Below are 57,671 nucleotides of genomic sequence, written 5' to 3'. Positions count from 1 at the left end.
ACCGCCTCGCCGGGTCGGCGTCGGTGTGGAACGTCGTCCCGCAGCAGATCTTCTTCGCCAACCTGGACGGCGAGGAGGGCGGGCCGACCGACGACGATCCGCGCGACGGCGGGTACGCCGACGGCTGGGACGGCTACCGGGCGTCCCGCCACCGGCTGCTCGACTTCGTCGCCGAGCGGGGAGTGGAGAACTTCGTCGTGCTCACCGGCGACATTCACTCGCACTACCTGGCTGACCTGCGACGCGACTTCGAGGACGAGTCGTCGCCGGTGCTCGGCACGGAGCTGGTGTGCTCGTCGATCTCCTCCGGCGGCGACGGCAGCGACCGATCCAGCTTCTGGCCGCTGCTGCAGCCGGAGAACCCGCATCTTCGGTACAACAGCAATCGGCGCGGCTACGTCTCGTGCCGGCTGGACGCCGAGACCTGCCGGGCCGACTACCGCGTGCTCGACTACGTCTCCGAGCCCGGGGCCGGCCTCCGTACCGATGCGTCGTACGTCATCGAGTCCGGCGAACCAGGTGCTCAGCCAGCCTGAAACAGCTCCATGATCATGAACGTTTACCGTGCTATTTGAACGGCAAATGTTCATGATCATGGCAGGGTGGCGCGCAGCCAGTCGACGGCGTGCCGGTCTACCTCGGCGGCGTGCGGTGTCTGCGGGGCCGGCTCCATACCGGGCTCGTCGGCAATGGCATGCGCCATGCCGTGAACGACGACGATCCGCACCCGGTCATCGGCCGCGTCGGGGACCGCCGGTCCGCGCCCGCCGTCGCCGGTGAGCGCCTGCTCCGCGTACCGCGCCGCCAGCGCGTCGCGCAGAGCGTGTGCCGGTTCCATGAAGCCAGCAGGGTCGTCTTTCTCCCCGACGACGACGAGCACCGCGGGCTGACCTGCCATCACGATCTCATCCGCGCGAGCGACGAAGTCCAGCCGGGCGGCGATCTCGCCCGATGCGGGCGACCACGGGTAGTCGAAGCCGAACTGCCGCGCCATGGCGTCGACCGCGGGCCTGAGCTGCACCAGAGGGCTCACCAGAACCATCGAGTCAACGGGATGCGCGCCTTCGGCCGCCACGGTCAAGGCGACCGCGGCACCGATCGAGCCTCCCACCAGGTTGAGCGGTCCGTCGCCGAGACTCAGCCGTGCCCGGAGTTCATCGATCACAGCCGGGAATTCCTCCGCCGCCTGGGTGACCACGGGCCCTTGGAGGTTGAGGACGGCGTCCTCGTATCCCAGCCGCATGATCACCTCGAAACCGCCTGCCGGGAGCCGCGCACCGCACATCGGCAGCCCAAGGTAGATGCGCCAGGCGTCCAGCCCGTCGAGCGGCAACGCGGCAGCGAAGGCACGTTCCGTGCGTGGCGCGTCCATCATGTGCCACGCCACGACGACGGGCGCCGAGCCCGGCGGCGTACCGGCGGCGGGCGGAACGGCGACGAACGGAACTCCGGCCGCTTCTCCGGTGATGGCAGTGGGCACGTCCATGGGCTCTCCCTCTCGTTAACTGTACGCTGTCCAATATAGCTGGACACTGTACAATTGACAAGATGGAGACCGCACGGACAGGACCGACGCACGCGGCACAGCGGGACACCGACGTCGAGACGCCACCGCGCCCGCCGCACAACGCCCGAGCAGCCGGAGAACAGGCGGCACGGACCCCGGGGCAGCGTGCCGGCCTGACCCGCGAGGCCGTATTGGCCACCGCACACGAACTCCTGACCGAGCGAGGGCTCGACGGCCTGAGCATGCGCGAACTGGCACGCCGGCTCGGCGTCGCACCGAATGCGATCTACAGCCATGTGGCCGGCAAGACCGCGCTGGTCGACGACCTGCTCGACGAGGTTCTGGCGGCGGTCGAGACTCCGGACGCCGAGACGAACGACCCGACCTCGGGGCTCACGCGGATCATGACCTCCACCTACCGTGTACTGCTGGACCATCCGGATCTGGTGCCGCTCTACCTCGCGCGGCAGGGCGCCCGGGGTCCGAACGCCCAAGCACTCGGGGAGGTCATGTTCGCGCAGCTGGCTCAGGCCGGCATCACCGGAAGCGCGGCACACGAGGCCCGCCGGGTGCTGATCGTCTACACGATCGGCTTCGCCGCGCTCGCCACCCCGACGGCCTCCGATGCGAGCGATGACCGGCCGCTGTCCTCCGCCGAACTCTTCGGCAACTTCACCGCCGGCCTGGCCTGGCTGCTCAACGGGATCATGTCGGATGCGTGAATCGCGGTGCCGGTAGGCTCGGATCATGCCGACACACGTGGCCCTGCTACGGGGAATCAACGTCGGCGGCCACGCCAGCATCGCCATGTCCGACCTGCGGGACGTCGTCGCGTCGCTCGGCCATACTGACGTGGCGACCTACATCCAGAGCGGGAACGTCCTGTTCACGACGGACCGGTCGGACACGTCCGCGCTCGCCTCCGAACTGGAGGCCGCCGTCGCGCAGAGGCTGGGAGTATCGGCGCGGGTGCATGTCCTCAGCCGCGACGAGCTGGCTCGCGTCGTCGCCGACAACCCCTACCCCGACGAAACCAACCCGAAGGCCCTGCACGCCGTCGTCCTCGCCGGCGAGCCGACCGCCGCAGATCTCGACAGGGTGGCCGCGGCGAATGAACAGGCGGCCGCACGAGGAGGTTCAGAGGCGGCCACCGTAGTCGGCCACGTCCTCTACCTCCATCTCCCGGACGGCATCGGACGCAGCAAGCTGGCCGCCCAGCTCACCCGGACCGGTGCCGCGGGCACCCACGGCACGGCCCGCAACTGGGCGACGATGACCAAGCTGCTCGCCATGTGCGACGGCTAGCGTGTGCCCCGCTACCGCACCTCGAGTGACATGCCCACCCCGCTGGTCCGGGGCCAGGGCCGACGTGATCATCGCCTCACGCGTCCCGGTATCGGTCCCGCCGCTCCGGAAGTGGCTGGAAGCCGGCTGAGATGTACGTGGGTACGGCGCCCGGTTGCGAGTTGGGGGTGCACACGATCACACTCGAGGAGCCCAGCTCCTGGAGGGCAGCTGCGGCGGCGACGGTGATCGCCTTGCCGTAGCCGCGGCCGCGATGCTCCGTGTGCACGCCCATCGGTTCGAGCAAGCCGGGCTTCCCAGGACCGGCCGACCACACCGTCGCCGCCGCTACGGCCTGGCCGTGGTCGTTGTAGGCGAGCAGAGACCGAGCGTCCGCGTACGGCAAGCCGGCCGCCATCGTGTGCCAGCGCTCGGCCGTGAACCTCCCGTTGAACGCGGAACGGTGTATGGCGGCGAACTCGTGCCCCCGCTCGGGCCCGATCGCCTCAATCCGCACGCCCGAGTCCGGCACCGGCTCGGAGAGGTCACGACTCAGCGGCGTCCACGGCTCGTCGACCTTCCAGCCGTGCTCGAACAGCAGGTCATGGACGAGTGCACCGGTCGGTGCCTCGACGGCCACCTTGCCCTCGGGAAGTACGCCGCGTTCCGGCTCGGTCACGTCCGCAACCACCTGCCGCGCCAGTTCCTCGTCCCGCCGGGCTTCCGGGGCGGTGGTCAGCCGTAACAGTGTGGGACCGTCCAGCAGACCGACGGCGAGAATCCGTCCGCCGAGGCTCCACGTCCGCACCGCCGCGGCCGTCCTCTCCGCACCTGACTGCCAGATCCAGCCCACGTCGCCCGGATGCAATTGCATCGGCGCATCGTCATCCTGCCAGTCCCGCAGCGCGCCCAGAACCTCGCTGAGCCCGTCGACACCCGGCTTGCCCAACACGATCGTCATGGCCTGATTACACAATGTGCCGGGCACCACGCAAAACCATTTTCGATCACGGCCGTGCCCGGCGACAGCATCCTGCGACAACGGTGACGGCGGCTCACCGCGGCTCGTTCTCGGCCTTCCATTTGATCGAGCAGCCCATGGCCGGCCGGTGCGGTTCAGGCACCGTCCGGCCGTCGAGCACCAGGTCGAGAGCTCCCTTGAGCAGCTCTCCGGTGACCGGTTTGTTGTTGCCGGGGGTGCTTTCGTCGAACGCACCGTGGTACGCGAGCCGGCGATCCGCGTCGAACACGAACAGGTCCGGGGTGCATGCCGCCTTGTACGCCAAGCCGACGCTCTGGTCCGCGTCGACCAGGTAGGGGAACGTCCAGCCGGCGCGCGTGGCCTGCTCGACCAGGTGCGCCGGGCCGTCGTCCGGATATGCGTCCGCGTCGTTGGTGCAGATCGCGACGGTCGCCAGACCCTTGTCCGCATACTCGGACGTCAGCTCGCCGAACGCGGACTCGATGTGCTTGACGTACGGGCAATGGTTGCAGACGAACGCCACCAGAAGCGCCAGCGACTCTTCGAAGGACGAGAGCGAGTACTCCCCTGCGCCGGCGGCCGGGAGCGTGAAGTCCGGTGCGGGGGTCCCGAGGCTGATCTCACGGGATTCGACGGCCACTGTTTCCTCCTGCTACGCGCGATCACGTCTGACCGGTCCATTCTGCCGTGGCCGGTTCCGGCACGATCTCGCGCAGGGTCTGCTCCAGTTCCGTGTGGCAGCGATGCACACGATCACCGCTGGACTGGAGGATGCCGCGCTCTTCGGCATCGTGCAGCCCAGCGAGGACTTCGGCGAAGTGCCGGGAGACCCCACCGGAGGCGATCGCATCAACCCAGCCCGCACGCGGGATGTTCACCACCGGGATCTCGCGGCCGAGGATCGCCGACAGCACCTCGGCCACCCGCCGCTCGGTGTACTCCGGCCCGACGACGTCGACCACCTCACTGGAGGAGGGCGGCGACAGTAGCGTGTCGGCCACCAGGACGCCGATGTCGTGGGTCGCGTTCATCGGCCTGGGCACGTCGGCGGATTCGCCGAAGTTGGGATAGATTCCATCGTTCAACACCGCTTCCAGGACGGTCTCCACCTTCTCCTGGAAGTGGAAGGAACGCAGGGCGGAGATGATCGCACCCGTGGTGCGCAGACGGTTCTCCAGATAGTGCAGCGGCAGGATCGGGCCGGTACCTTCAGGCAACTCGGCACCGACTGAGGACAGCATGACGACGTGCGGCACCTGGCCGGCGATGACGGCTTCGGTGATCGCATCCGCCAGCGCACGCTGCTCAGTGTGGAAGTCCGCTTCCGGTTCGGCCGCGGGGAGCAACACGAACGCCCCGCGGCATCCCCGCAGTGCGTCGGCGACCGCAGCGGCGTCGCTGAGATCCGCGACGGCGACATCGGCACCGCGCCGCGCCCAGTCCGCGCCCTTCGCCGCGTTTCGCACCAGGACCCGGACCGGTTCGCCCCGATCCAGCAGGGTCCGAGCGGCATGTCCGCCGACGTGGCCCGTCACTCCGGCTATCGCATACATGGTGGTCTCCTTCGTGAATGTGATGGTGGTGGTTGGGCCCCGGGGATCGGGAGACGGTCCCGACGACATCCATTCGACCGCGTGACGGCGAGACGATCCATGGCCAGTAGGCTCTATCGCATTTCTCTGCGTCTCACTATGCTGATATGCCATGGACGCGCTCAGCGGCTTGATCGACGGCACCCGCGCCCAGAGCGCCCTGCTCAACCGGGCGATCCTGGAGCCGCCGTGGTCGTTACGGATCGCCGACGGCGCACCGCTGGCCCTGGCTACCGCCCAGCGTGGATACGCGTGGATCGTGCCGGACGACGCCCCGCCGGCTCTGCTCAACGAGGGCGACATCGCCGTCATCCGCGGCTCGGACCACTACACCGTGGCTCATCAGCCGGAGTTGACTCCGCAGCTGATCGTGCACTCCTCGGGTCGCTACACCACCCTGGCCGGCGTCGACGTCACCGATGAGCTCCGCACGTCGACGCGCACCTGCGGGGAGGGCTCTGCGGACGCGACGGTGATCATGAGCGGCACCTACGAGGTCAGCGGCGAGGTCAGCGCCCGGCTCCTGAGCGCCCTGCCACGCGTGCTCATCGTCCCTGGCCAGGAGACCTGCCGAGCGGCGATGAATCTACTCGCCGCCGAGCTCAGCACGGATGCGCCAGGCCAGCAGGTGGTCCTGGACCGGATGCTCGACGTCGCCCTTGCCGCGACGTTACGTGCGTGGTTCGACCGCCCGGACGCCCAGACCCCCGGCTGGTACCGCGCGCAGAGCGACCCGGTGGTCGGTGAGGCGCTCCGGCTGATTCACGACGACCCGTCCCAACCGTGGACAGTGGCCTCACTCGCGGACAAGGTCGGCGCCTCGCGCGCAACCTTCGCCCGACGGTTCACCGGCCTGGTCGGTGAGCCACCGATGGCCTATCTGACCGGCTGGCGCATCGCCGTCGCCGGCGATCTGTTGCGGACGTCCGACGCCACGATCGAGGCGATCGCCCGCCAGGTGGGATACGCCAATGCGTTCGCGCTCAGCGTCGCGTTCAAACGCGTCCGGGGCGTCAGCCCGAGCCGGCATCGCTCGTCCCATCTCACCGCCTGACCCGGGTCGGGCGCGTCCGGCGCCTACGCGTCCCGGCGCCCGCACGTCCCGACCTCTCGAGTCTCCAGCCTGCGGTCAACCAACCCACCTTCGCCACCTGCGCGTACGCCCAGTGCGCCGGCACCTGCGCCCGCCCGTGCAGGGGGTTCGCCACCGCTACCGGGAACTTGATCACTCCGGCTAGTTGCTCATTCTGTGCAACACCTAACTCTCAGACGGTTGATATGAGCATGTTGGTGGTGCATGATGACGCACATCCTTTCCCGTGACGCTCCTCTGGAGGATCAACGTGGATCTCCAACTCCTGGCGGCGCTCGTACTCGGGATCGCCACGATCGTCGCGGTCGTGCTGTGGACCCGGCTCGATGCCTTCGTCGCCCTGCTCATCGCCGCACTCGTCATCGGATTCGTCGCCGGCTCCCCGGCAGCGGACACCATCGACTCGATCACCGCCGGCTTCGGCAGCACGATGGGTTCGATCGGCATCGTCATCGGCCTCGGCGTCGCTGTCGGCAAGATCCTGGAGGTGTCCGGCGCCGCGGACGCGCTCGCCCGAGCCTTCGTCCGTGCTTTCGGCAGGGGCCGCGAGCCGTGGGCGATGGCCAGCACCGGTGGGCTCGTGTCCATCCCGGTCTTCTGCGACTCCGGCTACGTCATCATGAACCCGCTGGCCCGCTCGATCGCACGACGACGTCAGGCCGGCTACGTCACTCTCGCACTCGCGCTCGGCTGCGGGATGACGCTCACCCACCATCTCGTCCCGCCGACCCCCGGCCCGCTCGCCGTGGCCGGAATCATCGGAGCCGATCTCGGCGGGCTCATCCTGGCCGGACTCACCTTCGCCGTGCTGCTGATGCCGATCGTCGTCGCGTACGCCAAGTGGATCGGCCCGCAGCTGGAAAGCAACCTCGTGCCCGAGGTGCGCGAGGCCGTCTACGCGGCGGCACCCGTCGGGGCCCAGTCGTCAGGTACCGGCGGCACGGCAGCCAGCAGTACGACAGCCAGCGATACGACGGCAGACGGCACGGCCGGCGCGACGACGGTCGGCGGTACGACAGCGGGCGCGACGGCCGGCGCGACGACGGCCGGCGAACCGGCCCCCGACCGGGAACCGGACGAGGTAGCGGACTCGCTCGGGACACCTCCAGCCGGGGCGGAACCGCATCGGATGTCCGCCGGGCTCGCCGCGCTGCCCCTGCTGGTTCCGCTGTTGCTGATCGTCGCCAGCACGGTGAGCACCGCGATCGACAAGAATCGCCAAGGCGTCCTGGCCGACGACGATGCGTACGAACCGTCTCGCATCGCGGAGGTGATGGCGTTCGTCGGCAACCCGGCGGTGGCACTGATCGTCGGGATCCTGCTGGCGGTCTATGTGCTGCTGCCACGTTGGGTGACCCGCAGCCAGGTGGGCGGCTGGCTAGCCCAGGCAGCCTCCGCGGCGGGCTTGATCCTGCTCATCACCGGGGCCGGCGGCGCACTGGGGCAGGTACTGCGCGACTCCGGCGTCGGCGACGAGCTGGCCGAAGCCATCGCGTCCTGGAACCTGCCCGGCGTTCTGGTGCCGTTCCTGATCGCCAGCCTGGTGCGGATCGCCCAGGGGTCCGGGACGGTCGCCATGATCACCGCCGCGTCCGTCTCCGCCCCGCTGGTTGCCGGCCTCGGCATCTCTCCCGTGGCGGCGGCGCTGGCGTGCTGTGCCGGGTCGATGGTGTGCAGCTACTTCAACGACTCGTACTTCTGGGTGGTCACCAGGTTCACCGGGTTGGACGGCATCGCCGCGATCCGCGGCTGGTCGGGCATCACCACTGCGGTGTGGCTGGGTTCGCTGCCCCTGGTGCTCATCGCCGGTGCCATCCTGTGAATGTGAACGGTCCGCACCATCAGGTGCTCGTCGTCGCGGACGATCTGACCGGCGCCAACGCCACGGCGGCCGGTTTCGCCCGCATGGGCCTGCGCGCGGTCACCGTCGGCGCGGGCCAGGACGCCGAGGTGATCGCCGAGTTCGCCGGCCGGTTCGACGTCGTCGTCGTGAGTACCGACAGCCGGCACGCGCACCCGTCGCACGCGGCAGAGCAGGTGGCCCGCTCGGTGCGGGCAGGTTGGCCGGTTCGCCTGGTCAGCAACCGCGTCGACACCACCCTGCGGGGCAACGTCTCGGCGACGACGGCCGCCGCGCTGCGGGCCGTGGCGGATGAGGCGGGCATGCGGGCGGTCGGCCTGTGCGCGCCGGCGTTCCCCGCGGCGCGCCGGCAGACGGTCGACGGCACCCAACTGCTGGACGGTGTCCGGCTGGAGCACACCGAGCTGGCGCGGGATCCGCGGTCACCGATGGACGAGTCGGACATCGCGACGATCCTGCGACGGCAGGCACAGCTGTCCATCGGCCACATCCCGTTGTCCGACGTGACCAGCGACCCGGCCGACCTGAGGTCCGCGTTCCACAAGCAGGCCGCGGCCGGCGTGGACGTACTGATCGTCGACGCGCTCACCGACGACCACCTCGATCGGATGGCGCGCGCCGCGGTCGACACCGGCGGTGAGGACATGGTCTGGGTCAGCATCGACTCCGGCCCGGGCGCGCTCGCGCTCACCGCCGCGCTGAGCATCACCGGCCACGTGGAGGGCGCCCCGGTGCTCGCCGTGTCCGGCTCAGCCACGGATCTGACTCGAGCCCAGCTCGCCAGGCTACGTGCGGAACGCCGGGTCACCACGGTACGGACCGTGTGCGAATCCGGCAGTCCCGTCCCGGACATCGCCGCCACCGCCGCGGCACTGGACGCCGCGCTGATGCGAACCGGGGCCGACGACGTGGTGCTCCTGGCCACGGTGCTGGACGACGCGGACGTGGCCGCGCTCGATCTGGAACAGGCGGAGCGGCTGCCTCGGGCGCTGGCTCGCGCTGTCCGCCGGGCGCTTGAGGAGCACCCGGTGGACGCCCTCTTCGCCACCGGCGGCGACGTGACCGCCGCGCTCTTCGCCGAGCTGGCGGCCAGCGGGCTCGAGGTGGAGACCGAGGTCGAACCGCTCGCCGTCGCGGGGACCTTCGCCTCCGGGCCGTGGGCCGGTCTTCCGGTGGCGACCAAGGGCGGCCTCGTCGGCGGTGATGCGACCATGGTGACCTGCGTCGATCACCTTCGGCGCACCGCGGATGCGACCCGGCGGCACGTACGCGCGGCCCAGTCCCGGTCCGTCGCCGGTCGGCTCTCCATCCGTCCGTAACACGAGAAAGGTCAACCCTCAGATGCCTCGTTCCCGCCCCGCACTCGCCCTCACCGTCGGCGACCCGTGCGGCATCGGCCCGGAGATCACCGCTCGCACGCTCGCCGACGTGGCCGGGGAGGGCGCACATCACGGGATCGCTGTCGGCGATGCCGAAGCGGTGCGTCGTGCCGTGCGCGCCGCCGGACTCGACGTCGATGTCCGGGTCGTGTCCGAGTTCTCGGTGGATCCCGCGGGTCCGGGCACCATCGACGTCTATGACATCGGAGTACTCGGCGGCGATCTACCCGACTGGGGCACCGTCGACGGGCGCGCGGGCCGGGCCGCCGTCGTCGCGATCGAGGTGGCGACCAGGGCGGCCCTGGACGGCGACGTGGACGGCATCGTCACCGGCCCGATCCACAAGGGCGCGATATGGGCGGCCGGATCACAGCATCTGGGCCACACCGAGATGCTCGGCGAACTCACCGGCGTGACCCGGCAGAACACGATGTTCGTCGTACGCAACACCGGGCTCGACGGACACCACCTGCGGATCTTCTTCACCACCCGGCACGTCTCACTGCGCACCGCGCTCGACCAGATCACCCGGGACCGGGTGGCCGGCGCCATCGACGAGGCACTGACCGCCCTGCGCGTCTTCGGGGTCGACCAGCCACGGCTCGCCGTCGCGGCGATCAACCCGCACGGCGGGGAGGACGGGGCGTTCGGCGACGAGGAGATCGTGCACATCGGGCCCGCCTGCGACGAGGCCCGGGCCGGCGGCACGTCCGTGCTGGGCCCGATCCCGGCGGACTCGGTGTTCCATCAGGGGCTCACCGGCCGGTTCGACGCCGTGCTGTCCCACTACCACGACCAGGGACACATCGCCGCGAAGACGTACGACTTCAACGGCACGATCTCGGTCACCGTCGGCCTACCGATCCTGCGCACATCGGTGGACCACGGGACCGCGTTCGACATCGCGGGGACCGGTACGGCCGACCACCAGACGATGCTGTCGGCCTACCGGGCGGCGGTGGACTACAGCCCGTACGTGCCCGCCATCCGCGCGGCCTACGGCTCGACCGCTGCCCATGATCATGAACATAAACCGTCCACATAGCACGGTTAGTGTTCATGATCATGGGAGGTATGTGAGGGAGGGGGATGTAGTGCAACCACGGGGGACCCGGCGCGGAACGAGGGAACGGCATAAGGCGCTGCTGGACCTGCTCCGGCAGGGCACCACACACGTGGATGATCTCGCCGTCGCGCTGGCCGTCTCGCCCTCCACGGTCCGGCGCGATCTCGGACGTCTGACCGCGGACCGGGTCGTCGCCCGTACGTACGGCGGCGCGGTCGTTCCGGAGGCGTTTCACGAGCGCCCGGTCGAGGAAAGCGCGCGGATGCGTCTGCAGGCCAAGGCGGCCATAGCGGCTGCGGCTCGTCCTCTGGTGGCCGCCGGCGCCACCGTGTTTCTGGACGCCGGCACCACGTGTTCGGCGTTGGCCCGGCTGATCGCCGACGACGATTGGGACGGTGACGGGCCGGTCGTGGTGACCCGAGGCCTGGAGACCGCGACCACGCTCGCCTCGTCCGACCAGGTCGACGTGGTGATCCTCGGCGGGCGGGTGCGCCGGCTGAGTCACGGCCTGGTGGGACCGCTGGCCGATCTCGCCCTCGAGCGGTTGTCGTTCTCCGTGGCCTTCCTCGGCGCCGACGCCGTCGATCCGGCGCGCGGCGTCGGCGAGCCCACGCTCGAGGAGACGGCGGTCAAGGAGCGGGTGGCCGCCCGGGCGGGACGCGTCGTCGTACTCGCCGACTCCAGCAAACTCGAGGTATCCGATGTGCCGGCGTGGACTCGTCTCCCGTCCGGCTGGACCCTGATCACCGACGCCGCCGCACCTGAGGAGCTGGAGCAGCGCTGCGCGGACGCCGGCGTCGCGCTCATCCGCGCCCGGGGCACCGACGGTGCGGCGAGCGGTATGGGCACCCGCGCCGGCGCGGAGAGCGCCTAGGGCGGTGCGGAGGGGTCGCACCCTGGGCCGTGCGGCGCCGGGGAACCTTCCAGCACAGCACCGCCGACGTCAGCCGAGTCCTGTCGCGTCCTGCACGCGCCCAGAGGCGTGCGCGACTCTCCTGCGCGTTGGTGATCGTTTGCTGATTGTTAATGCTTGAAACGAGCCTTCTTAGCTTGACAGTGAGCAATCCAGCGCCGAAGATGACGGAAAGACGCTCGGCGCAGCCCTGCGGCGGCCCTACGGTCGCTGTTGGCTTTCCGCGTCGCTATCCGGAGGTCTTCATTGCCCAGTTCGCCACACGTCCAGGACGAGATCGACAGCCAGCCGGCGTGCTGGGAACGCGCCGTCAAGCTGGCCGCGTCAGGACCGGGCGCACTGCCGGTGCCCGGCGAGCGGGTCGCGGTGGTCGGGTGCGGCACGTCGTGGTTCATGGCGCAGGCCTACGCATCCCTGCGTGAACAGCGCGGACATGGCGAGACCGACGCCTTCGCCGCGTCCGAGTTTCCCCGTGCGCGCAACTACGACCGGCTGCTGGCGATCACCCGCTCCGGTACTACCAGCGAGGTCCTGACGCTGCTGGAGAGCATGCGGGCACACACCCGCACCGTAGCGCTCACCGCCGACCCGGCGACCCCGATCGCCGACGTCGCCGATGAACTGATCGTGCTCGACTTCGCCGACGAACAATCAGTAGTGCAAACGCGATTCGCGACCTCGGCCCTGGCGATGCTGCGTGCACACGTCGGAGATGCGCTCACCGACGCCCAGGCGCAGACACAGAACGTGCTGACCCGTCCGATCGACGACACGCTACCGACGGACACCACCGTCTACGATGTGCTCACCCGCCGCCGGCAGTTCGTCTTCCTCGGGACCGGCTGGACGGTCGGGCTGGCCCACGAGGCGGCGCTGAAGATGCGCGAGGCATCGCTGTCCTGGTCCGAGTCCTATCCGGCGATGGACTACCGGCACGGTCCGATCAGCCTTGCCGACCACAACAGTGTGGTCTGGTTTCTGGGCGGCGACGCACCCGACGGGCTGATCGACGAGGTGCGCTCCGCCGGTGCACACGTGGTCGCCGACACGCTGGACCCGATGACGGATCTGGTGCGCATCCAGCGGCTCGCGGTGGCGCTCGGGTTGGCGAAAGGGCTCGATCCGGACCGTCCACGCAATCTCGACCGCTCGGTCATCCTGGAAGCCGGCGGGTGAACGACGCCGTACAGACCGTCGTCGCACTCGACGTCGGTGGTTCCATGCTCAAGGGAGCGGTCCTGGACCGCGCGGGACATGCCTGCGCCACCCTGGACCGCGAGACGGGCGCCGAACACGGCCCGCAGGCCGCGGTGGAGACCGTCCTCGCCGCCGTCGCCGAGCTCTGCCGGCATCCGGCCGCGGCGGATGCGGTCGCGTGCGGGCTCGCCGTCCCCGGCATCGTCGACCCTGCGGCCGGCCGTGCCGTCTGGTCGGAGAACCTCCGCTGGCGCGACGTTCCGCTGCGGAAGCTGGCCGAGGAACGGACCGGCCTGCCGGTGGCGCTCGGGCACGACGTGCGCGCCACCGGGCTCGCCGAGTCCAGGCTCGGCGCCGCCCGAGGGCACGACCAGGCCATGGTGGTGCCGATCGGGACCGGCATCGCCGCCGCGATCGTCGTCGACGGGCATGTGCTCGACGGGGCCGGCATGGCGGGCGAGCTGGGCCACATCGACGTCGGCCACCAGGACAGGTGTGCGTGCGGAGGGTCCGGCTGTCTGGAAGCCATCGCCTCGGCCGCCGCGATCGCACGGCGGTACGGCGCGCGCACCGGCGCCCCGCCGGCCGGCGCCGCCGACGTGGTCCAGCGGATGCGATCCGGCGACGTCGCCGCTCGAGAGATCTGGGACGAGGCCGTCGATGCGCTCGCGCACGGTCTGGCCACGGCCTGTTCCCTCCTGGCACCCGCGATCATCGTTCTGGGCGGCGGGCTGGCCCGGGCGGGCGCCGACCTCACCGATCCGCTGGCCGCCCGGCTCGAGCAGCGCCTGACCTTTCAGCGCCGACCGCGCGTCGTCCTGGCCGAACTAGGAGACCGGGCCGGCTGCCTGGGCGCCGGGCTGCTGGCCTGGAGCCGCTACGACTCGGGCGCGGCCTCCGGATGACCGTGCTCACCGTGACGCCGAACCCGGCGCTGGACATCACCTACCTGGTGGACCGGCTCCGTCCGGGACACGTCCACCGGGTGCGAGCGGTGCGCAGCCGACCAGGCGGCAAAGGCGTCAATGTCGCGCGGGTGGTACGCGCACGAGGGGTGCCGGCGGTCGTGACCGGCATCCTCGGAGGAGCCACCGGTGAGACGCTCCGAGCCGGCCTAACCGATCTGGGCATCGAGGACGCGATGCTCACCGAGGCCCTGGAGACCCGCCGGACGGTCAACATCGTGGACGACGCGGGCACGGCGACGCTGCTCAACGAGGGCGGGCCGGATACGGGCGACGAGCCATGGGCGCGACTGTCGGCCCGCGTCGCGGAGCTGGCGCTCGGCGCCGACGTCGCGGTGGTATCCGGCAGCCTGCCCCCGGGGCCACCACCCGAAGCGGTGGCCGGCCTGATGGCCGCCGCCGGGCATGGCGGCACGCCGGTCATCGTCGACACGTCCGGTCCGGCCCTGCGACACGCCGCCGAGGCCGGTCCGGCGGTGCTCAAGCCCAACGTCGAGGAACTGCGCGAGGTCACCGGCATCGACGATCCGCACCGTGCCGCCGTGGCGCTTCGCCGCCTGGGCACCGGAGCGACGGCGGTGGTCGCCTCGCTCGGCGCGGACGGCCTGCTGGGTGTGACCGCCGACGGAAGCTGGACGGCGCGGCTCGCCGAACCGGTCATCGGCAATCCGACCGGCGCCGGGGACTCGGTGGTCGCGGCCCTGGCGCTCGCCGTCCGCGCCGGCGACGGCTGTCCGGACGCACTCCGCGACGCATGCGCACTGTCCGCGGCCACGGTGCTGTCGCCGGTGGCCGGCGAGTACGACGCCGATGCCTACACCCGGCTGCGGACGAGGGTCATAGTGAGTGAGGTGCAGGCATGACACTGGCTACCCTGACGGAGGTGCTGGATCCGGCGGCCCGCGCCGGCTCGGGCGTCGGAGCGTTCAACGTCATCCAGCTGGAACACGCCGAGGCGTTCGTCGCCGCCGCCGAGCACACCGGCCTGCCGGTGATCCTGCAGATCAGCGAGAACTGCGTCCGGTACCACGGCGCCCTCGCGCCGCTGGGCCTGGCCACGCTGGAGCTCGCTCGCCGCGCCACCGTCCCGGTGGTCGTCCATCTGGACCACGCCGAACGCGTCGATCTGGTGCGCGAGGCGGTCCAGCTCGGCTTCACCAGCGTGATGTACGACGGTTCCACGCTCGACCACGACACCAACCTGGCCCGCACCGCCGAGGTGGTGGAACACTGCCGCGGCCACGGCGTGCCGGTCGAGGCCGAGCTGGGCGAGGTCGGGGGCAAAGACGGCGTGCACGCACCGGGGGCACGCACCGACCCGGCGGAGGCGCGCCGGTTCGTCGCCGCCACCGGCGTCGACGCGCTGGCCGTCGCGGTCGGCAGCTCGCACGCCATGACGAGCCGGCACGCGACCCTGGACCAGGGGTTGATCTCGGCTCTGCGCGACGCCGTGCCGGTCCCGCTGGTGCTGCACGGGTCGAGCGGTGTGCCGGACGGCGGGCTGGCCGCCGCCGTCCGGGCGGGCATCACCAAGGTCAACATCGCGACGCATCTGAACGTGGTCTTCACCGCCGCGGTCCGGGTCCGGCTCGGGCAGGACGGCACCGTCGATCCGCGCAAGTACCTGGCCCCCGGCCGCGACGCCGCAAGCGCCGAGGCCGCACGTCTACTGACGCTCCTACACAGCCTAAATGATCATGTGAAGTAGGCTTTCTCCAGCACTACCATGTCTGCAGACCTGTCACGGCACGAGAAAACCCACTTCACATGATCATTTAGTGGTGAGAACTTGCGTTTCTCAATTCGATCGGTTTCTTCTGTTGGACTTCGCACGCCCGTCGGCAGGATGCTGTGCCCGAGGGTGTACATACCGACGGAACACCCCGCACATCGATGACCGTGTCGATGCCGACGAGCACGTATCACGAGGAAGACGCGAGACATGCTGCAGACAGCACCATTGGGTCGTACCGACATGCACATCACCCGGACCGGCTTCGGCGCCTGGGCGATCGGAGGCGGGGGCTGGGCGCACGCCTGGGGCGAACAGGACGACGCCGAGTCGATCGCCGCGATCAGGCACGCCGTCGAATCCGGTGTGAACTGGATCGACACCGCAGCGATCTACGGACTCGGGCACTCCGAGGAGGTTGTCGGCCAGGCGCTACGCGACATCGGCGAGGCGGACCGCCCGTACGTCTTCACCAAGGGTGGCCTGGTCTGGGACGAGTCCGACCGGTCAGCTCCGGCACGACGCGTCGGTGACCCGGCGAGCCTGCGCCGCGGCGTCGAGAACTCGCTGCGCCGCCTGGGCGTGGAGCGGATCGACCTGTACCAGATGCACTGGCCCGCGGACGACGGTACGCCGCTCGAGGCCTACTGGCAGGCGTTCGCCGAGCTGAAGGCCGAGGGCAAGGTCCGCGCGATCGGGCTGTCCAATCACCATGTCGATGAGCTGGAGCGCGCTGAGGCGATCGACCACGTCGACTCCTTGCAGCCGCCGTTCAGCATGATCCGTCGGCAGGCGGCCGGCGACGTGATCCCGTGGTGCGACAAGAACTCCACCGGGGTCATCGTCTACAGCCCGATGGCATCCGGGTTGCTGACCGGATCCTTCACGCAGGAGCGCGCCGCCGCACTCGGCGACGACGACTGGCGCAGCCGCAGCCGGGACTTCACCGGCGAAGGCCTCCGCCGCAACCTGGCCCTGGTCGAGGACCTGCGCCCGATCGCCGAGCGGCTCGAGGTCACGGTCGCCGCCCTCGCCGTCGCCTGGACGCTCGCCTTCGGCGGTGTCACCGGCGCGATCGTGGGAGCTCGCCGCCCAGACCAGATCGACGGCTGGCTGTCGGCCACCAACCTGCAGCTCGGCGAGCAGGATCTGGCCGACATCGCTGCGGCGCTGCGCGCACACGGCATCGGCGAGGGTCCGGCGCGGCCCTGACCGTTCGGCTCCGAACCGCCCGGCGCACTCACTCGCTCACTCGTACAGGACGTACTCCGGCAGCGGTTCCAGGGCGAGTACCTGTTCCGGTGTCATCAGCGGACCGTGCCGGGTGTCCTCGTCGAAGAAGAGCTTGAACCCGGCGTGGACGTGTTCCGCGTCCGGAGGCATCAACCGGCCCCAGGTCTCCTCCTTGCTCTCCCGGGAGCCGATGCCGTCGACGCTCTTCACCACGGCGACGCCCGGGTGCTCACCGAGGTCGGACTCCTGTTGCACGACGGACTCGTGCACCTGGTGGAAGACGACCGCCTTCTCCGGCAGGTCGTTCTCCGTGACCAGGCCGGAGACATACTCGACGACGGAGTCGAGCTCGGCCCCGGTGGTGCTGCCGTAGGTCCGGCCCGGCACCTCGCCCTCACCGACCGCCCATTCCGGGTCGAGGGCGAGGCCCACGTCGGGTTCGAGCAACCACGGCTCGAGCCGTTGTACGTCGTCGAGGAAGTCGGCACGCCCCGGCTGGACGTTGAGCAGTAACAGGGCACCATGCTCGCGAGCCGCGTCGAGGTACTGCTCGATTACCTCGTCCGGCTCGAACGTGCGATAGAGCCCGCTGTCCGTCGCGGAGCCGTGCGCCACCACGGTGATCAGCTCGAACACCGGCAGGACCGTGCGCCCGTCGTCCTCGTAGTCAGCCACGAGGTCGTCCAGTTCGGCGGCGGCACCTTCCAGGTCGGTGGCCTCCAACCGGCCGAACGACGGCGCCCGGCCGCCGGAGAACCCGACCAGCCGGTGCTCAGGGAAGATCGACTCGGCGCCGTTCGGCAGCGTCGGCGTGGGCTCCGGCTCAGGTGTGGGAGTCGGCGTGGGGGTGCTGGTCTGTTCGGTGCTGTCGGCCGATCCGGTTCCCGACGCAGGTGGCGCGGACTCCGCCGCCGAGGAACCGGCGTCAGCGGTGGAATCGGAGCCGGGTTCGTCGGCGGAGCCGGCGCACGCGAGGTTGAGCAGTCCGACAGAGGCGAGAAGGCAGGAGTATGTGCGCAGTTGCATCGGATACGAGTGTGCCCCGTTTTGCGGATTTCTCACCAACCGATTCGCGAACGGCATCGCTAGGCCATCGACGCCGCGGTGCACGACGGGTCGCGCGACCCGGCGGTCCTGCGCCGATGGCCGCCAAGGCAACGGACCCGACAGCGGAGGGCATGGGATTCGAACCCATGAGGACGGAGAGGGCCCCGCCCTAGAACTTTTCAAGAGTTCCCCGTTCGGCCACTCCGGCAGCCCTCCTGGCACAGCCAAGTGTGCCACGAACCCACGCGCGATTCACACTGTGGAAGCCATCCGCGCTACCGTCGTCTCGTGACGACCACCGCAGCGCTCGGACCGCGCACCCTGGCCGTGGACTGCGGCGGAACGGGCCTCAAAGCCACCGTGCTGGACCCAGACGGCGTACCGGTGCACGAGCGCGTCCGTCTCCGCACGCCGTACCCATGCCCGCCGGACGTACTCGTGTCCGCTGTCGCCGAACTCGCCGAGAGCACCGGCGAGGCCTATGACCGCGTCTCCGTCGGTTTTCCCGGCATGATGCGGCTCGGCGTGGTCTACGCGACGCCGCACTATGTCACCGAAGCGGGGCCGTTCACTCCGGTCCGCGACGATCTGGTGGAGGCATGGTCCGGGTTCGACGTTCAGGCCGCCCTGGAGGCCGCGCTCGGCAAGCCGACCCGTGTGCTCAACGACGCCGAGATCGCCGGCCTGGCCGTGATCGAGAGCAAGGGGTTCGAGGTGGTGCTGACGCTCGGCACCGGGCTCGGCTGCGCGCTCTTCGACGACGGCCGCCTGCTGCCCAAGGTGGAGCTGTCCCAGGCGCCGTTCCGCAAGGGCCAGACCTACGATCAGCAGCTCGGCCATCACACCCGCAAACGCCTGGGGAACAAGCGGTGGTCCCGCCGGGTGGCGAAGGCGATCGACGGCCTGCGTCCCGTGCTGTATTGGGACCACCTGTATGTGGGCGGCGGAGGTGCCAAGCATCTGCAGGCCGAACTCGGGCCCGATGTCACGATCGTCGGCAACGAGAACGGCTTGCTGGGCGGGATCCGGCTGTGGGCCGACAACGTCTCCCGCGGCCGCCGGATCGACCAGATCTGATTCCCTTTCCCCATGACCACCACCCGTCAGCCCCACGACGGCGGCTGATCGCCGATGATCAGGGGAGTTGGCGCGTCCACGTCTCGTGCGTGGCGATGAACGCCGTCGACGTCGGCTGTTCGTCGTCCTCGTTCACCGTGGCGCGGCCGAACACGCGCGCGTCGTCCACCTCCAGGGTGGCGTCGGTGCAGAAGGTGAGCAGGTTCGTCATCGTCCAGCAGGCGTCGCCGAGCTCCCAGTCCGAGACCTGCCCCGGACGGGACGCGAACGGTTGGCCGATGGACACCGCCACCCGTGAGCCGTCCTCAGCGGTGACTCGGGCTCGGACGTAGTCAGCGGTGATACGCCATTCGCGGACCTCGCACTCGACCGGCTCGCCGATGTCCGGCAGGCCGGACAACTCGGGGAAATGCCGGCTGAAGGTCTCCGCCAACCAGCTGCCCAGGGCGAACTCTGGGGTCAGCAGCCGTACCTGCTCTTCGCCATCGGTCCAGGCCAGCACCGCCACGCCGGGGCCGCGGATGCTCCATTCGGCCTCCCAGAGCGAGACGAAACCCGCCCTGTCCTGACCGCGGAGCAGCGTCACATTCGGATTGGCACCAATGAACTCGACCGGCACCGGTCCAGCCTAGACCGTCGGGCACACAGCGCGTGCCGCAATACGCAGCAGACGCGGTGAGGAAAACGTGACCGAGATGCAATATCAATCGCATCGTTTTAACACGCCGGTCATCTTCCCTTCGTCTCGACATCTCTTTGTAACTGCCTCGAGCGCGTTCATGAAACCTCCTGCCTCCACGCTCGTGGATGTCCGGTTGCCGCAGTGTCGCGGCGAGAAGATGGCGGGGCCGGTCACGATCACGGATGAACGAGACCGCGTCCGGCCATGACGAAGCGGGTCAGCCTGCTCGCGTGGAGGGACGGCACATGGATACGGGAGATACCGCCTGGATTCTCACATCCACGGCGCTGGTCATGTTGATGACCCCGGGACTCGCATTGTTCTACGGCGGAATGGTGCGTGCGAAGAGCGTCATCAACATGATGATGATGTGCTTCGGCGCGCTGGGTGTCGTCAGCATCCTGTGGATTCTGTACGGATACTCGCTCGCCTACGGAGAGAGCATCGGTGGCATACTGGGCAACCCCGGTGACTTCTTCGGCATGTCCGGAATGCTCGCAGCCGAGAGCGACAACATTCCGACGCTCGCCGACGTCGGTTTCCAAGGCATGTTCGCGGTCATCACGGTGGCGCTGATCGCCGGTTCGATCGCCGACCGAGCCAACTTCTGGACCTGGCTGCTGTTCGCGGCGATCTGGATGACCGTCGTCTACTCGCCGGTCGCGCACTGGGTGTGGGGCGTCGACGGCTGGATCGGCGACGGCCTGGAGGCGATCGACTTCGCCGGTGGTACGGCCGTGCACATCAACGCCGGAGCGGCCGGGCTGGCCCTGGCGCTGGTGCTGGGCCGCCGTCGAGACTTCGGCAAGGGTTCGCACCGGCCGCACAACCTGCCGCTGGTGATGATCGGTGCCGGTCTGCTGTGGTTCGGCTGGTTCGGCTTCAACGGCGGCTCGGCGTATGCCGCCGACGGCGCGGCCGGCGTGGCGATCCTGAACACCATCGGTGCGACCGCCGCGGCGCTGCTGGCCTGGATCATCGTCGAGAAGCTGCGCGACGGCCACGCCACCTCGCTCGGCGCCGCGTCCGGCGTCGTCGCCGGTCTGGTCGCGATCACCCCGGCGTGTGGCGCGGTCAACCCGGTCGGCTCGATCCTCATCGGCGCCATCGCCGGCGTGATCTGCTCGCTGACCGTGAGCCTGAAGTTCCGGCTGCGCTACGACGACTCGCTCGACGTCGTCGGTGTGCACCTGGTCGGCGGGCTGGTCGGCACGGTCGCCATCGGCTTCTTCGCCACCGCGGATGCCCCCGACGGTGTCGACGGGCTGTTCTTCGGCGGCGGTCTCGGACTGCTCGGCAGGCAGACGGTGGCGGCGCTGGCCGTCGTCGCGTTCTCGTTCGTCGTCACCTACATCATCGCGATGATCCTGGAGAAGACGGTCGGCTTCCGGGTGCATGAGGACCATGAGGTGGTCGGCATCGACAAGGTGCACCACGGCGAGTCGAGCTACGAGATCGGCCCGGAGGAGATTCCGGACGACGTGATGGCCCGGGTGGAAGACGGAGCCGCCGTCGCCACGGCGCGCCAGGCGGCCACCACCGGGAAGAAGCCCTCTAGCCGGAGGATAGGCTCTGCCGAAGGGGAGGCCAACCCAGCCACATCCTGATGACGTCGCAACACGGGTAGGCACAGGCAGCCGCGCCCCGGGATGTCCGTTGGAGGCCCCGGGGCGCGGCTCGTTTCGTTCGTGGGTGCACCAGAATGGGGACATGCGCGTCGCTCTGGTACAGATGGCAGCCGGCACCGACCCGGATGCGAACCTCACGACCATCGAGCGGCTCACGGCCGGCCTCGATGCCGAGCTGATCGTGCTGCCGGAGGCGGTGATGCACGACTTCGGCACACCCACCACGCTACTCGGCCCGGCAGCCCAAGACCTCGACGGACCGTTCGTGACGGCGCTGTCCGCGCTGGCGAAGCGGCAGCGTGCGGCCGTCGTCGGCGGGATGTTCGAACGGTCGGGCGACGACGATCGCCCCTTCAACACGCTTGTGGTCGTCGGTCCGGACGGGGAACTGCGGACGACCTACCGGAAGGCTCACCTGTACGACTCGTTCGGCTACCGTGAGTCCGATCGGCTGTCGGCGGGCGAACCGCGGCCCGTCGTCGTCGATCTGGGCGGCCTTCACGCCGGCCTGCTGACCTGCTACGACCTGAGATTCCCGGAGCATTCCCGGGCCCTGGTGGACGCGGGCGCACAGACCCTGGTGGTTCCAGCGGCGTGGGTCCGCGGACCGCTCAAGGAGGACCACTGGGAGACGCTGGTACGCGCGCGGGCCATCGAGAACACCGTCTACGTGGCCGCCGCGGCGCAATGCGGTCGCGCCTACTCCGGGCGGAGCATGCTGGTCGACCCGATGGGTATCGCCGTTGCCGCCGCCGGGGAGGCAGCCGGCGTCGTCACCGGCGAGATCCGGCCTGATCGGCTCGCCGAGGCCCGCGAGCGTAACCCCGCCCTGCAGCATCGTCGCGCATGGCCGGCATACGCGGGACCGGACGGCGCGGCCGGCAGTGAGCCGTGACGACCACCGGAGCGGTGATCCTGGCCGGGGGTGCAGGCCGGCGGCTGGGCGGTGTGGACAAGCCGAGTCTCGTCGTCGCTGGTCGGCCCCTGCTCGACACCGCCGTCGCCGCCTGCTCCGGCTGTGCGGAGATCGTCGTCGTCGGTACGCCGCGCCCGGTCCAGGCCGAGGTCCGCTGGACCATCGAGGAGCCACCCGGGTCTGGACCGCTGGCGGCGCTCGCCGCCGGGCTCAGCGCCCTGCGGCTTCCCGTCTCCGAGGTCACGGTACTGGCGGCGGACCTGCCGTCGGTGACCACCGACGTGGTGGCGCGCTTGGCTGCGGCCCTGAGTGGCTCCGAGGCGGACGCCGTGTTACTGACGGACGCCGACGGCCGGCTGCAGCCGCTGACCGCCGTCTACCGGCGAGGCCCGCTGGCGGATGCGCTCCGCGCCGTCGGTGACCCGAACGGCAAACCTCTTCGCCGGCTGCTGTCCCACCTGCGGATCGCGACACTCGCCGACGGCATTGCCGGGCAAGACATCGACACGCCCGCCGACCTGGCACGCTGGTGCCTGGACAGCCGTGACCGAAAGGAAGACGAATGACCTTGGACGCCTGGATCGCCGCTCTGTGCGAGGAACTGGACGTACCCGTCGACGACGTCGACACCAGCGCCATCCTCGATCTGGCCAAGGACGCGGCGCACAATGTCGAGCGGCCGGCGGCCCCGATCACCGCGTTCATCGCCGGCTACGCCGCCGCCATCAGGGGAGGCGGCTCCGCGGAGGTAGACGCGGCCGTCGAAGCCGCTGCGGAACTCGCCGCCGAGTGGCCGCAACGGGATGCCGGCCCGGTCGCGGATGCACCGACACTCGACAGTGCGGACAACCGGTCGGCTCCGGCGGCCACGACGTCCGCCGAGCCCGAGGAGGATTGATGCGGGCGGTGGTCATCACCGAGCCGGGCGATCCGGAAGTGCTCGAATGGCGCGACGTGCCTGATCCGGAGTGCGCACCGGACGAAGTGCTGCTCGACGTAGCGGCCTCCGCGGTAAACCGCGCCGACCTGCTGCAGCGCCAAGGGCACTATCCGCCACCGGCCGGCGCACCTGAATGGCCGGGCTTAGAGTGCAGCGGCACCGTCCGGGAGGTCGGCTCCGCCGTCAGCGGATGGTCACCCGGAGACCGGGTCTGTGCTTTGTTGTCCGGTGGCGGGTATGCCGAGCGCGTCGCCGTTCCGTCTGGTCAGCTTCTTCCGGTGCCGGCGGGCGTGGACCTGGTGAGCGCCGCCGGCCTGCCGGAGGTGATGTGCACGGTGTGGTCGAACGTGGTCATGGCGGCCGGTCTCGTATCCGGGGATGTCCTGTTGGTGCACGGCGGCGCGAGCGGCATCGGCACGGCGGCCATCCAGGTAGGCGTCGCGCTCGGCGCGACGGTGGCGGTGACGGCCGGCACGCGGGAGAAGCTCGACCGATGTGCCGAGCTCGGCGCGTCCATACTGGTGAACTACCGCGAAGAGGAGTTCCCGGCGGCGGTCCGCGATGCGACCGGCGGACACGGCGCCGACGTCGTCCTCGACATCATCGGTGCCAAGTACCTCGAGGCCAACATCGATGCACTGGCCACTGGCGGTCGGATCGTGGTCATCGGGCTTCAGGGCGGCCGCAAGGCGGAGCTGAACCTGCAGGCGCTGATGGGCAAACGCGCATCGGTGATCGGCACGACGCTGCGTGGCCGGCCTCCGGTGGAGAAGGCGGCGATCGTTGCGGACGTTCGGGAGCGGCTGTGGCCGCTGATCGAGAACGGCGCTGTCGCGCCGGTGATAGATAGCCTGATTCCGATGAGCATGGCCGCGGACGCGCATCGGCTCGTGGAGGAAGGCCGCCACGTCGGCAAGGTCATCTTGACCGTGTAGCTCACGTGTAGAGATCTGCGGCACACTCTTTCGTGGCCACGCATATCTCGTGCGTCTGGGCGACGCTTTCAGGCGGCTGCGACCGCCGTGGGCGCGTGCGACGCGCTGCGTTGACCCACCTTTCGAGCGCGGCTAACGTGTGACATCTTGTGCCGACAAGGAGAAGACCATAATGACTCAGCCTCCAGAGCAGCATGCCGATGATCCATCGGGCCAGGAGCCCGGCGGGAATCAACCGTATCCGGAGCAGCCCGCATACGAGCAGCCCGGCTACCAGCAGCCCGGCTACCAGCAGCCTGGCTACCAGCAGCAGCCGGGTTACGACCCGAACGCCTATCAGCAGCAGCCGGGTTACGACCCCAACGCCTATCAGCAGCAGCCAGGTCACGACCCATACGGCTATCAACAGCCCGGCCAACCCGGCTACGGGCAGCCCGGCTACGACCCCAACGCGTACCAGCAGCAGGGCTACGACCCCAACGCGTACCAGCAGCCCGGCTACGACCCCAACGCCTATCAGCAGCCCGGCTACGACCCCAACGCGTACCAGCAGCCCGGCTACGGTCAGACGGGTTACGACCCGAACGCCTACCAGCAGCAGGCATACCAACAGCCCGGCTACGGTCAGGCTGCGTATGACCAGCAATACGCGGCGCAGCAGTATGCACCGGCGTACGCGCCGTACGGCTTCGGACCGATCGGGCAGGTCCGCGCGACGGGTACGTGGATCCTGCTCTTCATCGTGACGCTAGGCATCGCCGGCCTTGTGTGGTTCTTCAAGGTCTTCGAAGAGATGAAACAGCACACCGGAACCGGACTGGGCGGCGGGCTCGGCTTGCTCATCAGCCTGCTCGGCGTAGGCGCTTTCGTCAGTGCCTATGAGGTGGGGCAGATGTACCAGCGTGCCGGCCAGGCGCCGCCGGTCAGCGGCTGGACCGGCTGCTGGCTGTTCGTGCCGTTCGTCGGCGGGATCATCTGGTTCGTCAAGGTCAACGGCGCGCTCAACGATTACTGGCGTTCCCTCGGCGCCGTCTAGGTCGGCGCGGACCACCGGCGGGGCTCTCGCAGTTCACGGACGCGCCGTTTGCGAGGGCCCCGCGGTGCGTCAAGATGGAGGCATGACGGAGTCGAATGAAAACGCTGAACAAGACGCCCCACAGGGCGAGGATAAATCGAGAGTCCTCGTCGTCGGCCCGGAAGGCATGGCCGTAGGATCGGCGCAATCCGACGAGCAGGACGACCAGACTTCCCTCACTGACCTGGTCGAACAGCCGGCGAAAGTGATGCGCATCGGCAGCATGATCAAGCAGCTGCTCGAGGAGGTGAAGTCTGCCCCGTTGGACGAAGCCAGCCGGCGACGCCTCAGCGAGATACACCGCACATCGCTCGATGAACTCGAAGACGGTCTGGCCAGCGAACTGGTCGAAGAGTTGGAGCGGCTTGCCCTACCGTTCAACCAGGAAGAAGTGCCGTCGGAGTCGGAACTGCGGGTGGCCCAGGCGCAGCTCGTCGGCTGGCTGGAAGGTCTCTTCCACGGGATTCAGACGACGCTGTTCGCGCAGCAGATGGCCGCGCGCGCACAGCTGGAGCAGATGCGCCGAGCGCTGCCGCCCGGCGTCCAAGTCCATCCCGGCCAGCCTGGTGGCCCGGGACAGCCTGGCGGCGAAGGCGAGCAGCGCTCCGGCATGTACCTGTGAAACGGATGACGGGCTGAACAGGCGTCAGCCGGCGTTCACCGCGGCGATGTGCTTCTCGATCAGCGCTCCCAGGCGGGGCAGTGCGTCCTCGACGTGCTTCTTCGCCTGGGGGCGAAGCTTGTTGTAGACCTTCTTGACGCTCTCCCGTCGGGAACCCGCCGAACGCTCATCGGTGACGCCGAGCAGCGCGTCCGCAACGTCCGACGAGTTGCCCACCAGATGGTCGGCGAACGACCCGGAGCCCGAGGCCTTGAAGTCGGCGTAGAACGGCTCCAGCCGCTCCACGAACTTCTCGAACATGCTGTCCACCGCGTCGGACACGAACGACGAGTTGACCTTCTTGATCAGGGCGTAGCCGCTCTTCACAGCCAGGCCGCTGACGCCACTCTTCTCCGCGACCTCCGCATCGACCAGGGCCTCGACGTCCTTGATCACTTCGGGACGACGCTCCGGCGCGAGCAGGACATCCTTGAGCGAATCTGCCATCGTGTTTACGTCCTTCACACTAGAAATAAGAAACGACCACCTCACCCCCGTGTGGAGCCACTGTAAGGCACGAACGGCATACAGCGCCCCGCCGGGTGCGCGTGGATAGATCCGGCCATGCAGGGCATATCACCTGATCTGGTGACAAGCCCGCCTGAATACGAACGATTCTACGCCTTCGCCGGTTCCGCAGAACGTCCCACGCACTGGCTCAGCCGGCGCGCACCGGCTCGAGCACGTCCCGCCCGCCGACGTACGGACGCAGTGCCTGCGGAACCGCCACCGAGCCATCGGGCAGCTGATGGTTCTCCAGGATGGCCACCAGCCACCGGGTCGTGCCCAGCGTTCCGTTCAGCGTGCCCACGGACCGAGTACCCTTCTCCGCCCGTTCTCTGATGTTCAGCCGCCGCGCCTGAAAGGTCGTGCAGTTGGACGTCGACGTCAGCTCCAACCAGCGCGACTGCGAGGGCAGCCATGCCTCACAATCGAATTTGCGAGCCGCGCTCGAGCCGAGGTCTCCCGCGGCGACGTCGATCACCCGGTAGGGCAACTCCATCGCGCCGAGCATGCTCTCCTCCCAGCCGAGCAGCCGCTCATGCTCCGCAGCCGCATCCTCTTCGCGGCAGTAGCTGAACATTTCCACCTTGTGGAACTGGTGCACGCGGATGATTCCGCGGGTGTCCTTGCCGTGCGACCCGGCCTCGCGGCGATAGCAGGCCGACCAGCCGGCATACCGCAACGGACCGTCGGAGAGATCGACGATCTCGTCGGCGTGGAACCCGGCCAGTGCGACCTCGCTGGTCCCGACCAGGTAGAGGTCGTCCCGCTCCAGCCGGTAGATCTCGTCGGCGTGTGCACCCAGGAATCCGGTGCCGGCCATGATCTCCGGCCGCACCAGCGTCGGGGTGATGACCGGAGTGAAGCCGGCCTCGACGGCCTTGCTCATGGCCAGATTGAGGATGCCCAGCTCCAGTTGTGCTCCCACGCCGGTGAGGAAATAGAAGCGCGAACCGGACACCTTCGCGCCGCGCTCCGTGTCGATGGCGCCCAAGCTCTCGCCGAGCTCCAGGTGGTCACGGACCTTCTCCAGGTCCGGCCGCTCACCGACCTCCCGCAGCACGACGTAGTCGTCCTCGCCGCCTTCCGGCACGCCGTCGATGATGATGTTCGACGGGACCATGGCAAGCTCGTCCAGCCGCCGTTGAGCGCCGTCCGCGGCTGCCTCGGCCGCCTTCACCGCAGCGGCGAGGTCTTTGGCCCGGTCGAGCAGGGCCTGCTTCTCGTCGCCGGAAGCGCGCGGAATCTCCTTGCCGAGGCTCTTCTGCTCGGCTCGCAACCGCTCGAACTCGGCAAGCGATGCACGGCGAGACTCGTCGGCGGCGAGCAGCTCGTCGACCACCTCCTCGGTCTCACCGCGAGCCCGCTGCGAGGCTCGGACACGGTCGGGATCGTCGCGGATCACTCGGAGATCTAGCACGTTTCAGAGCGTAGCGGTGACCGCACCGTCGACGGCAACCGCATATCAACCTCCCCATGATCATGAACACTTACCGTGCTATTTGAACGCTTAGTGTTCATGATCATGGGGTGGGGCGGGATACAGTTTGAGGGTGCCTGTCACCGCCGACCGTTATGGATACCTGGGTCCCGAGGCGAGCTTCACCGAGGCCGCCAGCCGACGCATCCCCACGCTGATGGGTGCACGGCTCGACCCGTTCGACAGCGTGCACGCCGCCATCGACGCCGTCCGGTCCGGTGAGATCGCCGGTTGCGTCGTCCCGCTGGAGAACTCCGTCGAAGGCTCGGTCAACACCACACTCGACGAGCTGATCCGAGGCGAACCGGTGGTCGTCGCCACCGAGTTCCTGCTGCCGGTGACATTCACCCTGATGGCCCGGCCGGGCACCGACCTACCATCGGTGCGACGGATCATCACGCACCCGGTGGCGGAGGCGCAGTGCCGGACCTGGCTCGGCAAGAACCTGCCCGACGCATCCGTCGCGCTCGGCTCCTCGACATCGGCGGCGGCCAGCGCCGTCGCCGACGAGACGGTCGGCGCCGACGGCCACCCCTACGACGCCGCCATCTCCGCGCCCATCGCGGCTGAACGTTACGGTCTGGTACCGCTGGCGGAAGGGATCGGCGAGGACGAGGACGCGGTCACCCGGTTCGTCGTCATCACCCGCCCCGGCCGTCCGCCGCGCGCCACCGGCTCCGACAAGACCAGCTTGGTCGCCTACATCCGTGACGACCACCCCGGCGCCCTGTTGGAGATCCTGGAGCAGTTCTCCACCAGGGGCGTCAACCTGACCCGGATCGAGTCCCGGCCCACCGGCAACGGCATGGGCAGGTACTGCTTCGTCGTCGACGCCGAGGGGCACGTGGCCGATGCGCGCGTCGGTGAGGCCCTCATGGGTCTGCGGCGGGTCTGCGCCGACGTGCGGTACCTCGGGTCGTATCCGCGGGCGGACGGGGTGCGGCCGCCCGTCGGACGCGGCATGACGAACGAAGACTTCCGCGACGCCTCCTCCTGGTTGGAGAGCCTCCGCACCGGGCGCAGCTGATCGCCGCCCGTCACACTTGATCTTCGTTGGTCACACCTGATCACCGCTCGTCGCCGCTGATCGTCAGCCGTCGGGCCGGTCATGGCCGACCCGACGGCTGACGATCTGGGGAATCAGGAGAGCAGCGGAGGCGTCTCCCAGTCCTTGCCGAGCACGTGGTGGGCGAGGAACGCGAGCACCGTCTGGTACCAGACCTTCGCGTTCTGCGGCGTCAAGATCCAGTGGTTCTCGTCCGGGAAGTAGAGGAACTTGTGCGGCATGCCGCCGTCGTCGTCCTTCGCCCGGCATGCGAGCTCGAACCAGAGCCGCAGCGCCTCGCCGATCGGCACCCGGTAGTCCTTGTCTCCGTGGATCACCAGCATCGGCGTCTCGATCGCGTCGACGCTGAGGTGCGGCGAGTTGGCCGCCGCCATCTCCGGCGTCATCTCCCGCATCCAGTACCACGACGCATCCGTGGTGGGACCGAACTGGTCCAGCGCCCACAGGCTGGCATGGGTGACGATCGCGTCGAACCGGTCGGTGTGCCCGGCCACCCAGTTCGCCATGTAGCCACCGAACGAGCCGCCCATGGCCGCCGTCCGATTCTCGTCGATGTCGTGCCGGGCCACGGTCGCGTCCGTGATCGCCATCAGATCGGTGAACGGCTCCTGCCCCCAAGCACCCCATCCACGACGGATGAAGTCGAGCCCGTAACCGGTGGACAGCGCCGGGTCGGGCAGCAACACGGCGTAGCCCTGAGCGACCATCAGCCACGGATTCCACCGCCACGACCAGGAATTCCATGAGCTGAGCGGCCCGCCGTGAATCCACAGCAGGAACGGCGCCGGATTCGTCGCCGAGGCGTCTTCCGGCAGCGCCAGCCAGCCCCGCACCCGCACGCCGTCGGCGGTCTGTGTCTCGATCTCATCCAGCCGGCCGGGAAGGTTGAGCGACGGCGCGGGGCCGCGCAGCGGGGCCGACTCCTGATCGGCGATGTCGGCGGCGAGCCGGACGGGCGTCATCGGTTCGAGGTATGAGGTACGCATCGCGTACAGGTGCCGCCCGTCCGGAGACACGCAGACGTCGCTGTACGCGAAGTCGTCGGCGGTCAACCGGGTGACCTCGCCACTCGGCACGCTGACGCGGAAGATCGGCGCGCGTCCGTTCTCGTCGGCGACAACGATCACCGCGGACGAGTCCGGAGTCCACTGCGGCGTCGATGCCGGCCACCGATCCCACCCGGCGGCGAGTTCCCGTACGGTTCCGTCCTCTAGAGAGATGACGACGAGCGTGCGATCGCCCGGGTCATCCGACGCCGTGTCCCGCTCCCGGATCGCTGCGACGCTGCGCCCGTCCGGGCTGATGCGTGGCGCGCCGTACTCGGCGGTCGGCGACTCGGCCAGCATCCGCCGATCGCCGGTGCCGGTGTCCAACGCCATCAGAGCCTGCCGGTAGCCGCCCCGCGCCGGGGTGTTCCACGTGGTCACCACCGTGCCGCCGTCCGGGCTGATGTCATAGTCGGCGCGCTGCAGGGCACGCCCGGCGTCGGGCGTCAGATCACGCAGTTCGACAACCGGACCGCCCAGCGGATCGTCGTCATCGGTCAGCGCACCCGCGAACAGCCGCGGCGAGTCCGGGCCGATGTCGCTGTCCCAGTAGCGCACCGGATAACTTTCGTGGAGGATCGCGGAGACCTTCTTCTCCTTGCGCTCCTTGCGCGTGGACTCCTCCGACGCCTCGTCGCTCGACGACGGGAAGGTCGACGACGACGCCAGCACCGTGCCCCGCTCGCGTGCCACCACGACGCCGCCCACGCCGCCGGGACGCTTGGCCACGACGCGTGCCTCGCCGCCGCCGGGTGGCAGCAGCCACAGCATCGGAAGCTCGTCGTCGTCCGTGCTGTCCGGGTCTGGACGCGCCGAGCAGAACAGGAGCGAGCCGTCCGGGAGGAAGGCGGCGCCGCTCTCTCCCTTGGCGCTACGGGTGAGCCGACGCGCGGGGCCCGCCCCGGCCGGGTCGATCTCCCAGAGCGCCGTGACGTATTTCGTCTTGTCCTGGTTCAGGGTGGCGACGGATGTCACCAGACGTCTACCGTCGCGGGACAGTGTCAATCCGCCGACCCGCGGCAGCGCTAAGTACGTATCCAGGTCGTGAAAAGGCGTCGGGGGTTGCCGGGTTTCCGCGTCGTTCTCCGTCATCCTCCCAACGTTACGGGAGCCGCCGGACACTTGAGGAGCGTCCTGCGCAGTCAGATCCCGCCGGCCGGTTCACCGGTGAGCTGCCGCGCGCGGAGGCGCCGTGCTGGAACGAATGATCAGCTCGGTCGGCATCGTGGTCACCTCGACGCCGGGGTACGTCGCTGTGCCGAACGTGCGCATCCGCTCCAGAAGTGAGTCCGCAGCGATCCGCCCCTGTTCTCGCACGGGCTGCGCCACCGTCGTCAAGCCGAATACCCATGCCAGATCATGATCGTCGACGCCTACCACGGAAAGGTCCTCGGGCATGCGCACACCGTCCGCCCGGGCGGCGTGCACGACGCCCATCGCTACCTCGTCTGAGACAGCGAAGATAGCCGTAGGCAGTGGGCCACGCCGCTTGAACTCGGCATACGCCTGTACGCCGGCCTCGGCGATGAATTTGGCTGGAGCCACGAGCTTCGGGTCCGGCTCGATGCCGGCCTCCCGCAGCACCTCCTCATAGCCCTGCTGCCGGTCCGGCGCCACGGGGAAGCCCAGGCTATGACCTGGATCCCCGCCCGCGAAACCGATCCGCCGATGGCCGAGGTTCACCAGATGACGCACGGCCGTACGGCCCACCTCGACATCGTCGATCCGCACCGTCGAGATCCCGGGCATGACGGGCCCGACCGCGATCACTGGCCGCTGCATCGTCACCAACGCGTTTACCTCGTCAGGCGTAAGCGGAAGACTCAGCACGACCAGTCCGTCGACGCGCTTGCGCAACAATTGGGTGTCGACGGCGTGCCGCCGCTCGGTCTCGATGTGGGTCAGGCCGTACCGGAGTACGTCATAGCCCGCGCCGGAGATCACCTCCTGAACGCCTTCCGCGATCGCAGTGAAGTACCAGCCACTGGCTACCGGCGGCGATACCACGCCGACCGCACCGGTCCGGCCGGTGGGGAGACCGGCGGCACTCGGTGACGCCACGTAGCCCATCTCAGCCGCGATGTCTCGAATCATCCGCCTGCGGGTGTCCGACACTCCGGGCAGCCCACGCAGGGCGCGCGACACGGTGGTCGCGGACACCCCCGCACGCGCCGCCACGTCGATGATCCCCGTCACCGCACGCCTCCTAGGTTCCGCCCAACCTCTCAGCCCTTCACGCTGCCGGCCAACAGCCCTCGGACAAAGAAGCGCTGCAGGCCCAGGAAGACGATCACCGGGATGACCATCGAGACGAACGCGCCCGCAGACAGCAGGTGCCACTCGGTGCCCCGGGTTCCGACAAGTTCAGCGATCCGCGCGGTGAGCGGTGCCACGTCCGACGTGCTGCCGGCGAACGTCAACGCCACCAGCAAGTCGTTCCACACCCAGAGGAACTGGAAGACACAGAAGGCGGCGATCGCCGGCATGATCAAGGGCAGCATGATCGTGCCGAAGATCTTCACATGCCCGGCCCCGTCCACGCGGGCAGCCTCCACAAGTTCGGCGGGAACGTCGCGCATGAAATTGTGCAGGAGGTATATCGCCAACGGCAACGCAAACGTCGAGTGTGCGATCCACAACGGCCAGAACGTCCCGTTCAGACCGACATCGACGAAGATCTGCAGCAGCGGCACCAGCGCGATCTGAATCGGAACGATCTGCAGCGCGAACATCGCGACGAACAGGCTGTCCCGGAACGGAAACCTCATCCAGGCGAATGCGTACGCGGCGAGCAACGCCAGCGTCACGGGAATGACGACAGACGGCACGGTGATCGCGATGGAGTTCACCACGTACGTCGACAGCTCCGTCTGGCTGCCGAACAGCACCTCACGATAGCTCTCGAAGGTGAGCTCGGGATCGGTGAACCAGTTCCACCACCCGTTGCCCTTGATGTCGTCCTCGGGACGGAACGACGAGAGCAGCAGGCCGAATGTCGGGAGCGTCCACAGCACCGCGATGATGATCGCCGCCGTCGAGGCACCGGGGGAGCTCAGCCGCTTCCGCGCTCGAGCGGCGGACGAGACGACGGCGGTGGATTCCGGACCTCCGTGGGCTTGCGGCGTGGTCGTCACGGCGTTCATCGGATGTCCGCCTTTCGCAGCTGTCGAACGTTGTAGATCACGATCGGAACCACCATCACGAACAGCACCATCGCCAGGGCGGCACCGAGCCCGTAGTTGCCGCGGACCAGGCTCTGCGTATAGAACTCATTCGCCACGATGCTGGTCTCGAACTGACCGCCGGTCATGGTGCGGACGATGTCGAAGACCTTCAGCGTCGCGATGGAGATCGTCGTCAAGACAACGATCAGCGCCGGTCGGATGCTCGGCACGGTGACGTAACGGAACAGCTTCACGCCATACAACCCGTCGATGCGCCCGGCCTCGACGATGTCCTGTGGAATTCCCTTGATCGCGGCCGACAGCACCGTCATCGCGAACCCGGCCTGCACCCAGATCAGGATCGCTATCAGCAGGAACGTATTGAGTGGTGCATTCAACATGAACTGTTGCGGCTCAAAGCCCAACCAGACGAGGAACTGGTTGATCAGGCCGATCTGCTCGATGTTCTGCTGGTCCGGGCGGTACTCGTACATGAACCGCCAGATCACCGAGGCGCCCACCAGCGAGATCGCCATCGGAAGAAAGATCAGGGCCTTGGCGAATGCCTCGAACCGGGACCTGTCTACCAGCACCGCGTACACCAGGCCGATCAAGGTCGCGGTCACCGGCGCCACGAGCACCCACAACAGCGTGTTGCGCAAGACAATGAGCAAGTCGTCGCGTTCGAACAACGCACTGTAGTTGTCCAACCCGACGAACGCCTCGGTCGTCCGGTCGAAGAACGACTGGTATGCCGTCCGTGCCGCCGGATAGAGCAGCCCGACCGCAAGGAGGAGCACGGCAGGGGCGACGAAGGCCAGCGACTGCACCAGGTCGGTGCGCCCACGGACGCGTCCCACCACGAGCAGGATAAAGCCCATCACACCACCGAACAGTGCAACGGCGATGAGCATCTGAACGAGCTTCTCAGCGGTATCCATAGATTCCACCTGTGATACGGCCGCGGGGCCGGACGCGACACGACCGGCCCCGCGACACCCGGGTCAGCGACCGAATGATCACGGCTGAGCCGTGGATCATTCCGGCCAGTTCTCCTCGATCTGGGTCAGAACGGTTTCCGTGTCGGCACCTGTGATCCAATCCACCATGCCGGTCCAGAACGAGCCCGCGCCGACGTCGCCCGGCATCAGGTCGGACGCGTCGAAGCGGAAGACCGCGTCGTCGTCCTGCAGCAACTCGGCGGAGAGCCGGCTGATCGGATCCTGGTAGTTGTCCAGATCGACGCCGGTGTTGGCGCTGACCCACCCACCGAGCGTCGCCTTCAGGTTCGCCCACTCGGCACCGGCGACGTACTCCTGGAACGCCTGCACCTCGGGACGGTCGTCGAACGCCACGGTGAACTCTCCGGCGCCGAGCACCGGATCGCCGAACTCCTCCTCAATCGGGGGAAGATAGAAGGCGTAGACATCGCCGTCCTCGGCGATCTCCGTGCCCTCCGGCCAGTTCGGGGCGTAGAACGACGCCGCGCGATGCATGTAGCACTGCTGCTCCAGGATGGGAAGCCCTGCCTGGTTGACGTCGGTGGTGGCGATGCTCGACACGTCCCCGAAACCACCGTTGACGTAGTCTGGATTCTTCAAGATCTCACCGGCCGTGTTGACCGCGTCCACGACCTGCGGGTCGTTGAACGGGATCTCGTGTTGGTACCACTGGTCATACACGTCCGGGCCAGCGGTGCGCAACAGAACATCCTCGATGAAGTCGGTCGCCGGCCAACCGGTGGCATCACCGGATGCGATTCCCTGGCACCACGGAATGCCGCCATCCGCGACGATCTGGTCGGACAGCGCGATCATCTCGGCCCACGTCTCGGGGATTTCGTAGCCGTTGTCTTCGAACGCCGACGGCGCGTACCACACGAACGACTTCACGTTCGACCCGAGCGGAGCGGCGTAGAAAGTTCCGTCGACCGTTCCGTACTCCTTCCAGTCCGGCGAGAAGTATTCGTCGACGTTCTCCTCCACTCCGGCCGGCGCCGGGACCGGTGCGCCCGTGTCACGGACGATGGTCTGCAGCAGACCGGGTTGCGGCAGATACGCGATATCCGGCGGATTCCCGCCCTGAATGCGAACCTGCAGCTGTGCCTCGAACTCGTCCGAGGACTCATAGACGACGTCGACCCCCGTACATTCCTCGAAGCCCACGTACGAATCGATGTGTGACTGGTCCTCGGGCGGCGTGATGGTGCTGTAGATGGTCACCTCGGTGCCCTCAAGGTCACCGTAGGTCTCCGTGTAGTGCTCGAAGTCCGCGCAATCGACGTCGCCTCCGCCGCCGGCGGACGCGTCGTCTCCGCTATCTCCATCATCTCCGCCATCGTCGCCGCAGGCGGCCAGGAGCAGCGCCAAGGCAGCAACGCCGCCGATGGCCGCCGTACCCTTGCGGGTCTTATGAACCATGGGATCTCTCCCCCTCCCTATGCCCGGCCGGGCGCCGATCGCCCTCTTAACCGGCTCGGCACGCGTAGTGCTCGGGACTAACGAAAACGTTTACGTCATGGAATCTCAAGGGCCATAAGGCACCGAAAACGTAACGATTACGTCACACCGGATCGACCGAAAATTTCGGATGGCGCCGCACCTCGGGCAACGTCCGCACACCGGAGCCACATGCTCGGAAGCCCGAGGACTTGTCCGGGTCGCATGAGTCCACGCCGGGCGAACTTGTGCAAGTCAACGAGCCCGTAATCCTGCATCTACCGGCAGGCTTAGACATGAGGTTGCCGACGTGTCGGCGTCGATGGCCGTGCGGTCACCGGTGCGGAGAATCCGAGTCGAGTATTCACGGAGCCGCCGCACTGGGTACCGTGGCGGTAGCAGCATCGTGATGTGAGTCACGAACGCCGACGGTCAGCCGAGGGCACACCCTCCGCTCTCATCTGACCGGCGGTCACAACACGGCCAGGCTGGCGCGGCGACCCCGCGACGCCGATGACGTGAAGGAGAGACATGACTGTCGACACGGCGGCCACCTCGAACCGCGGTGCGGCTGATGGCGAGCCCGAGCTCGTCCAGCTGTTGACACCCGAGGGGCAGCGGATCCCCCACGAGCGCTATGACGCGCTGATCGACGACATCACGGCAGACGAGATCCGCGGCTTCTACCGTGACCTCGTCCTGTCCCGGCGCATCGACAGTGAGGCCGTCTCGCTGCAGCGTCAGGGCGAGCTCGGCCTGTGGGCGAGCATGCTCGGGCAGGAGGCGGCACAGGTCGGCTCCAGCCGCGCACTGCGCCGCCAGGATCACGTCTTTCCGACATATCGGGAACACGCGGTCGCCTGGTGCCGCGGCGTCGATCCGGCGCAGCTGCTCGGCCTCTTCCGCGGCGTGGACCAGGGCAGCTGGGATCCCGCGCAGAACAACTTCCACCTCTACACGATCGTCATCGGCGCACAGACCTTGCACGCCACCGGCTATGCGATGGGCGTGCAGCGGGATGGGGCCAATGGCACCGGAGACCCGGACCGGGACGCCGCGGTGATCGCGTATTTCGGCGACGGTGCCACCAGTCAGGGCGACGTCAGCGAGTCGTTCATCTGGGCCAGCGTGAACAACGCGCCGGTGGTGTTTTTCTGCCAGAACAACCAGTGGGCGATCTCCGAGCCGCTGGAACGCCAGACCCGGGTGCCGCTCTACCGCAGGGCGCACGGCTTCGGCTTCCCCGGGCTCCGAGTGGACGGCAACGACGTCCTGGCCTGTCTGGCCGTCACCCGTGAGGCGCTGCAACGCGCACGCGACGGCGAAGGACCATCGCTGATCGAGGCGTTCACCTACCGCATGGGCGCGCACACCACCACGGACGATCCCACCCGATACCGGCTAGATACGGAGCTCGAGCACTGGCGGTTGAAAGACCCCATCGAACGGGTGAAGGCCTACATGATCCGCAGTGAGATGGCCGACCAGGCCTTCTTCGAACAAATCGAAGCTGAGGCCGACGACATGGCCGAGCGGCTGCGCCGGGAATGCCGCGCGTTGCCGGACCCCGCGCCTGACTCCATCTTCGACCAGGTGTACGTGGACACTCCGCCGACACTGCTCGCTCAGCGGGACGAGATGGTCCGTTACCTGGATTCCTTCGCCGACGAGGAGGCTTCGCGATGACCTCCAACGCATCCACACTGACCTTGGCCAAGGCGCTCAATGCCGGTCTGCGGCGCAGCATGGAGAACGACCCGAAGGTCCTGATGATGGGGGAGGACGTCGGCAAGCTCGGCGGCGTCTTCCGGGTCACCGACGGATTGCAGAAAGACTTCGGCGAGGACCGGGTCATCGACACGCCGCTGGCCGAGTCGGGCATCATCGGGACCGCCGTCGGACTGGCGTTGCGCGGCTACCGGCCGGTGTGCGAGATCCAGTTCGACGGCTTCGTCTTTCCCGGCTATGACCAGCTCGTCACCCAGGTCGCCAAGATGCACTTCCGCTCGGGCGGCAGGCTGCGGTTGCCGATCGTCGTGCGCATCCCCTACGGCGGAGGCATCGGTGCCGTGGAGCACCACAGCGAGAGCCCCGAGGCCTACTTCGCGCACACGCCCGGGTTGAAGGTGGTCACCTGCGCCAACCCGATCGACGCCTACTGGATGCTGCAAGACGCCATCAGCGCCGACGACCCGATCATCTTCTTCGAACCGAAACGCCGCTACTACGAGAAGGCGGAGGTCGACCTCGACAACCACCCGGGCATCGGGCTGCACGCGTCCCGGGTGGTGCGGGACGGGTCGGACGTCACCGTCGCCACCTACGGCCCGATGGTCAAGACGTGCCTGGAGGCTGCCGTCGCGGCGGAGGACGAGGAGCGTTCCCTGGAGATCATCGACTTGCGCACGCTGTCTCCGCTGGACCTGGACCCGGTCTACGAGTCGGTCCGCCGCACCGGTCGGCTCGTCGTCGTCCATGAGGCGCAGCGCACGCTCGGAATCGGCACCGAGGTGGCGGCCCGCGTCACCGAGGAGTGCTTCTACTCGCTCGAGGCGCCCGTCGTCCGGGTGACCGGGTACGACACGCCATATCCGCCTGCCCGGATCGAAGACGACTACCTGCCCGACCTTGATCGCGTGCTCGACGGAGTCGACCGCGCCCTGGCGTACTGAAAGCGTGAGGAAAGGACGACGAGCGTGAGCGTTTCGCAGTTCAACCTGCCCGATGTCGGAGAAGGTCTGACCGAGGCGGAGATCGTCTCCTGGAAGGTCAAGCCCGGCGACTCGGTCAAGGTCAACGACATCATCGTCGAGATCGAGACTGCCAAGTCACTCGTCGAACTGCCCTGCCCGTACGCCGGGGTGGTCGAGGGCCTGCTGGTGGAGGAGGGACAGACGGTGCCCGTGGGCACCCCGATCATCTCCGTCCGCACCGGCGAGGGCAAGCCGGTCGAGGACGTCGGCGCGCCGGGCGAGGGGGCCGAAAGGACCGCCGAGCAGCGCGAGGGTATGGCCGAGCAACCGGCCAAGCCCACATCCGCGGAGACCACCGAGCCGGCCGAGCCGGCTGAGCCGGAACGTCAACCCGTCCTGGTCGGCTACGGTCCGCGGACGGCGTCGGCCAAGCGCCGGCCGCGCAAGCCGGGTACGGAGCCGAGTCAAGGACGCTCTGACACCAACGGCACGCCGCAGCGACCGTCGACCGGAAACGGCGAGCCAGCCGGAGCCGGGGACGCCGCAGGAGAAGGTGCGGCGACCGGCGCACGGCCGCGAGTCCTGGCGAAACCACCCGTGCGGAAGCTCGCGAAGGATCTGGGCGTCGACATCTCCACGGTGACTCCCACCGGACCGAACGGCACCGTCACCCGTGACGACGTGCACACCGCCGCCGCGGCCGTATCCACTCCGACACCGACGGAGGCGGAGACGGCGACCGCATCGGCCCAGCCGGCCCGCGAACGCGTCCCGTCCGGTCTCGGCTGGCACGGGGAGGACCGGGAGGAGCGGCTCCCCATCCGCTCGGTGCGCAGGAAGACCGCCGAGGCGATGGTGCAGTCCGCGTTCACCGCGCCGCACGTCACCGAGTTCGTGACCGTCGACGTGACCCGCACGATGAAGCTGGCGGAGCGGTTGCGCGAATCGCGCGAGTTCCGGGATGTGAAGCTGACGCCGCTGGCCCTCGTCGCGCGAGCGCTGTGCATCGCCATTCCGCGCACGCCAGAGGTGAACACCCGCTGGGACGACGACGCCGGCGAGATCGTCGTGCAGCGCTACGTGAACCTGGGCATCGCGGCGGCCACGCCGCGCGGCTTGGTCGTGCCGAACATCAAGGATGCGCACGAACTGTCGCTACGCGAACTGGCGACCGGCATCAATCAGCTGGCCGCGACCGCCCGGGAAGGAAAGACTCCGCCCGGCGACATGATGGGCGGCACCATCTCCATCACCAATGTCGGGGTGTTCGGGGTCGACACCGGCACTCCGATCATCAACCCGGGTGAGGCCGCGATCCTGGCGTTCGGGGCGGTACGTCAGCAGCCGTGGGTACACAAGGGCAAGATCAAGCCGCGCTGGGTCACCACGTTGGGGCTGTCGTTCGACCATCGGCTCGTCGACGGCGAGCAAGGATCGCGGTTCCTCTCCGACGTCGCGTCACTCCTCGAGGACCCCGGCAACGCCCTCGCCTGGAGCTGACCACCACTCCTAAATGATCATGTGAAGTGGGTTTCTTCGTGCACTACCATGCCTGCAGACATGGTACGGCGCGAGAAAACCTACTTCACATGATCATTTGGAGGCGTGCGGGACGGCCCCGCGAGTGTGACGAAACCACTCGCGGGGCCGTTGCATGCGGTTCGGTCGACGGCTAGCCGTTGTCCCGGTCGGCGGTCTTCAGGCCCCGACGCTGCAGCCCCAGAGCGGCAGCCCCGGCGAGCATGGCGGCGGCACCGACACCCAGCAGCAGCGTGGAGTCCGCACCGGTGTCCGGCAGGTCACCACCCTCGTCACCGTCGTCCTCGTCATCCTCCGGCGGCGTCGTCTCCTCCGGCGGCGTGGTCGGCTCCGGGCTCGGGGACTCCTCGTCGTCCTCGTCATCCTCCGGCGGCGTGGTCGGCTCGGGGGTCGGCGACTCCTCCTCGTCGTCGTCCTCGTCATCGTCCGGCGGCGTCGTCGGCTCTGGCGTCGGCGTCGGAGTGGGCTCCGGGGTCTCGGTCGGTTCCGGCTCCGGCTCGTCCGGCGTGGTCCAGGTGACCTCGCCGGAGACCTCGAGGTGGGTGTTCTCCGCCCCGGCCAGGATCAGCGACTGGGTGCGGAACTCATCCTTCTGGCTGTCGTTGTACTTGTCCCCGACGAAGAGCCGCCCCAGGCTCAGCGCAACGTCGGTCTCCAGCGTCAGCGTGCCCGCACCGTCCTCGGCGTCCTCGGGTACGTCGACGTAGATCTCGCTGCCGTCGGTGACCTCGTCGCCGAGTTGCTGCGAATCACCGTCGACCAGCTCGACGCCCTCCGGCAGCTGCGACGACAGCTGCGCCGCCTCCGCGCTGGTGGACACGGTGAAGGGGCCGATCAGCGTGCCGGTCTCGCCGGCCAGAGCCGCCGGGTCCAACGCCAGCTCCGGCTCGGGCTCCTCGCCGATGCCGACGTTCTCCTCGCCGGTCAGGTATTGGTACAGCGCCACCACGTCCGCACCGGAGTGGCGGCCGCGACGCTGCGTCGGATCATCCTCGTCCAGGTTGGCGCCGTCGCTGAAATGCCAGACCGATGCCTGGGTCGCCGCGACGGCCTCCTCCACGGAGAGACCGCCGTCGAACTCGTGCTCGACGGCTTGCTCGATTCCCGCGAGATCGACGGCCGGATACGAATGGTGCAGGATCCAGTTGACCTTGTCCCGGTTCTGATGGAACGGCGAATCCGGATTCGGGTACGCATCCCACGGAACTTCCTCGTAACCCGTGTGCTCGGGGTCGATCGGCACATGCAGCTCGACACAGTACGTCTGCAGCAGCGCTCCGTCATCGGCCTGCAAGCCGAACAGCGTCGTGCCCACTGGCCTCGAGCTGTCCTCTAGGTTCACCCGAAGGCCGCTGACGTGGCGCTCGGGGAACAGCTGAGCCTTGGCCTGCGCCTCGGCAGGCGCCAGGTCTCCGCCCTCGTCGGCCGCGACGACGGCAGCCGTCGAGCCGAGACCGATCATGGAAACAACGAGACCGCCCGATAACAGAGCGGCCCTCTTGCGGACAGGGGTCGGCATTGCTCTCCTTCTCTTGCCCCCACCAGCCCCCGTTACAGGCAGGATCATCAGCCCTTGTTTTGTGTGATGGTCTAACCAAAGATCATCTCTGCCGACGCAGATGCTACCGAACCGTCACATAGCACGTACACCCACCCCATGCGATCAATCGGGGTGTGTCGGAAGATGCCGAATTTACCGCCGACTACCTGCCCAAACGCCGAAATCGTCACAGAAAGTGTCTAGGCAGCAACTGATGGTTAGCATAAGGTCGGTTGCCGTGGCCGACTTCAACGAAGCGACGACCGTCAAGCAGACCGAGCCCGGTTGCTACGACATCGACATCGACGGCACGTGGTCCGTGGGCGACGTGCCCAACGGCGGCTACCTGCTCGCGCTGATCCTGCAGGCCGTGTCCGCCGAGTCGCCGCATCCGCACCCCGTCAGTACCAGCGCGCACTTCGTGGCACCGCCGTCACCGGGGCACGCCCAGATCAACGTCCACCTGCTTCGGGCCGGCCGCACGACGGCGACGCTGCGCGCCACGCTCGTCCAGGACGACATTCCGCGCGTCGAAGCGCTGATCACGACTTCGACGCTGGACCGGGACGCCGACGTCGAGTGGGCCGGGCCCACGCCGGAGCCCGTCGCCCCCGTCGACGAGTGCATCCCGGCGGTCGTCGATCTACCGGACGGGACCCACGTCGGGCTGCTGGAGCACGTCGATCTCCGGCTCGATCCGCAGACGCTCGGCTGGTTCTCCGGCCGGCCCGCCGGGCAGCTCTCGATGCGCGGCCACGTCCGGCTGGTCGACGGCACCCAGCCAAGCCCCATCGTGCTCGCTCTCGCGGTCGACTCACTCCCGCCCACGGTCTTCGGCCTGGGCCGGCTCGGCTGGGCACCCACGGTGGAACTGTCCGTGCTGACGCGCAGCCTTCCGGCACCGGGATGGCTCACCGTCCACCTGCGCGGCAGACTGGTCCGGGACGGCTGGTTCGACGAGGAGGCGGAGGTCTACGACTCGGACGGCTCGCTGGTCGCACAGTCCCGCCAGCTCGCGCGCGTGCGCGTCGGATAACGCCCGATCGCTACGCCGGTTGCGCCGCGGGCCGGGTGACCCACAGGGCGGCCGCGGCGACGTCGGTCAGCTCCAGCTCGGACGCGGCGTCACCGGCGCCGACGAGCAAGGTCGACGATCCGGCGTAGGACCGCCGACGCAGAACCTCGATCCGTTGATCGAGCGAGATCTCATTGGCGGTGAAGTAACGCAACAACTCGGGTTCGTCGTCCGAGATGCGGGCGACGAAGCCGACGTCACCGACACCGAGCGTGGACAGCGGGACCGCGTCGGGTCGTCGTACCGTCCCGTCGGCCGCGGGGATCGGATCGCCATGCGGGTCGCGGGTCGGATGGCCGAGCCGCTCGTCCATCCGGTCGAGCAGCCGGTCGGACACCACGTGCTCCAGTTGCTCCGCCTCGTCATGCACCTCATCCCAGCGGTAACCGAGTTCGGCGACGAGGTAGGTCTCGACCAGCCGATGCCGGCGCAGCATCCGCAGCGCCAGGGCCGTGCCCTCCTCGGTCAGCGCGACCGGACCGTAGCGTTCATGCGTGACCAGCCCCTGCTCGCTGAGGCGGCGCACCATCTCCGACACCGCGGGCGCACCGACGCCGAGCCGGGCCTTCAGGTACGACGCGGTCACCGCGACGTCGTCCCACTCGCGCGCCGCGTAGATCACTTTGACGCAGTCTTCAGCCGCGACCGATACCTTGCCCAGGTGCTCAACGACCACACCGACAGCTTAGACGTCCGGCAACCGGGATTTCCCATCTCGCGAGCCGGGCGACGCAGCCGGTGCACCCCGCGCTCACGGCCTGACCGTCCGCCGTGGCCGCAGCCGGCGCAGCCCAGCCAGACCCCGCGGCGCCAGCAGATAGACGGCGAAGAACAGCAGCCCCTGGGCGAGAACCACGGCACCGCCCGACGACACATCGGCATAGTACGAGTAGTACAGGCCCACGATGGCACAGCCGATCGCGGACGACGGCGCCAGCAGCAGCATCCGCTCCATCCTGGCGGTCAGCAGGTATGCGGTAGCGCCAGGGGTGATGACCATCGCGACGACGAGGATCACCCCGACGGCCTGCAGCGCGACCACGACGGTGAGCGCCAGCAACGCCAGCAGGAGGAGCTGCAACCGACGGGGGCTGATACCGATGGCGTGCGCATGGCCGGCGTCGAACGCGTAGAGCGTGAGGTCACGACTCTTCAGCACCAGTGTCGCCGCCGTCAGAAGGCCCAGCACCAGCACCTGGGCGAGGTCCGTGTCGGAAACGCCTAGCACGTTACCGAAGAGGATGTGGTTGAAGTCGACCTCACTGGGCGTGACCGAGATCAGCACCAGCCCGAAGGCGAACAGCGTGGTGAACACCACCCCGATGGCGGCGTCCTCCTTGACGCGCGAGGTCTGTCGCACCGTCCCGATCAGCCAGACCGCGGCGCAGCCGAACGCGAACGCTCCGAGAGCGAACGGCGCGCCCGCGAGGTACGCGAGCACCACCCCCGGCACCACGGCATGCGAGACCGCGTCCCCCATCAGGGACCATCCGATCAGCACCAGCCAGCAGGACAACAGGGCGCAGACGGCGCTCGCCACGATGGTGACCAGGAACGCCCGCTGCATCACCCCGAACTGCACCGGGTCGACGAGGAACTCGATCACGCCCGAGCCTCCCCACCGTGGAACGCCAGCGCCAGATTCTCCGGGCGCAGCGCCTCGTCCGGCGTCGTGTGCATCAGCACCCGCCGGTGCAGGAGGATGGCCTCATCCGCGAGGTCGGGGACCGCGTCGAGGTCATGCGTAGCGACCAGCACGGCACAACCGTCGTCGGCACGACGTCGCAACAGTTCCGACATGGTGGCCTCGGACCGCTTGTCCACCCCGGAGAACGGCTCGTCGAGCAGCAGCAGCCGGGCGCCCTGAGCGATCCCGCGCGCCAGGAAGACGCGCCGGCGCTGACCGCCGGAGAGCTCGCCGATCTGCCGGTCCGCGAGGCCGGCCAGATCCGCCTGGTCGAGCGCGTCGTCGACGGCGATGCGATCGGCCGCACGCGCACGTCGAAGCGGCGACATCCGACCGTACCGGCCCATGGTCACGACGTCGCGCACCCGGAGCGGGAAGTCCCAGTCGACGTTCTCCGCCTGCGGCACGTACGCGACCTCCCCCGCGCGGCGGCTGCGCGCCGGATCCGCGCCGAACAGGCGCACCACCCCGTCGTGTGGACGCAGCAGCCCCATCACGGTCTTGAACAGCGTCGACTTGCCCGAGCCGTTCATCCCGATGAGCGCGCAGATGCGGCCCGCGCCCAGCTGTAGCGACACCCCGTCCAGCGCGACGACATCCCCGTAGCTGACGCTCACGCCCGACAGCTCGACCACCACGTCGGGCTTCGTCTCCGCGTCGGCGCCTATCCGCTCATCGGCGCCCGTCCTTCCGCCTGGGGGAGCCTGCCCTGCGCCGGTACCGGCTCGCCTGAGATGCACGCCGGGACCGTCGGCCGCCGCCGCGTCGTCGTCGCGTTTCACGCAAGCATCAGCTCCCCTGCCCGTTCAGACCGGCGATGATCGTCGCGACGTCACGACGGATCAGATCCAGGTACGTCGGTACGGGGCCGTCCTCCTCGGACAACGAGTCGACGTACAGCACCCCACCGAACGCGGCGCCCGCGTCGCGGGCGACCTGCCGCTGGAGCTCGTCGCTGACCGTCGACTCGCAGAACACCGCGGGGACGTCGTGCTGTCGTACGTACTCGATCGCACCCGTGACCTGTCGTGGTGTCCCTTGCACGTCGCTGTTGACCGGCCACAGGTAGACCTCGGTGAGGCCGGCATCGGCGGCGAGGTACGAGAACGCGCCCTCACATGTGACCAGCGCGCGCTGATGAGGCGGCAGTTCGGCCACACCGGCCAGCAACGTCTCCTGCACGTCGGCGACCTCGTCCGCGTAGGCGGCGGCGTTGGCCTCGTACCGGTCGCCGCCGCCGGGGTCGATCTCCGCGAGAGCGTCCGCGATGTTCCGGGCGTAGATCGCGACGTTGAGCGGGGACATCCAGGCGTGTGGGTTGGCATCGCCCGCGTAATCGCCGGAGGCGATGGGGAGCGTGTCGATTCCGTCCGTCACCACTGCGCTCGGCGCGTCGATCCTGGCCATGAAGTCGGAGAACCACAGTTCCAGGCCGAGCCCGTTGTACAGGACGAGGTCGGCGTCCGCCACCCGCCGCACGTCGCTCGGGGTCGGTTCGTAGCCATGGATCTCCATGCCCGGTTTGGTGATCGATTCGACGACGACGCCGTCGCCGCCGACGTTCTGCGCGATGTCGGCCAACACGGTGAACGTCGTGACCACCTTGAGCCGGCCGTCGTCGGGGTCGACGGCCGCGACATCACCCCCACAGGCCGACATAACGAGAGCCGAAGTCAAGAGTCCGGTATGCCAAAGACCAAACTTCGGCCTACCGAACTTTGTGCCCGACACGTCTCCACCTCGCTCATCGTCGCCCAGATTTCAGAGCCTAGTGCACGCCGACCACCGACGCGACAGGTGCGGAGGACGGCGCTCCCGGATGCCGCCGGCGTATGGCTGCGGCCCACGCATGGCCTCCGCCACCGATGTATCACTCCGGCCGGCGTATCGGGCCCGCCGGTGCGCGTGGTAGACGCGTCACGGGCCTCGGCCATCTGCACGGACGTCGACCTCGTAGCTTGTGTTGATCGATTCGAAGAAGTTGACCAGCTCGAGCGTGTCGTTCGCGGCAGCCATCCATTTCGCCGGATTGGCGACCTTGTAATGCGGACCGAAGCCAAGCTCCTCCAAGCGCCGATCGGCGAGATACTTCACGTAGCTGTTGATGTATTCCGCGTTCATCCCCAGGATGCCGCGTGGTAACAGATCCCGGTTGTACCGCTCCTCCATGGCCACACCATCGAGGATCATCTGCTTGATCTCGACGGCGAACGTCTCCGTGCGCAGATCGGGATTCTCGTCCAAGACGGTGAGAATCAGGTTGATCCCGAACTTCAGATGCAGGCTCTCATCCCGCACGATCCAGTCGATCAGCGAAGCGAAGTTCCGCAGCAGATTCCGCTGCCGGAAACTCAACGCCACCATGAAGCCGCTGTAGAACCAGATCCCCTCCAAGACGATGTTGTAGGCGACCAGGTTGCGGACGAAATCCCGCTTGCCCTCGGTGGTGCCGATGTCCAGGGGTTGCTCGGTCATCCGTCGGATGTAGCGGACCTCGAACTCCTCCTTGGCCGCCATAGAGGGCTCGTCCACATGCGCCTGATACGCCTGGTGCCGGTCGATGGGGAAGGTCTCCAGGACGTACTCGAAGGCCATCACGTGGTTGGCTTCCTCCCACATCTGCTTGGCCAGGTAGAGATGCGTCTCGGCCGCGTTCAGGTAGGGGTAGACGCCGTACGCCAACGCCTTGTTGACCAGAAGTTCGTTCGGGTTGAAGTAGCTCATGAGGAACGTCAACGCATGCCGCTCCTCCGCCGTCATACGCTTGAAGTCCGCAAGGTCCTCTCCGAGCTGGACCTCGTGCGGGAACCAGGTATTCGCCACGGCTTGGTTGTACAGGTCGTAGGCCCACGGGTAGCGGACCGGTTTCAGCAGCAGCCCTTCCTGGATGCCGGTTCCCAAGATCGTCTTCATCGTGGTGTGCTCCTTGGTTGTCTGAGCCGGTGGCTCTGGCGAGGCCATCGCCGACGGGCGTCGTCAGGCAGGCGATCGTCGGCGGGCCGTAGCCGGCCACCCGGGCGGTGGCGCGGGCGCGGTGGACTCGCCTACTGGCAGGCCTCGCATTCCAGGTGTTCTTGCGGGTCGACGGGGCACGCGACATCGGCGACGACATCAACCTCCTGGAAGCCGAAGCCACGCCCCGCGGCCCTCCGGGCGCGGGTTCCGGTGCCCCTCGTCGCATCGCTTGCCCCGGATTCCGCCGACGACGAGGCCACCGCGGTCACCGTGGCGGCACGAGCCATGGTCGACGACTCCGCCTTGTTCACCCGCACGGTGCTCTGTTCAGCTGTGTGACGTGGCTTCATGTGCAGGTAGTAGGTGGTCTTCATGCCCTTGGCCCAGGCGGCGGCGTAGATCTCCATCGTCTCGTCAGGGTCCCTCGTCTCCAGGTACATGTTCCGACTGATCGCCTGGTCGACCCACTTCTGAGCACGGGCCGCCACCTCGAGGAACGCGTACGGAGACAGCTGGAACGAGGTCTTGTAGACCGCCTTCAGCGTGTCCGGAACGTCCGGCAACGACGCCACGTCGCCCTGCGCCCGCAGCACGTCGTCACGGACCGACTCCCACAACCCACGCGCTTTCAGCGCGGCCACCAGGTTCTGGTTCACCTCCAGGAACTTGCCGGAGCTCGTGGCCCGGCTGAAGATCTGGGTGAAGCGCGGGTCCAATCCGGGCGTCGTCCCCGCCACCAGCCCGATGGACGCGGTGGGCGCGATCGCCAGCAGAGTCGCGTTACGGATGCCGCCGCGCACCTTTCGCCGCAGCCGTTCCCAGTCCATCCTGCTGGTACGTGACACCGTCACCGCGACGCCGCGCTGTTGCTCGGCGAGGTCGACGGTGTCGATCGGCACGATCCCCTCGCTCCACCGCGAACCGCTGAAGTTGGGATAGGCACCACGCTCACGGGCCAGATCGGCACTCGCGTCGATCGCGTGCCAGCTGATGAACTCCATCAGCTCATCGATCAGCTCGTAGGCGAACTCGCTCTGGTAGGACCATCCGAGCCGCTCGACCACCTCCGCGAAGCCCATGACGCCCAGCCCGACGGCTCGGTTCAGTTCATTGGACCGCTCCGCCTCCGGCACCGACGAGACGGTGATGTCGATGAGGTTGTCCAACTGCCGCACCGCCAGGCGAACAGTCTGCGCCAACCGGTCCCAGTCGAACCGGCCCGCCTCGAGGTGGCGGACGAGATTGATCGACGCCAGGTTGCACACCGCGATGTTCTCCTTGTCTTGCGGCAGGCAGATCTCGGTGCAGAGATTCGACAGATGGATCGTCCCGGTGTTGTTGTTCAGCGCGCGGTTGTTGATCGGGTCCTTCCACGTCAACCAGGGGTGCGAGGTGGTCTGCAGGCTCAGCACCATCGCCCTGAACTGCTCCCTGGCGCGGACCTTCGCGAACGTCCGCAGTTCGCCGGCCTCCGCCTTCCTCACGTACTCGGCGTAGCGTCGGGAGAACTGCGCCCCATAGAGCTCGGCGAGGTCAGCGGCTTCGAGCGGATCGAACAGGTACCAGTCGGCGTCGTCGGCCACCCGCTTCATGAACTCGTCTGAGATCCAGACCGCGGTGTTCGCCGTACGGGTACGACGGTACGGGTCGCCAGAGTTCTGTCGCAGGTCCAGGAATTGGGGGAAGTCCAGATGCCAGTTCTCCATGTAGAAACACAGCGCGCCGAACTTCTTCCCGCCACGGGAGACCGCGCGCAACGTGGAGTCGACCGTATGCATGAACGGGATCGGCCCGGTCGACGTCGTGCTGTTACTCCGGATCGGCGACCCTTCGGCACGCAGCTTGGTCACCGACAGCCCGATGCCGCCGGTGCCCTTGGTCAGCCACATCACGTCGCGGATGCTCTTCGCGATGTGCTCGATCTCGTCGTCCATCTCCAGCACGAAGCAGTTGGACAGTTGGGCATGCGCGGTCCCGGCATTGACCAGTGTCGAACCGGCCGGAAGGTACTCCAGACGGGACATCCGCTCATAGCAGGCCAGCGCCGACGACGTAGGGTCGGCTTCGTTCAGCGCCAGCCCCATCGCCACCCGCATCCAGAAGAACTGCGGCACTTCGATCGGCGCGCCGTCCGGGGCGTTCACCATGTACCGATGACGCAAGGTGACCACGCCGATGTACCGAAGCGACTCGTCGCGTCCGGGATCCAGGGCCGCCGCCAGGCGGTCCAGGTCGAACGCCCTGCCCAGCCGCGCGTCCAGCACGCCGTCGGCGACCGCCCGGCGGATGTAGCCGGCGAACCGGGACGTGTGCAGGGCGCGGAGATCGTCGGGAGTCCGGTGGTCACCGAGGACACGCCGGTACATGGTCGTGCACAGCATCCGCGCGGCGACGGTGTCGAACGCTGGATCCTCCTTGACGTTCTGCAACGCGACCTGAATGGCGGCTTCCGTCAGCTGCTCGCTGGTGATGCCGTCGAAGAGGGTGAGTTCCAGTTCTGATCGGACTTGCGCGGCGCGGCCGAACCGGTCATCCAGACCGACGGCGGCTTCCGCTATGGTGCGGGCGATCTTGCGACCGTCGTACGGTTCAGCGGTTCCATCCCGCTTGACGACAGTGATATTCACGCGTCCTCCTTCGCGATGTCAGGGCCTGATGAGCCCGGACCTCGGGGTGGAGCGCAGGGGAGACAACGCCGACTACGCCACGGGCAGCCGTCGCACGGCGCACCCGCGGAGGTGAGTAAGTCCTCGCGATCGTCCTCTGGCCCTCCCACGAGGCCGCGGACCCCCACGTGCATTCGCACGCACGCGGGCAACCGGCAGGTATTCGGACTCACGGGCCCGGCGACCACCTGGCTGGTGGCACCACCTACTGGCCGTCGCTTCCCGAGCCCGCTCGGTGGAGACCGAGGTGTCCCAGTGCTTGTTTGACGGCGGTCGTTCCCGTTCACCGCTGCGGGGCAGTCCCGGACTCACACCGGGTTCCCTGTACGCGACCCACCGCGCCGAGTCGCGCTCTCGGCCGGCGTTGAGCCGCTCCACCTCCGATCTGGATGAGCGGAGGTACCAGCTGCACGCACCACATTATCTTGTAGTTACGAAGATGCAAGCCACCTAGATGTTGTGGTGTGTCGCCCGCGTGCGCGGAGTCGGTACGCCGGTGCGCGCAGACAACGAAAGGGGCGGGAGGACCGTCGTCCATCCCGCCCCTGTTGCCGGCGGATTCAGCTCACCGGCACGTCGGAGTATCTCGTTATCAGTGCAGGGCCAGCTCGCTCCGCCGCTCAGCGGGAGCATCCAGTACCACACCTGCACCGACCGAATGCATGATCCGCATCGACTGCAGCGCCCGGTCGAACGCCTCCAGCGCCTCGTCGGTACGTCCCAGGTCACGGTAGAGGTCACCCAGCTCGCGCCACGCGGCCGCAGCCCGGCGAGAAGCGCCCATGGCTTCGAGCATCGACGCCGCCAGCGCTCCCTCACGTGCACTCTGATCGACGTCGCCCTCGGCCCGGAGCACCCGAGCAAGCACCAGCCGTGCCCGCGCCGACTCCATCCGGGGCTGGTCGCCGAGGTCGCGCAAGGCGGCCGTCGCGGCCTCGTGCGCCTCATCGAGGCGGCCGAGCGCGAGGAGTGCGTCCGCGCGCGTGCTGTCGAAATGCCGGATGTCGTCCACGCCGCCGTAGGTGGTGATCTCTTCCCGAGCACCATCGAGCAACTGCAACGCGTCGCTGGCCCGCGGCTCCTCACCCTGGAGCAGCAACCAGGCGTAGGCGATACGCAGACGAGCCAGGTTACGGCGGTCGTCGCCTTCACCGAACAAGGCGAGCGCCCGATCCACAAGATCGAGTGCCTGCGCGAGGTCACCGCGCGACTCGGCGATGACCGACGCGTTCCAGTAGGCAGCGCCACGAGTGTGCGGGGCGCCCATCTGGTCGGCCGCCCGCACCAGGTCGGCGGCGAGCGTACGGGATCGGACGATGTCTCCGCGGCCGTGGTAGGCGCTGAGCACGGTGCAGCCCAGACGGACGTACTCGTCCGTGTGCTCCAGCCCGATCTCTTGAGCCGCACGCATCGCCTCTTCGCCGATCTGGATCGCCATGTCGAGATCCCCGGCGCTCTGGTAGCAGCGGGACATGGCCAGCGCCACGTCGAGCCACGGCTGTACCTCCGGGTTCTGCCGTGCCTCTTCGGCCAACTCCCCGAGAAGCTCGATCGCGCTCTCCAGATCGCCCTTGCGCTCCAGCGCGAGCGCCTGCCCGAGGCGCGCACGCCGGCTCTGCTCGTCGTTCAGACCCGGATCCCCGACAAGAAGCGAGAAGTTGTCGTAGGCCTCCTCGGCGTTGCCGTCATACAGCGCCTTCTCCGCACGCCCGAGCGCCAGGCGCGCGCGGGTACGGATCGACGCGTCGACACCGTCCCGGAGGTATTCGACATCGATACGCAGACGCTCAGCAATATGCGCGAGCGCCGCGGCAGCTGGCTGACGACGACCACTCTCGACAAGCGACACATAGCTGGGCGACAGCATTCCCTCGGCAATATCGGCTTGCGAGAGACCCAACTCCAACCTGCGCGTACGGATACGCTGCCCGACAGGTGTTGGGGCGGGCGCCTCGTCAAGTGTTGCTTGTGGCTCATCTGTCATGACACTATTGCACTACAGGTAGTCATTTTTCGCTAGTCCTATGTAGACCCCCGGAGGTTGATCGCAGTGGCCCGTCTCAGGCGTGTTGTGGCTGTAACGCTCGCTGCCCTGACTCTGACGGCGACGGCGGCCATCGTGGCCACGCCTGCTTCCGCCGCCCCGGTTCAACCCGACTGGCCAGGGATGTGCTGCTAGCAGTACTATCGATGGCGCACGGACGGCGTCCTGCGTCTCGCCCCCCGAACGCACGGGCGCCGTTCGTGCCTTTTTGTGCCTGCAAGTTGTCGTTCGCCGACAGTCACGCATTGTGACCAGCTAGTCACACAGCGTGATTGTATTGTGTCGAATGTCATACTTCGCTACCGCTGATCCATTCCTGGCTGACTCTAAGGAATCGATCGTTCGCGGCGGATTCACCTACAGTCACGCGGCACCCTTCTCCGGCGAATGGACGGACGATTAGTCCATTCTCCGCACATTTGCGAGCAAAGTCCTCCGTGCTCTCACCGAGCTCCATCCATACGAAGTTCGCCTCGGAGTCCGGTACCGACCAGCCTTGCTCCCGCAGCGTCGCCATCACCCGGGTCCGCTCGTCGACCAGCTCGACCACCCGGTCGCGCAACTCGGCCTCGTGCTTCAGCGACTCGACGGCAGCGGCTTGGGCCACCCCGGACACGCCGAACGGCACGGCGGTCTTACGGAGCGCGTCGGCCACGTCGTCGTGCGCGACCGCAAAGCCCACCCGCAGGCCCGCGAGCCCGTAGGCCTTGGAGAAAGTCCGCAGCACACAGACGTTCGGATGCCGGGCGTACACCTCCAGGCCGTCGACCGCCTCCGGATCGCGGACGAACTCGCGGTACGCCTCGTCGATGACGACCAGCACATCACTCGGCACCCGCTCCAGGAACGCCGCCAGCTCGGCCCGGCGAATCGCAGGTCCCGTGGGGTTGTTCGGAGTACAGAGCACGACAAGCCTGGTCCGATCGGTGATCGCGTCGGCCATCGCGTCAAGGTCATGCCGAGCGTTCGCCGTCAACGGCACGCGTACCGATTCCGCACCGGAGATGCCGACCACGATCGGATAAGCCTCGAACGACCGCCACGCGTAGACGACCTCGTCCCCCTCCCCGGCGCAGGCCTGTATGACCTGTTGCAGCACGCCGACGCTGCCGGTGCCGGTGGCCAGATGCTCTGCCGGTACATCGAAGCGGTCCGACAGGGCTGCGACCAGTCCGGTAGCGAACATGTCCGGGTAACGGTTCAACGAAGACGCCGCTTCGTTGACGGCCTCCAGCACGCCCGGAAGGGGTGGGAACGGGTTCTCGTTCGACGATAGCTTGTACACGGACTGAGCCGGCTCCGATGACGGCCCCGCCGATCGTCCGGGCCGATACGACGGCAACCCCTCGAGCGCTGCCCGGAGTTTGACGCGTGGCTCGCCCGAACCGGACGACATGTCATCTTCGTGTGTCGATGGCGTCATGGTCACGCACCATATACGCTCAGCGACCGTGGTCTCCTTCATCGTTCGAATCATCGTCAATGGCCTGGCGCTATGGGTAGCCACCGAGATCGTCAGCGGCGTCAACATCACCTCCGCCGACTCGACTACCGATCGGGTGCTCACATTCGGCGTGATCGCGTTGATCTTCGCGCTGGTCAACGCCTTCATCAAGCCTGTTGTCCAGTTGCTCACGCTGCCGCTGTTCATTCTGACCCTGGGCCTGTTCACGTTCATCGTCAACGCACTGATGCTGTGGCTGACCGGATGGATCGCGGACCAGCTGGACGTACCGTTCGAAGTCGCCGACTTCTTCTGGGCGGCCGTCCTGGGTGCCCTGGTTGTCTCGTTTGTCAGTTGGATCCTCAACCTTTTGCTCCCGAAATAACAACCAAACGACTGACCCGAGGCCTTTCCCAGACGCGGTAGTGTGCCGTATCTTGGTGTCCACTTCGCATGACGATAGGTGCCCGGGTGGGCTCCACGGGGGTCGTCGTGCCGATTCATCCCCCTGATGACTTGGTGGACACAAGATGACGACCGGCTATGCCCCCGTGGCGTCGCTGCTCACCGAGCGGCCGCCTGAAGACCATCTGATCAATCGAGTGCCGCAGCAGCCACCGGCGCGTGGGCGCTCACACACGCCCTCACCACTGCACCAGCAGTACGAGGTGGTGTACGAGGACGGTCGCGGCAACCCGTTGCTCGCATTCTCCGACGGCCAGTGGTGGGACATCGCGTCCAGCAGCCCGCGCCCGGTATCGGTCCGGTTCGCGCTGCGTCGCGACCCTTCCTGGGCGGGTGCGGTCGTTCAGACCATCTGCCTGTGGATGCGGAGCCATCCGGACGACGAGCGTTCGTTCGACCTCGCGACCGAACTCGCGCTGGCCGTAGGTGAGCTTGCCCGGCAACGCGCCTGACGAGCACCCCGACGCCGATGAGACCATGCTGTCGTGAGCACTTCTGACTCCCAGGCACATGGTCGCGGTCCAGGTGACGTCAGTCCGATCACTCCATCCGAGCACACACCGCCTCGGTCGAAGGGATCCCCGTTCAAGGTCTGCGTGGTCTGCGCCGGCAACATCTGCCGCTCTCCGATGGCCGAAGCCGTACTCCGTGTCCGGCTGGCCAACGCAGGATTGAGCGCACACGTCGAGGTGTCCTCAGCCGGTACCGGGAGCTGGCACATCGGCGAACAGGCCGACCCGCGAGCCCGCAGGACGCTGCAGGCACACGGCTACGACGCGGCGGCGCACCGCGCCCGGCAATTCACCGATTCCTGGTTCGCCGACTTCGATCTTGTCCTCGCGCTTGACAGCGCCAACTTCGCCGACCTGCAGCGGATCGCGCCGGATGACCAGGCGCGCGCGAAGATCCGCATGCTGCGCAGTTACGCTTCGCACGACAACGGGCGCCACGCCGCCGATCTCGACGTTCCGGACCCGTACTACGGCGGCGAGGACGGTTTCGACCATGTCCTCCGCCTCGTCGAACAAGCAGCTGACGGGCTCGTCGAAGCCATCGCGGCTCACCGAGCCGTCGGCGATGCTGATCACCCGAGCCGGTCGTAGATGACCTCGATCGCCGTAGATCATCTCACCGGCCTCGTGGGCAACCAGGTCACGTCCGTCGTCCCCGTCGGCGGCGGCGATATCTGTCACGCGTTCCGGGCGGATCTGGCGGATGGACGCCACGTCTTCGTCAAGACGCTCGACTCCCCGGACAAGGGGTTCTTCGAAACCGAGGCGAACGGGCTTCGCTGGCTCGGCAACGGAAACGACGGCGCACCCGTGCCGGGCGTCATCGCCGTCGACGACACGTGCCTCGTGCTGGAATGGGTGGATCCCGGCGCCCCGTCAGCGGCGATGGCCGACCGATTCGGACGCGCACTGGCGGAGACCCACCGCAAAGGCGCCGACGTCTTCGGAGCGCACGGAGGTGACGGGTGGATCGGCACGCTTCCGCTACCCGGCGGCCCGTGGCCGGAATGGCCAGAGCTGTGGGCGCACGGGCGTCTCGCGCCCTATCTGAAGCTGGCGCGGGACAACAAGTCCATCGGCGACCGCGATGCAGCCGACGTGGAGCGGGTCATCGAGCGATTGCCGGAGCTTGCCGGACCGGCCGAGCAGCCATCGCGCATCCACGGTGACCTGTGGGCCGGGAACGTGTTGTGGGGAGCGGACGGTCGCGGGTGGCTCATCGACCCTGCCGCGCACGGTGGTCACCGCGAGACCGACCTCGCGATGCTCGCGCTGTTCGGCCTGCGCCACATTGACCGTGTCCTGGCCAGCTACCACGAAGCATGGCCCCTGGCGGATGGCTGGCGCCATCGGGTCGCTCTCCATCAGATGCATCCGGTCCTGGTGCATGCCGTACTCTTCGGCGGCTCGTACGGTCCGCAGGCGGGTCATCTCGCGCGGCAAGCTCTCGCCGCCGCGTGACCCACGTTCCGACGATCGTCAACGATCAGCCGTGTCGTGCACGGCTCGGCGGTTGACGATCATGGGCGAGAGGGAATGTCCGTCTCGGGGCGGATCTGGATCTCATTTCATGGAAGGACCTCGAGACGGCCGAAGAACCGATAGGTTCTTCCGGCGGGGATGGATGACCCGTCCCGCAACAACTGTCAGGAGTACCAGTGATCACCGCAGAAGGCTTACGGAAGCGCTACGGCAGCAAGGTCGCCGTAGACAATCTGTCGTTCAACGTACGCCCCGGTGTCGTGACCGGTTTCCTCGGCCCGAACGGCGCGGGCAAGTCCACGACGATGCGACTCATGCTCGATCTGGACAACGGCGAAGGAGATACCCGGTTCGACGGACGGCACTTCAGGGACATCCGCAATCCGATGCAGGAGATCGGGGCGGTCCTGGAGGCCAAGGCGTTCCACCCGACCCGGACCGCGCGCAACCACCTGCGCATGCTCGCGGCCGGTAGCCGGGTGCCGAAGAAGCGTGTCGACGAGGTTCTGGAATTCGTCGGCCTGTCCGACGTGAAACGCAAGAAACCCAAAGGCTTTTCACTCGGCATGTCGCAGCGCTTGGGGCTCGCGCAAGCGCTGCTGGGCGATCCGGCCGTGCTCATCCTCGACGAGCCGGCGAACGGACTCGACCCGCATGGCATCCACTGGCTGCGCGATGTGTTGAAGACGCTGGCCGGACAGGGCCGCACCATCTTCGTCTCCAGCCACCTGCTCTCCGAGATGTCCCTGATGGCCGACGAGCTCGTCGTCATCGGCATGGGCAAGATGATCTTCAATGGCGACGTGGACACCTTCGTCCGGCAGTTCACGCAGACGACCGTCCTGGTGAAGTCGCCGTCGGCAACGCAACTGGCGGAGACGCTGCGCGGGATGGGCGCGACGGTCGAGCCCGACCCCGGTGGCGGGATTCTGGTGTCCGGTGCGGACGCGTCCGTGATCGGCGAGATCGCTCACCGCGACGGCGTCATCCTGCACGAGTTGGCCACCAAGAGCGCCTCTCTGGAGGAGGCGTTCCTCAGCGCCACCGGCGCATCCGAGGAGTACGTCGCCCGCGAGCTTCAGGGCGAGCCTGGATCCGGCGGAGACCAGCCGCCGGCATCCGGCGGCCCAGAACAACCGACGCAGGCGCAGACACAGGGCGGCAACGCCCCCGGAGGTGCGGCATGATCGATGCGCTACGTTTCGAGTCCACCCGGATCCGCACGCTCCGCTCGACGTACTGGCTGCTCGGCCTCGGCATCGTGCTCAGTGCCGGTATCGGTCTGACGGTCGCCATCGCCACCCGGAACGACACGCTCGACGATCAAACCGTCATCACGGTGTTGACCGGCGGTGGAGAGTTCGCCACGTTCCTACCGATCTTCGTCGCCATCATCGGGGTCTTCGCCACCGGCCACGAGTACCGGCACGGCACCATCCAGCCGACGTTGCTCGCCATCCCGCAGCGGTCTACGCTGCTGCTCTCGAAGATCGTCATCGTTCTGGTCACCGCGGCGGTCGCCACGGTCGTCTCGGTGGCGATCAACTACGGGATCGGCATGATCTTCTGGGACGAGGCGCCCGAACTGGGCTCCAGCCCGCTCAACGAGGCCGTCCCCGGCTATGTCGTCATGGTCATGATCTATGGCCTGCTCGGCATCGCCCTCGCCCAGCTTTTCCGCGGCGTGCCGTCGGCGATCGTCGTGCTTCTGGTGACGCCGCTCATCGTGGAGTCGCTCATCTCGGGTCTGTCCATGGTGGACGCGCTGGACTGGCTGCAGCCCGCACTGAAATTCCTGCCGTTCAGTGCTGGCGCCCGCCTCGTCGCCGTGGAGCCCTACGACCCAGCCGGCGGGCCCGACTTCGACTTCTTCGATCGCTGGGTATCCGGCGGCGTCTTCGCCGGCTTCGCCGTCATCATCCTGATCATCGCCTGGGCCCTGTTCAAGAAGCGCGACGCCTGACCCCAGCTCCAAATGAGGCTCTTCTGACTTATCCGTGGGTGGGTTGAGCGTGTCATAGCAGCGCACGCCGTTCTTTCCGGCCTAGGTTTTTGATTGTCGAAGATCAAAACTAGGTGTGGGAGAACGGCGTGCGTGGTGCCAGC

54 protein-coding genes, 1 tRNA gene and 1 riboswitch (1 of these 56 running past the window's edge) are annotated in these 57,671 nt (G+C 68.0%); of the genes, 32 read left to right on the top strand and 23 right to left on the bottom strand.

The window, feature by feature from the left end; translation table 11 throughout:
- Positions 1-536, top strand: partial view of an alkaline phosphatase D family protein gene (locus G1H10_RS02585; protein WP_216852829.1) — the 3' portion only. Its footprint begins 1,081 nt before the window's first position; the window shows 536 of its 1,617 coding nt (coding positions 1,082-1,617); the start codon falls outside the window, past its left edge; its stop codon occupies positions 534-536.
- A 56-nt stretch (positions 537-592) separates the two neighbouring features.
- Here the strand turns inward: G1H10_RS02585 and G1H10_RS02580 are convergent, their stop codons facing one another.
- Entirely contained in the window at positions 593-1,486 is an 894-nt protein-coding gene (locus tag G1H10_RS02580) for an alpha/beta fold hydrolase (RefSeq protein ID WP_163732286.1), read from the bottom strand.
- A gap of 62 nt (positions 1,487-1,548) precedes the next feature.
- Here G1H10_RS02580 and G1H10_RS02575 point away from each other — a divergent pair, with 62 nt between their 5' ends.
- Together G1H10_RS02575 and G1H10_RS02570 are read left to right on the top strand one after the other, a co-directional pair.
- Entirely contained in the window at positions 1,549-2,229 is a 681-nt protein-coding gene (locus tag G1H10_RS02575; protein ID WP_163732283.1) for a TetR/AcrR family transcriptional regulator, read from the top strand.
- 25 nt (positions 2,230-2,254) lie between these two features.
- Positions 2,255-2,812: a DUF1697 domain-containing protein gene (locus G1H10_RS02570; RefSeq protein ID WP_163732281.1), complete on the top strand. Its 558-nt coding sequence runs from the start codon at positions 2,255-2,257 to the stop codon at positions 2,810-2,812.
- Positions 2,813-2,888: 76 nt separating this feature from the next.
- Here the strand turns inward: G1H10_RS02570 and G1H10_RS02565 are convergent, their stop codons facing one another.
- The 3 genes from G1H10_RS02565 to G1H10_RS02555 form a co-directional block, all read right to left on the bottom strand.
- Positions 2,889-3,752, bottom strand: coding sequence for a GNAT family N-acetyltransferase (locus G1H10_RS02565; protein WP_163732278.1), 864 nt, complete (start codon positions 3,750-3,752; stop codon positions 2,889-2,891).
- 94 nt (positions 3,753-3,846) lie between these two features.
- On the bottom strand, positions 3,847-4,413 hold the full coding sequence (locus G1H10_RS02560) for a thioredoxin family protein (RefSeq protein WP_163732273.1): 567 nt from the start codon (positions 4,411-4,413) through the stop codon (positions 3,847-3,849).
- Positions 4,414-4,435: 22 nt separating this feature from the next.
- Positions 4,436-5,326, bottom strand: a complete 891-nt coding sequence (locus tag G1H10_RS02555) for an NmrA family NAD(P)-binding protein (RefSeq protein WP_163732269.1) — start codon at positions 5,324-5,326, stop codon at positions 4,436-4,438.
- Between the two features lie 151 nt (positions 5,327-5,477).
- Between G1H10_RS02555 and G1H10_RS02550 the strand changes: the two genes are divergently transcribed.
- From G1H10_RS02550 to G1H10_RS02505, 10 genes are all read left to right on the top strand, one after another.
- Positions 5,478-6,419 carry an AraC family transcriptional regulator gene (locus G1H10_RS02550; RefSeq protein ID WP_163732266.1) on the top strand — a complete coding sequence of 314 codons (942 nt, stop codon included), beginning with the start codon at positions 5,478-5,480 and terminating at the stop codon, positions 6,417-6,419.
- A 289-nt stretch (positions 6,420-6,708) separates the two neighbouring features.
- The gene (locus tag G1H10_RS02545) at positions 6,709-8,280 is read left to right on the top strand and encodes a GntP family permease (protein ID WP_216852828.1); all 1,572 of its coding nucleotides are present in this window, start codon (positions 6,709-6,711) and stop codon (positions 8,278-8,280) included.
- 2 nt (positions 8,281-8,282) lie between these two features.
- Positions 8,283-9,638 carry a four-carbon acid sugar kinase family protein gene (locus tag G1H10_RS02540; protein ID WP_216852827.1) on the top strand — a complete coding sequence of 452 codons (1,356 nt, stop codon included), beginning with the start codon at positions 8,283-8,285 and terminating at the stop codon, positions 9,636-9,638.
- A 22-nt stretch (positions 9,639-9,660) separates the two neighbouring features.
- Entirely contained in the window at positions 9,661-10,743 is a 1,083-nt protein-coding gene (gene pdxA / locus G1H10_RS02535; protein ID WP_163732262.1) for a 4-hydroxythreonine-4-phosphate dehydrogenase PdxA, read from the top strand.
- A 49-nt stretch (positions 10,744-10,792) separates the two neighbouring features.
- Positions 10,793-11,638, top strand: a complete 846-nt coding sequence (locus tag G1H10_RS02530; RefSeq protein WP_216852826.1) for a DeoR/GlpR family DNA-binding transcription regulator — start codon at positions 10,793-10,795, stop codon at positions 11,636-11,638.
- A gap of 285 nt (positions 11,639-11,923) precedes the next feature.
- Entirely contained in the window at positions 11,924-12,853 is a 930-nt protein-coding gene (locus G1H10_RS32235) for an SIS domain-containing protein (protein WP_163732259.1), read from the top strand.
- Positions 12,850-13,779 carry an ROK family protein gene (locus tag G1H10_RS02520; protein WP_216852825.1) on the top strand — a complete coding sequence of 310 codons (930 nt, stop codon included), beginning with the start codon at positions 12,850-12,852 and terminating at the stop codon, positions 13,777-13,779. Before G1H10_RS32235 ends, G1H10_RS02520 begins: the two co-directional genes overlap by 4 nt.
- Before the next feature lie 11 nt (positions 13,780-13,790).
- Positions 13,791-14,702 carry a 1-phosphofructokinase family hexose kinase gene (locus G1H10_RS02515; RefSeq protein WP_216852824.1) on the top strand — a complete coding sequence of 304 codons (912 nt, stop codon included), beginning with the start codon at positions 13,791-13,793 and terminating at the stop codon, positions 14,700-14,702.
- Positions 14,699-15,547 (top strand): class II fructose-bisphosphate aldolase, encoded by an 849-nt coding sequence (locus tag G1H10_RS02510; protein ID WP_163732253.1) that lies wholly within the window; start codon positions 14,699-14,701, stop codon positions 15,545-15,547. The genes G1H10_RS02515 and G1H10_RS02510 overlap by 4 nt, the downstream gene beginning before the upstream one ends.
- A gap of 234 nt (positions 15,548-15,781) precedes the next feature.
- Positions 15,782-16,783, top strand: coding sequence for an aldo/keto reductase (locus G1H10_RS02505; protein WP_216852823.1), 1,002 nt, complete (start codon positions 15,782-15,784; stop codon positions 16,781-16,783).
- Between the two features lie 36 nt (positions 16,784-16,819).
- Here the strand turns inward: G1H10_RS02505 and G1H10_RS02500 are convergent, their stop codons facing one another.
- Together G1H10_RS02500 and G1H10_RS02495 are read right to left on the bottom strand one after the other, a co-directional pair.
- A complete protein-coding gene (locus G1H10_RS02500) occupies positions 16,820-17,830 on the bottom strand; it encodes a hypothetical protein (RefSeq protein WP_163732251.1) in 1,011 nt (336 codons plus the stop codon).
- A gap of 144 nt (positions 17,831-17,974) precedes the next feature.
- Positions 17,975-18,067 (bottom strand) — tRNA-Ser (locus G1H10_RS02495).
- Positions 18,068-18,139: 72 nt separating this feature from the next.
- On the opposite strand from G1H10_RS02495, the gene G1H10_RS02490 reads away from it, so the two are divergent.
- On the top strand, positions 18,140-18,928 hold the full coding sequence (locus G1H10_RS02490) for an ROK family protein (RefSeq protein ID WP_163732247.1): 789 nt from the start codon (positions 18,140-18,142) through the stop codon (positions 18,926-18,928).
- A 58-nt stretch (positions 18,929-18,986) separates the two neighbouring features.
- On the opposite strand, the gene G1H10_RS02485 is transcribed toward G1H10_RS02490, so the two are convergent.
- Complete coding sequence (locus G1H10_RS02485; protein ID WP_163732245.1) at positions 18,987-19,547, bottom strand: hypothetical protein; 561 nt, start codon at positions 19,545-19,547, stop codon at positions 18,987-18,989.
- A gap of 308 nt (positions 19,548-19,855) precedes the next feature.
- Between G1H10_RS02485 and G1H10_RS02480 the strand changes: the two genes are divergently transcribed.
- The 7 genes from G1H10_RS02480 (at position 19,856) to G1H10_RS02455 (ending at position 25,726) form a co-directional block, all read left to right on the top strand.
- On the top strand, positions 19,856-21,217 hold the full coding sequence (locus G1H10_RS02480; RefSeq protein ID WP_163732242.1) for an ammonium transporter: 1,362 nt from the start codon (positions 19,856-19,858) through the stop codon (positions 21,215-21,217).
- Positions 21,218-21,320: 103 nt separating this feature from the next.
- Entirely contained in the window at positions 21,321-22,133 is an 813-nt protein-coding gene (locus G1H10_RS02475; protein ID WP_163732239.1) for a carbon-nitrogen hydrolase family protein, read from the top strand.
- The gene (gene mobA, locus G1H10_RS32230) at positions 22,130-22,720 is read left to right on the top strand and encodes a molybdenum cofactor guanylyltransferase (protein ID WP_216852822.1); all 591 of its coding nucleotides are present in this window, start codon (positions 22,130-22,132) and stop codon (positions 22,718-22,720) included. Before G1H10_RS02475 ends, mobA begins: the two co-directional genes overlap by 4 nt.
- Positions 22,717-23,052, top strand: a complete 336-nt coding sequence (locus G1H10_RS32225; protein ID WP_216852821.1) for a DUF6457 domain-containing protein — start codon at positions 22,717-22,719, stop codon at positions 23,050-23,052. The genes mobA and G1H10_RS32225 overlap by 4 nt, the downstream gene beginning before the upstream one ends.
- Positions 23,052-24,029 carry an NAD(P)H-quinone oxidoreductase gene (locus tag G1H10_RS02465; RefSeq protein WP_163732236.1) on the top strand — a complete coding sequence of 326 codons (978 nt, stop codon included), beginning with the start codon at positions 23,052-23,054 and terminating at the stop codon, positions 24,027-24,029. The genes G1H10_RS32225 and G1H10_RS02465 overlap by 1 nt, the downstream gene beginning before the upstream one ends.
- 172 nt (positions 24,030-24,201) lie before the next feature.
- A complete protein-coding gene (locus tag G1H10_RS32220; protein ID WP_216852820.1) occupies positions 24,202-25,065 on the top strand; it encodes a DUF4234 domain-containing protein in 864 nt (287 codons plus the stop codon).
- An 82-nt stretch (positions 25,066-25,147) separates the two neighbouring features.
- On the top strand, positions 25,148-25,726 hold the full coding sequence (locus tag G1H10_RS02455) for a bacterial proteasome activator family protein (protein ID WP_163732233.1): 579 nt from the start codon (positions 25,148-25,150) through the stop codon (positions 25,724-25,726).
- 24 nt (positions 25,727-25,750) lie between these two features.
- Here the strand turns inward: G1H10_RS02455 and G1H10_RS02450 are convergent, their stop codons facing one another.
- Both G1H10_RS02450 and serS read right to left on the bottom strand, forming a co-directional pair.
- Positions 25,751-26,212 (bottom strand): DUF6918 family protein, encoded by a 462-nt coding sequence (locus tag G1H10_RS02450; protein WP_163732232.1) that lies wholly within the window; start codon positions 26,210-26,212, stop codon positions 25,751-25,753.
- A 211-nt stretch (positions 26,213-26,423) separates the two neighbouring features.
- The gene (gene serS, locus G1H10_RS02445; protein ID WP_163732229.1) at positions 26,424-27,689 is read right to left on the bottom strand and encodes a serine--tRNA ligase; all 1,266 of its coding nucleotides are present in this window, start codon (positions 27,687-27,689) and stop codon (positions 26,424-26,426) included.
- 133 nt (positions 27,690-27,822) lie between these two features.
- Between serS and pheA the strand changes: the two genes are divergently transcribed.
- Positions 27,823-28,776, top strand: coding sequence for a prephenate dehydratase (pheA, locus tag G1H10_RS02440; protein WP_163732226.1), 954 nt, complete (start codon positions 27,823-27,825; stop codon positions 28,774-28,776).
- Positions 28,777-28,889: 113 nt separating this feature from the next.
- Here the strand turns inward: pheA and G1H10_RS02435 are convergent, their stop codons facing one another.
- The 5 genes from G1H10_RS02435 to G1H10_RS02415 all read right to left on the bottom strand — a co-directional run bounded on the left by G1H10_RS02435 (position 28,890) and on the right by G1H10_RS02415 (position 35,445).
- Positions 28,890-30,953, bottom strand: a complete 2,064-nt coding sequence (locus G1H10_RS02435; RefSeq protein WP_163732223.1) for a S9 family peptidase — start codon at positions 30,951-30,953, stop codon at positions 28,890-28,892.
- A 69-nt stretch (positions 30,954-31,022) separates the two neighbouring features.
- On the bottom strand, positions 31,023-32,057 hold the full coding sequence (locus G1H10_RS02430; RefSeq protein ID WP_163732220.1) for a LacI family DNA-binding transcriptional regulator: 1,035 nt from the start codon (positions 32,055-32,057) through the stop codon (positions 31,023-31,025).
- 29 nt (positions 32,058-32,086) lie between these two features.
- Complete coding sequence (locus tag G1H10_RS02425; RefSeq protein ID WP_163732217.1) at positions 32,087-33,004, bottom strand: carbohydrate ABC transporter permease; 918 nt, start codon at positions 33,002-33,004, stop codon at positions 32,087-32,089.
- Positions 33,001-33,966, bottom strand: a complete 966-nt coding sequence (locus tag G1H10_RS02420; protein WP_163732214.1) for a carbohydrate ABC transporter permease — start codon at positions 33,964-33,966, stop codon at positions 33,001-33,003. Before G1H10_RS02420 ends, G1H10_RS02425 begins: the two co-directional genes overlap by 4 nt.
- A 96-nt stretch (positions 33,967-34,062) precedes the next feature.
- A complete protein-coding gene (locus G1H10_RS02415; protein WP_163732210.1) occupies positions 34,063-35,445 on the bottom strand; it encodes an ABC transporter substrate-binding protein in 1,383 nt (460 codons plus the stop codon).
- A gap of 549 nt (positions 35,446-35,994) precedes the next feature.
- Between G1H10_RS02415 and pdhA the strand changes: the two genes are divergently transcribed.
- The 3 genes from pdhA to G1H10_RS02400 are packed head-to-tail and all read left to right on the top strand — an operon-like array spanning position 35,995 to position 39,656.
- Positions 35,995-37,149 (top strand): pyruvate dehydrogenase (acetyl-transferring) E1 component subunit alpha, encoded by a 1,155-nt coding sequence (gene pdhA / locus G1H10_RS02410; RefSeq protein WP_163732208.1) that lies wholly within the window; start codon positions 35,995-35,997, stop codon positions 37,147-37,149.
- Positions 37,146-38,135 carry an alpha-ketoacid dehydrogenase subunit beta gene (locus tag G1H10_RS02405; RefSeq protein ID WP_163732206.1) on the top strand — a complete coding sequence of 330 codons (990 nt, stop codon included), beginning with the start codon at positions 37,146-37,148 and terminating at the stop codon, positions 38,133-38,135. The genes pdhA and G1H10_RS02405 overlap by 4 nt, the downstream gene beginning before the upstream one ends.
- Before the next feature lie 24 nt (positions 38,136-38,159).
- Positions 38,160-39,656 (top strand): dihydrolipoamide acetyltransferase family protein, encoded by a 1,497-nt coding sequence (locus G1H10_RS02400; RefSeq protein WP_163732203.1) that lies wholly within the window; start codon positions 38,160-38,162, stop codon positions 39,654-39,656.
- Positions 39,657-39,828: 172 nt separating this feature from the next.
- Here the strand turns inward: G1H10_RS02400 and G1H10_RS02395 are convergent, their stop codons facing one another.
- Entirely contained in the window at positions 39,829-41,157 is a 1,329-nt protein-coding gene (locus G1H10_RS02395) for a thioester domain-containing protein (RefSeq protein ID WP_163732200.1), read from the bottom strand.
- Between the two features lie 316 nt (positions 41,158-41,473).
- Here G1H10_RS02395 and G1H10_RS02390 point away from each other — a divergent pair, with 316 nt between their 5' ends.
- Positions 41,474-42,271 carry a thioesterase family protein gene (locus tag G1H10_RS02390; protein WP_163732197.1) on the top strand — a complete coding sequence of 266 codons (798 nt, stop codon included), beginning with the start codon at positions 41,474-41,476 and terminating at the stop codon, positions 42,269-42,271.
- Between the two features lie 10 nt (positions 42,272-42,281).
- On the opposite strand, the gene G1H10_RS02385 is transcribed toward G1H10_RS02390, so the two are convergent.
- From G1H10_RS02385 to hisC, 8 genes are all read right to left on the bottom strand, one after another.
- The gene (locus tag G1H10_RS02385; protein ID WP_163732194.1) at positions 42,282-42,986 is read right to left on the bottom strand and encodes a metal-dependent transcriptional regulator; all 705 of its coding nucleotides are present in this window, start codon (positions 42,984-42,986) and stop codon (positions 42,282-42,284) included.
- 75 nt (positions 42,987-43,061) lie between these two features.
- Positions 43,062-43,913: a metal ABC transporter permease gene (locus G1H10_RS02380; protein WP_163733238.1), complete on the bottom strand. Its 852-nt coding sequence runs from the start codon at positions 43,911-43,913 to the stop codon at positions 43,062-43,064.
- On the bottom strand, positions 43,913-44,635 hold the full coding sequence (locus tag G1H10_RS02375; protein WP_376778569.1) for a metal ABC transporter ATP-binding protein: 723 nt from the start codon (positions 44,633-44,635) through the stop codon (positions 43,913-43,915). The genes G1H10_RS02380 and G1H10_RS02375 overlap by 1 nt, the downstream gene beginning before the upstream one ends.
- 151 nt (positions 44,636-44,786) lie before the next feature.
- Positions 44,787-45,656, bottom strand: a complete 870-nt coding sequence (locus G1H10_RS02370) for a metal ABC transporter substrate-binding protein (RefSeq protein WP_163732191.1) — start codon at positions 45,654-45,656, stop codon at positions 44,787-44,789.
- 258 nt (positions 45,657-45,914) lie between these two features.
- Positions 45,915-46,910 carry a ribonucleotide-diphosphate reductase subunit beta gene (locus tag G1H10_RS02365; protein ID WP_163732188.1) on the bottom strand — a complete coding sequence of 332 codons (996 nt, stop codon included), beginning with the start codon at positions 46,908-46,910 and terminating at the stop codon, positions 45,915-45,917.
- Between the two features lie 131 nt (positions 46,911-47,041).
- Positions 47,042-49,579, bottom strand: a complete 2,538-nt coding sequence (locus tag G1H10_RS02360; RefSeq protein ID WP_163732187.1) for a ribonucleoside-diphosphate reductase subunit alpha — start codon at positions 49,577-49,579, stop codon at positions 47,042-47,044.
- Between the two features lie 189 nt (positions 49,580-49,768).
- Positions 49,769-49,965: riboswitch (cobalamin riboswitch) on the bottom strand.
- A gap of 245 nt (positions 49,966-50,210) precedes the next feature.
- On the bottom strand, positions 50,211-51,602 hold the full coding sequence (locus G1H10_RS02355; RefSeq protein ID WP_281354092.1) for a helix-turn-helix domain-containing protein: 1,392 nt from the start codon (positions 51,600-51,602) through the stop codon (positions 50,211-50,213).
- Between the two features lie 349 nt (positions 51,603-51,951).
- Positions 51,952-53,058 carry a histidinol-phosphate transaminase gene (gene hisC / locus G1H10_RS02350; protein WP_163733233.1) on the bottom strand — a complete coding sequence of 369 codons (1,107 nt, stop codon included), beginning with the start codon at positions 53,056-53,058 and terminating at the stop codon, positions 51,952-51,954.
- 55 nt (positions 53,059-53,113) lie between these two features.
- Here hisC and G1H10_RS02345 point away from each other — a divergent pair, with 55 nt between their 5' ends.
- From G1H10_RS02345 to G1H10_RS02320, 6 genes are all read left to right on the top strand, one after another.
- Positions 53,114-53,491, top strand: a complete 378-nt coding sequence (locus G1H10_RS02345; RefSeq protein ID WP_163732182.1) for a phage holin family protein — start codon at positions 53,114-53,116, stop codon at positions 53,489-53,491.
- A 145-nt stretch (positions 53,492-53,636) separates the two neighbouring features.
- Positions 53,637-54,023 (top strand): hypothetical protein, encoded by a 387-nt coding sequence (locus G1H10_RS02340; RefSeq protein ID WP_163732179.1) that lies wholly within the window; start codon positions 53,637-53,639, stop codon positions 54,021-54,023.
- Between the two features lie 87 nt (positions 54,024-54,110).
- A complete protein-coding gene (locus G1H10_RS02335) occupies positions 54,111-54,674 on the top strand; it encodes a low molecular weight protein-tyrosine-phosphatase (protein ID WP_376778568.1) in 564 nt (187 codons plus the stop codon).
- On the top strand, positions 54,675-55,544 hold the full coding sequence (locus tag G1H10_RS02330; RefSeq protein WP_163732176.1) for a fructosamine kinase family protein: 870 nt from the start codon (positions 54,675-54,677) through the stop codon (positions 55,542-55,544). It begins immediately after the preceding gene.
- Between the two features lie 197 nt (positions 55,545-55,741).
- Positions 55,742-56,752, top strand: a complete 1,011-nt coding sequence (locus G1H10_RS02325) for an ATP-binding cassette domain-containing protein (protein ID WP_163732173.1) — start codon at positions 55,742-55,744, stop codon at positions 56,750-56,752.
- Positions 56,749-57,528 (top strand): DUF2705 family protein, encoded by a 780-nt coding sequence (locus G1H10_RS02320; protein WP_163732170.1) that lies wholly within the window; start codon positions 56,749-56,751, stop codon positions 57,526-57,528. The genes G1H10_RS02325 and G1H10_RS02320 overlap by 4 nt, the downstream gene beginning before the upstream one ends.
- The last annotated feature ends 143 nt before the right edge of the window (positions 57,529-57,671 follow it).

The sequence above is a fragment of the Phytoactinopolyspora halotolerans genome (assembly GCF_010550675.1).
GTDB classification, from domain to species: domain Bacteria; phylum Actinomycetota; class Actinomycetes; order Jiangellales; family Jiangellaceae; genus Phytoactinopolyspora; species Phytoactinopolyspora halotolerans.
The sequence above is the reverse complement of the archived record's forward strand: the minus strand, read 5'-3'. Positions and strand labels throughout refer to the sequence as shown.

Excerpts from the sequence above, each read along its gene's own strand:
- G1H10_RS02580 (WP_163732286.1), bottom strand. The coding sequence starts at position 1,486 with ATGGACGTGCCCACTGCCATCACCGGAGAAGCGGCCGGAGTTCCGTTC.
- G1H10_RS02575 (WP_163732283.1), top strand. The coding sequence starts at position 1,549 with ATGGAGACCGCACGGACAGGACCGACGCACGCGGCACAGCGGGACACC.
- G1H10_RS02570 (WP_163732281.1), top strand. The coding sequence starts at position 2,255 with ATGCCGACACACGTGGCCCTGCTACGGGGAATCAACGTCGGCGGCCAC.
- G1H10_RS02565 (WP_163732278.1), bottom strand. The coding sequence starts at position 3,752 with ATGACGATCGTGTTGGGCAAGCCGGGTGTCGACGGGCTCAGCGAGGTT.
- G1H10_RS02555 (WP_163732269.1), bottom strand. The coding sequence starts at position 5,326 with ATGTATGCGATAGCCGGAGTGACGGGCCACGTCGGCGGACATGCCGCT.
- G1H10_RS02550 (WP_163732266.1), top strand. The coding sequence starts at position 5,478 with ATGGACGCGCTCAGCGGCTTGATCGACGGCACCCGCGCCCAGAGCGCC.
- pdxA (WP_163732262.1), top strand. The coding sequence starts at position 9,661 with ATGCCTCGTTCCCGCCCCGCACTCGCCCTCACCGTCGGCGACCCGTGC.
- G1H10_RS02510 (WP_163732253.1), top strand. The coding sequence starts at position 14,699 with ATGACACTGGCTACCCTGACGGAGGTGCTGGATCCGGCGGCCCGCGCC.
- G1H10_RS02505 (WP_216852823.1), top strand. The coding sequence starts at position 15,782 with ATGCTGCAGACAGCACCATTGGGTCGTACCGACATGCACATCACCCGG.
- G1H10_RS02500 (WP_163732251.1), bottom strand. The coding sequence starts at position 17,830 with ATGCAACTGCGCACATACTCCTGCCTTCTCGCCTCTGTCGGACTGCTC.
- G1H10_RS02480 (WP_163732242.1), top strand. The coding sequence starts at position 19,856 with ATGGATACGGGAGATACCGCCTGGATTCTCACATCCACGGCGCTGGTC.
- G1H10_RS02475 (WP_163732239.1), top strand. The coding sequence starts at position 21,321 with ATGCGCGTCGCTCTGGTACAGATGGCAGCCGGCACCGACCCGGATGCG.
- G1H10_RS32225 (WP_216852821.1), top strand. The coding sequence starts at position 22,717 with ATGACCTTGGACGCCTGGATCGCCGCTCTGTGCGAGGAACTGGACGTA.
- G1H10_RS02465 (WP_163732236.1), top strand. The coding sequence starts at position 23,052 with ATGCGGGCGGTGGTCATCACCGAGCCGGGCGATCCGGAAGTGCTCGAA.
- G1H10_RS32220 (WP_216852820.1), top strand. The coding sequence starts at position 24,202 with ATGACTCAGCCTCCAGAGCAGCATGCCGATGATCCATCGGGCCAGGAG.
- G1H10_RS02455 (WP_163732233.1), top strand. The coding sequence starts at position 25,148 with ATGACGGAGTCGAATGAAAACGCTGAACAAGACGCCCCACAGGGCGAG.
- G1H10_RS02450 (WP_163732232.1), bottom strand. The coding sequence starts at position 26,212 with ATGGCAGATTCGCTCAAGGATGTCCTGCTCGCGCCGGAGCGTCGTCCC.
- G1H10_RS02435 (WP_163732223.1), bottom strand. The coding sequence starts at position 30,953 with ATGACGGAGAACGACGCGGAAACCCGGCAACCCCCGACGCCTTTTCAC.
- G1H10_RS02425 (WP_163732217.1), bottom strand. The coding sequence starts at position 33,004 with ATGAACGCCGTGACGACCACGCCGCAAGCCCACGGAGGTCCGGAATCC.
- G1H10_RS02420 (WP_163732214.1), bottom strand. The coding sequence starts at position 33,966 with ATGGATACCGCTGAGAAGCTCGTTCAGATGCTCATCGCCGTTGCACTG.
- G1H10_RS02415 (WP_163732210.1), bottom strand. The coding sequence starts at position 35,445 with ATGGTTCATAAGACCCGCAAGGGTACGGCGGCCATCGGCGGCGTTGCT.
- pdhA (WP_163732208.1), top strand. The coding sequence starts at position 35,995 with ATGACTGTCGACACGGCGGCCACCTCGAACCGCGGTGCGGCTGATGGC.
- G1H10_RS02405 (WP_163732206.1), top strand. The coding sequence starts at position 37,146 with ATGACCTCCAACGCATCCACACTGACCTTGGCCAAGGCGCTCAATGCC.
- G1H10_RS02395 (WP_163732200.1), bottom strand. The coding sequence starts at position 41,157 with ATGATCGGTCTCGGCTCGACGGCTGCCGTCGTCGCGGCCGACGAGGGC.
- G1H10_RS02370 (WP_163732191.1), bottom strand. The coding sequence starts at position 45,656 with ATGTCGGCCTGTGGGGGTGATGTCGCGGCCGTCGACCCCGACGACGGC.
- G1H10_RS02365 (WP_163732188.1), bottom strand. The coding sequence starts at position 46,910 with ATGAAGACGATCTTGGGAACCGGCATCCAGGAAGGGCTGCTGCTGAAA.
- G1H10_RS02355 (WP_281354092.1), bottom strand. The coding sequence starts at position 51,602 with ATGACAGATGAGCCACAAGCAACACTTGACGAGGCGCCCGCCCCAACA.
- hisC (WP_163733233.1), bottom strand. The coding sequence starts at position 53,058 with ATGTCGTCCGGTTCGGGCGAGCCACGCGTCAAACTCCGGGCAGCGCTC.
- G1H10_RS02340 (WP_163732179.1), top strand. The coding sequence starts at position 53,637 with ATGACGACCGGCTATGCCCCCGTGGCGTCGCTGCTCACCGAGCGGCCG.
- G1H10_RS02330 (WP_163732176.1), top strand. The coding sequence starts at position 54,675 with ATGACCTCGATCGCCGTAGATCATCTCACCGGCCTCGTGGGCAACCAG.
- G1H10_RS02320 (WP_163732170.1), top strand. The coding sequence starts at position 56,749 with ATGATCGATGCGCTACGTTTCGAGTCCACCCGGATCCGCACGCTCCGC.